The sequence below is a fragment of the Haloferax elongans ATCC BAA-1513 genome (genome assembly GCF_000336755.1).
Classification (GTDB): domain Archaea; phylum Halobacteriota; class Halobacteria; order Halobacteriales; family Haloferacaceae; genus Haloferax; species Haloferax elongans.
Window position 1 is genome coordinate 1 of sequence record NZ_AOLK01000001.1, and the last position, 43,324, is coordinate 43,324.

Consider the following 43,324-nt stretch of genomic DNA (forward strand, 5'->3'; position numbering starts at 1 on the left):
CGACGACGACGACCTTCGAGAGCAAGTCGTCGAGGCCTGGGTTCTCGGACTGGAACGTGGTGGCTGGCAGAGTATCCACGACATTCCATATGCGTGGAACATCCACGAGGTCACGAACGTCGAACACGTCCGTGGCGTCACGAAAATCGCGCTCGAATCGGCCGAAATCCAGCGCGACTTCCATGGCGCAGACCCGGATATCGACACGATTGTCGCGGCGTGTCTCCTCCACGACGTCGGGAAGTGTTACGAGTACGTCGACCACGTCGACGCTGAGCGTCTCGACGACCCTGACCGGGAACACTACGCAAACGAGGAGATTCCGCACTCCATCTCCGGGTACGCGCTGGCTCACGAGGTTGGCTGTCCACTGGACGTCCAGCGAGCGATTCCGCACTTCCTCGGTGAGGTGCCGACGCGGACACTCGAAGCCGAACTCGTCAAGAGCGCGAACTCGGCATCGTCGAACGCCATCACTCAGTCTGCGATGGGAATCACGCTGAAAGAGTGGGTAGATAAGTACAGTCAAACGCAGGACTGAATCTGGTATTTCGGTGGCGGGCGAGGACGTTTCGTTCGCCCCGCTCGAACTGCTCGTCTGCCACCACCTGTAGTCGTGGGGTCTGAACACGCGACACCCCACTCGTGAAGTTCAATTCAAATTACTTGGATAGGGAGTACTCAGTAGAACCGCATTAGGGGAATCAGACACGAATTTTGGAGTTATAGAAGTTCGTATATAATACAATACTATGTTGGAGATTGGCACTCTTCCAAGACTACATATCGTTAGTGGGGGGTCGAATAGAATCTGAATCTGATATACTGACTACCAAAATTGTGGTTGTGAGGTTTGATATCTAAATACGCCAAATACAGTGTCTTTAGGGTTTGGGGGGCAGTAGTTGTTAGGTAAAGTGCTCTCATAAATAATGAAAACTCCGTATGTTGATACTTTTGAATCTGTCTCTGTGCTCAGCCTTTATCTATAAAACAATCCAGAACGAGAGTCGATAATGTCACTTAGAATTGTTGCTATCACACATTATGATGGGTCATCATCGCGACGCCTCACCAGTGTGTTCGGGAGTCGGAGTAATGTGGTGTAGGACACGGATTCCGTATTTTTACACCAGCTTTGTCCACCCATGTCTCCGGGCCTGTCGTGAGGTCGAGTCGCGACTTCCATTACAAACGTACTTTTGTAATCTTGGGGGATCCTCATTGATTCCGTCCACGGCGAAACTCGTGTCGCTAGCCGTCTATCGACGAGTACTCGTAGTACTGATTACGGACTTCAATCTCGTTTTTGCTGTACTGCAGTATGTTGAGCAGTTCAGCCATGTACCCGGGTGTAAAGCGGTCTCTGGGGCCGGTAATTCCAATCGAGGCTATGACGTTCTTGTCTCCGTCGAGAATCGGAACGGCAACCCCGCGAATCCCCCGAAGGTGTTCTTCGTCGTCGATTGCGTAGCCCTGTTGTCGAACCCGACCGAGCTCACGTTCGAGGTCTGTGAACGTCGTGAGCGTTTCGCTCGTCCCCTCGGGAAGACCGTGTCGCTCGACGATGTGCTTTCGTCGGTCCTCCGGGAGGTATGCTAAAATCGCTTTTCCGAGCGAGGTCCAGTGCATCTCGGTGTGGTTTCCGATGGGTATCTCGTCGGCCGCTGCCTTCTCACCAGTACTCCGGTAGAGGATGACACGCTTTCCGTTTTCCTCGATACCGGCACCTACTATCTCGCCGGTCGTGTTACTGAGTTCTTCGACCTTATTTCGGAGTAGACGGGCGAAACTCAGTTGCTGTCGGACGCTTCCGCCAACTTCGAGAAACCGGAACGAACGGCGGTACTGCCCCGCCTCTTTGACGACGAATCCCTGCTCGACGAGTGTATTTAGATGGATGTACGTCGTACTCGTCGGGATGTCGACCACCGAGGCAAGGTCAGAGAGCCCAGTCGGCTCTACCTCCCCGAGCGCCGAGAGTATCTCGAACGCCGTTTCGACCGCCCCGATTGTCTTATCGTTCCCAGTTGGCATGGCTTCGTATTTTCGCACCGGCTGAAAAGGTTTTTGCTGGTGTGAAACGCCTTTCCAACGATATTGAAAATATGCCTGTTGGTAATTGGTTTCTGATGAGAGCTATTCGAAAAACTATAATTTACAGAAGGTACGTTCATGCATTCCATGGTATTTGGTACCGTCCGAAATCTGGATGAAGACAGTATCAGGAGTAATACCGCGGTAGAGGCTGCTACGAGGCCGTCCAGGCGATAGCCGGCTCAACTGCCCCGCTTCTATAATTTTTGACCATGTTGAAACAGTGGGCGTTGTGGTTCGAACCACACTCCGACTTAAGCAACGGGTCTATTGGGGGCATGCTTGGTTCCACTACAGTCGTTAGCGTGCCGTCAAAGTCACCCCCTCTTCAGAGAGTCGTCAGAGACGGCTTTTTGAGTGCAATCGGAGACCTACCGAGTATCGTTGGAGGTACTTCGAGTACTATTGAAGAACTAGGTGAGGGGGCAACTGAATGAGGCTGAATTCTAGGTCGGATACTATTCCCAGAACCGCCGGAAACGGTGTGAATACCCTCGATGTGGGCTTTCAACACGATTGAGAGGCTGGTTTTTGCAACCACTACCAACATTTATTATGCAGGATAGTGCAGTATCTCTCACTCTGCATGAGCAAGGTTAGACTGTCGAACGTTAGCAAAGTATACGAGGACGACATCCTCGCGGTCGAGGATTTGGACCTCACTGTCGAGGACAGCGAGTTCGTCGTGGTCGTCGGCCCGTCGGGGTGCGGGAAGTCGACGACACTCCGAATGGTCGCGGGGCTCGAAACCGTTTCGCGCGGTGAGATATCCATCGGCGAGACCGTCGTCAACGACGTCCGTCCTCAAGACCGAAACATCGCCATGGTGTTTCAGTCGTACGCACTGTACCCGCACATGAGCGTGCGCGAAAACATGTCGTTCGGGCTTCGGCTCGCAGGTGACGACGCCGACGATATCCAACGACGTGTCGACGACGCCGCCGAGATGCTGGAAATTTCGGAGCTACTGGACGATTACCCAAAGCAACTCTCCGGCGGCCAACAGCAGCGGGTTGCGCTGGGACGCGCCATCGTCCGTGACCCTGAGGTCTTCTTGATGGACGAGCCGCTTTCGAATTTGGACGCCAAGTTGCGAACGCAGATGCGCACCGAGATTCAACGCATCCAAGAGAGCCTCGGGGTCACGACGATATACGTCACGCACGACCAGACGGAGGCGATGACGATGGCAGACAGAATCGTCATCCTCAACGACGGAAAACTCCAGCAAGTCGCCCCGCCGGAGGAGTGCTACGACGAACCGAACAACGAGTTCGTCGCGGGCTTTATCGGCTCACCCTCGATGAACTTCTTCGACGTGACGGTGACCAAGTCCAACAGGGGTGCACACTTCGAATCACCGGCCGGTGAGTTCACACTCGGCATCGACGTCCCGCCCGGTGAGTACACCTTTGGGGTCCGACCGGAGGACCTCACTGCTGAGCGAGAGGGCGGATACATCGACACAATCGTGGACGTGGTCGAGCCAGTCGGCTCGGACAATTTCCTCTACCTGAAGACTACTCGCAGTACCTCGGAGGTAATTGCGAGAGTCGAGAGCGACTTCCGTCCGGAAGTCGGCGACGAGATCGCACTCGGCTTCGATATCGAGGATATCCACCTCTTCGATGCCGACGGAGAGCGCATGCCAGTTACTGAACTGCAAATGACGGATTCTGCCTAACATGATGTACGATACTATCGGTCGGAGGGAAAGCGAGTGGGCGGGAATGACAGCGCGTGAGGTCCGAGACATTGGGTCGCAGCCGGGCTCTATCATGGTCATCCCGGTCGGGAGCATCGAGCAACACGGAAACCATCTGCCGGTCGTCACCGACTCACTTCTCGTCGAAGCGATGGTCGATGCTGCGGTCGAACGAACCGATGACGTTCCGCTCGTGGTCTCACCCACGGTTTGGAGCGGCTTTTCGCCGCACCACCTCCCGTTCGGCGGGACGCTCTCGCTCGACTTCGAGAACTTGCGTGCCGTATTAGAAGACATCGCACACACGGGACTGGAAAACGGATTCGACGCCGTCCTCTTTGTGAACGGTCACGGTGGCAACGGTCCACTCATTGGGTCGGTCGTCAGTACGGTCGGTGTCGACACCGATGCCGAAGTACTCGGGACGACGTACTTCGAACTCGCATCTGACCGTATCGAGGCGCTTCGAGACACTGAGACGGGCGGCATGGCCCACGGAGGTGAGTTCGAAACGTCACTCATGCTTGCCGTCCGCCCGGACCTCGTCGGTGATACCTCGAAGCGCGACGGCGAGCCGATGGACGAACACTACCGATGGGCTGGACAGGACCTTCTCGATGGTGGTTCGGTCGGCGTGTATCGGTCTTTCGACGTGTACTCCAACTCCGGTGCAATTGGCTTGCCCGAAGAGGCAAGCGCCGAGAAGGGTGAGAGAATTCGGTCGATAATCGGGGAAGAGCTCGCATCGCTGTTGCGGGCTATCCACGAGAATAATGCGTAAACTGTACGAGATAGACCTGCAAAAAATAGAATATGAACATAAACAATTATATATACAGAGGTGAGTGGTAGCAATGATGCCAGAAGATAGCAAGGGCCAACCTAGTGAAGAGACTCTCGACCGTCGCCAACTCCTTCAGGCGCTCGGTGCTGGCGGAATGATTGCTATCGCCGGGTGTACCGGCGGTGGAAACGGCGATGACGCCGGTAGTGATGGCAATGGTGGCAATGGCGGCGGTGGCGGCGGAGACGACGGCGGCAGCGACAAACAGAGCGTCCAGTTCCTCACGATGGGTGTTGGCGACAACATCAAGCAGTTCTTCGAGGAGAACAACACTGCCTTCGAAGAGGAGTACGGCGTCGACGTCGAGTTCACGAGCGTCACGTGGGACAACGCACGACAGACGGTGAACAACCGCGTCGACGGGGGACAAGCTCCCGACGTGAGTCGCTGGCCTGCGCGGTGGATTCCGCAACTCGTCGGCAAGGACGCGCTCGAACCCGTCGACGACCTCATGGACGGCGAGTTCGGCGAGAAGTTCGCTGACGGCGTGGCGGAGGGGACGATGTACAACGGCTCTCACTACGGTGTTCCGTGGGCGGCCTCGAACAAGTGTCTCTACTACAACAAGGACGTGTTCGAAGCTGCCGGGCTCGACCCGGAGAACCCGTCTCTGGACACGTGGGACGACATGCTGTCTGCTGCCCAGACGATTACCGACAGCGACGAGGTGAGCGTCCCGGCGCTCGGACTCGCCGGTGCGGACGCCATCGAGACCGGGTCACAGTACTACCACTACCACTGGTCGCACGGTGCGGACCTGGTGGACGACGAGGGGATGCCGGTCGTCAACTCGGACGGCGCTGTCGATGCGCTCTCGTTTTACGCCAATCTGCACCTCGAACACGGCGTCACGCAGGCCTCGCCGCTCTCTTCGACCCGGCAGGACATCCGACAACTGTTCGAAAACGGCGACCTCGGCATGGTCATCGGACACGTGTACACCGGGCTCAACATCACGGAGTCGCAGGAAAACGGCGACGTCGATTTCGAATACGGTATCGTGCAAGTTCCGAAGGGGCCCGAGGGACGGTACAGCCTCTTTACTATCGACACGCTCGGTATCCTGAGCCAAAGCGAGCACAAGGATATCGCCCGGGACCTGATTCGGTTCTACTTCGACGAGGAACGTCGGTTCCAGTACTCGAAGCAGAAGGGGTTCTTGCCGGTCGTCAAATCGGTCGGCGAGCGGCCGTACTTCTCCGAATCGAAAAACTGGGCTCCGTTCGTCCAAGCGGGCCAGTACGCTCGCGCCCGGCCGAAGCTCAGTAATTTCAGCGAGTTCAACGACCGGATGGTCCAAGCGATTCAGGAGGCGCTCGCCGACCAAAAGAGCCCGCAGAAAGCGTTGAACGACGCTCAAAGCGACCTCGAAGACGCGATGAACTGATGAGTGAAACACATGAGCCTCGCTGAAGAATACACTGGGACGGACGAGGACTCTCGCCTCTCGCAGTCCGTTGCACACCTCAGGCGGAACCGGCGCGCCTATCTCCTGATAGCGCCCGCTGCGGTGTTCTTGCTCGCCGTCGTCGGCTATCCGATACTGGAGACGTTTCGCCTGTCGTTGTACCGTTCACCGGCCGACTCGACTATCGAGACGTTCGTCGGTCTGCAACACTACGTCGAAATCGTCAACAGCGACATCTTCTACCGGCTCATCTGGCAGACGGGTCGCTGGGTGCTGGTCGGCGTCGCCGGCAAGACGCTCCTCGGACTGCTCATCGCGGTTCACCTGAAAGGGGACATCAAGGGTCGGAAGTTCTTCCGAACGGCGTTTCTCATCCCGTGGGGAATCCCGTACGCCATCTCTGCGGTCGTCTTCCGCTGGATAGAGCACCCGCAGTTCGGCTACCTCAACGCGGTGTTGCTCAAACTCGGCGTGATAGAACAGGGTATCGGCATCCTCGGCAACCCCGACATCGCGTGGTTGGGCGTCGTCGTCGCCGACATCTGGATTGGAACGCCGTTCATGGCGATTATCTTCCTCGCCGGACTCCAGTCGATTCCACAGGACCTCTACGAGGCGGCTGCCATCGACGGGGCCGAGCGATGGCACCAGTTCAGATACATCACGCTGCCGCAACTCAAGAGCGTCATCCTGATGGCCACGTTGCTTTCGACCATCTGGACGTTCGTCAGCTTCGACGTCATCTGGACGATGACCGGTGGTGGACCGATTAGCACGACTGCGACCCTCGTCATCCACATCTACCAGGTCGGCCTGCAGAACGGGAACCTCGGCCGTGGCGCTGCGTACAGCGTCATCGGGTTCCTGTTCCTCCTGTTGTTCGCAATCGTCTATCTGCGGGTGTACACCCGCGGAGGTGACGAACTATGACGATGGCAGGTCACGACAGGTCCGGTCTCCGCCGGGTCAGAGTCTACGGCGTCCTCATCGCGCTCCTCGGGATTATGATGTTCCCGTTCTACGCGATGTTCTCCAGCACGTTCAAACCGGAGTCTGAGATTTTCTCGGCTCCGGCGACGCTGGTGCCGTCAGACCCGTCTATCAGTGCGTACCTCGACGTCTGGACGCAGACCGACGTCGTGTTGTGGATCGCAAACAGCTTCGTCATCTCACTCGGAACCGTCGTGTTGACGCTCCTGCTCGCGATTCCGGCCGCGTACTCGTGCGCACGGAACGACTTCGTCGGCAAGCGGACGTTCCTGCTCGCCGTGCTCGTCGTCCAGATGTTCGCACCGGTCGTGCTCATCGTGGGGCTGTTCGACGTCATCACGCAGTTCGGGTTGTTCAACACCTATCTCGCCGTCATCATCCCCGCCGCGGCGTTCACCCTGCCGTTCAACATCTGGATGCTCTACGGCTACTTCAAGACGGTTCCCGTCGCACTGGAGGAGTCGGCTCGCATCGACGGAGCGAGCCAGCTACAGGTGCTCACGAAAATCGTCCTCCCGCTGACGAAACCCGCCCTCGTCGCCAGCATCACCTACACGTTCCTGTACGCGTGGAACCGGTTGCTGTTCGTGCTGACGTTCCTGACCGACAGCGGGAAGTACAACATTCCGCGTGGTGTCTTCTCGATGGTTGGTGCGCTCCAGACGGATTGGCGGATGATGCTGACGGTCTCGGTTATCGGCATCATCCCGCTTCTCATCCTGTTCGCCTTCCTCGAACAGTACATCGTCGCCGGGATGACTGCTGGCGCAGTCAAGGAGTAACCCACTCCTTACACCTCGGCCGTGTTCACCACCTCGGACTGACCATCCCCAGCACCTGACGCACGAATCGAACCGCGCCTCACTCTCTCCCCGTCCTCCATATTTATTATCGGCCCACGAGACGGCATCGTATGGAATTCGCTCTCTGGGCGTACCCGTGGGACCTGTTAGACGAAGGGCCGACACGGGTTACGAACCGACTCGACGAACTCGGCGTCGATGAGATAACTCTCGCAACCAACTACCACACTGTACAGGCGTTCGCACCGCACAACCCCGAACGCCGGACGTTCTTCGCCCGGGCGAGTTCGTACTTCGAGCCCGGTGAGGGCTACGGCCGCCTCGAACCGGTGCCGTACGAGGGGATGTCTGGTGACTGGGTTGCCGACATCGCCGCCGAACTCGGCGACGTTCGGTTGAATTCGTGGACGGTCGGTTGTCACAACTCCCGGCTCGGCATGCAGAACCCGGACGTGACGTTGACCTCGGCTCACGGCGACGACTTGGTGTTCGGACTTTGTCCATCGAACCCTGACGTCCAGGAGTACCTCGTCGCGCTCGTCCGCGACCTCGCCGCCCGGGAGCACTTCGACCGCATCGAACTGGAGACGTTCGACTACTTCTACGGCACCGGGTTCGGCTGGCACCACCAGAAGATTCACGCGCAACTCGGGACGCTCGGCGAGTTCCTCTTCGGACTATGCTTCTGTGACCACTGCCGGGAGACCGCCGCGGACGCCGGAATCGACGTCGAAGACGTTCGAACCACCGTCGCCGACGCCCTCGATTCTGTCATCGCCGGTTCGACTCCACACGACCTCTCGCCGGAGTTGTGGCTCCGCGAACACGGCGCAGTCGCCGAGTACGTCGGCGTCCGAGCTGAGACGCTGGCGGACCTCTATGCTGACTTCGCGGCGGCCAGCGGACAGACGCCACTCGGCTACTACGTCGGTGCGCCTGAACCCGGACGAGAGTGGATGCTCGGCGCGGACCTCGAACAGTTGTCCGAGCACGTCGATTACTACTGTCTCCCGGCGTACGAGTCGTCGCCGAGTGCAGTGATGGACGCCTATCAGGCCGTTGACGCGCTGTCACCGGATGTCCCGATTCACGTTGGACTCCTGCCGGGCCACCCGGCGATACACGACGAGGAGACACTCGTCGACATCGTGGACGCACTGCGAGCCGCTGGCGTTCCTCGGGTGTCCTTCTACAACTACGGACTGTTGCCGGAGCAGTCACTCGACTGGATTCGGGCGGCGACGAACCCTGCGAGATTGTAACGAACGATACTTTCTTATCGCCACCCCGTACAACCATGGGTATGGAGATAACCGACGTGACAGCGGTTACTGTAGACGTTCCGCTGACCAGTCTCGACGAACCGTTGGGTATCGGCCCCTACACGACCAACCACGGCGAACTCGACTCGATGGAGCGTGTGCTCGTCCGTGTCGATACCGACGAGGGAATCGCCGGGTGGGGCGAAATGCGCGTGTTCCTGTCGCCGTCTGCGACCGAATCGATTCTCGAAGAGGGCGTCGGACCGATGATTACCGGGCAGTCGCCGTTCGAAATCGAACGCCTCCGCCGCCAGGTGTTCGTCGAGTATACGAACGTCGATATGTTCTTTGCCGCCGTCGAGACGGCCTGTTGGGACATCGTCGGCAAAGCACTCGACCGCCCCGTCTACGAACTTCTCGGCGGGTGGACCGCACCGACACAAAGCACGCTTCGACATCGAGAGAACATGGGCGAAAACGACCTGAAACCACAGGAGGTTCCTATCGCCTTCTGTCTCGGGATTCTCTCACCGGAAGAGTCCCGGGTCAAAGCGCGCGAGGCGCTGGACGCCGGTTTCGACGTGCTCAAGACGAAAGCCGGGAAGGATTGGCGGCAGGACGTAGCCCGAATCAAAGCGATGCACGACGAGACAGACGGGCAACTCGAATTCCGACTCGACCCCAATCAGGGGTGGACGCTCGACCAAGCGGTTCGCGTCGGGGCCATGCTGGAAGACGAGGGAATCTACCTCCAGTACCTCGAACAGCCGATTCGAGTGGACGCCCACAAGTCGCTGGCAGCGTTACGACAGCGCCTCCGGCAGCCCATCGCACCGAACGAGGACACCTACATCTCCCACAACATCTCCTCGCTCGTCGAAGCCGGCGCGATGGACGTCGGCGTCATCGACCTGACTCCCGCGGGTGGAATCAGCGGGCTTCGCCAACAGGCGGCAGTTCTCGAAGACGCCGGTGTTCCGTTCACGCACCACTGCGCGTTCGACCTCGGAATCCGAACGGCGGCGATTCTTCACGCCGTCAGCGGTATTCCCGGGTTCTCGCTCCCGCCGGACTCGACGTACTACGCCTGGGAGGGCGACGTTATCGACGAGCCGTTCGAGGTCACCGACGGTTGTCTCCCCGCTCCGAGCGGCCCGGGACTCGGCATCTCTGTCGACCTCGACGCAATCGAGGAGTACAGAATATGACGAGCGAAGCACCGAACACGATGAGAGGCCATGACAAGGTTGAAGAGGTGCGACCGCGTCGATTTGTCTGCTATGGTTGAGTTATCACTACGAGACCGCCCAGCAATCGTGACCGGCGCATCTCGCGGTATCGGCCGCGAAATTGCCTCCCGGTTCGCTGAGGCTGGCGGGGAGGTCGCCATCTGCTCGCAGTCTTACGAAGATGTCGAGCCGGTGGCCGAAGAGCTGACCGCTGCACACCCCGGCCGAGTCGTTCCCGTCGAGTGTGACGTCACGGACCGAGATCAAATCCGCAACCTCGTCGATACCGCACTCGACGAGTTCGGCGAGATTCGAGTCTTGGTGAACAACGCTGGCGGCTCCGACGAGCCGTCTAACACTATCCACCGCTGTGACGAAGAGACGTTCGAGTGGATGCTCGGTTTGAATCTCAAGAGCCAGTTCATGATGAGCAAGGAGGTCCTTCCGGCGATGGTCGCCGCCGGTGGCGGGTCGATGGTCCACATGGGTTCGGTCAACGGGCTGTTCGGAATCGGACTCTCGGGCTACTCCGAGGCGAAGAGTGGACTGCTGTCGATGTCCCGAAACCTCGCTGCTCACTACGGCCAACACGGCGTTCGTTCGAACGTCATCTCCGCGGGGACCATCGAGACTGCCACCCGTCGCGATGAGATGGAGAACACGGAGGGCCGAACCGGAGAATCCAGCGCCAGAGAACGCTGGCTCGACCAGTATCCGCTCGGCCGATTCGGTAGGCCCGGCGAAGTCGCGGACACGGCGTTGTTCCTCGCCTCCGAGTTCTCGAGCTTCATCACCGGCGAGAACATCGTGCTCGACGGCGGACTCACGACGAGCCTCCCGACATCGTTCATCAACGAAGTCTATCAGACGGACGAGGTACCGACCCGAAACGACCACGAGTGACACCAATGAGAGAGCTATCCACTGACGACGCACCAGACAGTATCGGACCGTTTTCGCAAGGAATCGTCTCGGGAGACCGAATCTACGTCTCCGGACAGGGGCCTGTCGACCCCGAAACCGGCGATGTCGTGTCGGGCACACCGGGCGAACAGACCGAGCGAACGCTGAAAAATATCGAAGCCATCCTCGAAGCGGGCGGCGCGTCGCTCGCGGACGTGGTGAAGGCGACGGTGTTCCTGAAAGACATGCGGTACTACGACGAGGTAAACGAGGTCTACGGGGAACACATGTCGGCGCCGTATCCTGCACGGAGCGCGGTCGAAGTCGTGAAACTCCCGGTCGATATCGACGTGGAAATCGAGGTCGTCGCCGAAGCGTGAGTGGCCAGGTGACGCGAAGAAGCGGTCAGTCTCGTACGTGGTGAACGGCGCGCTGTTTCGACTCAGTCGTTGCGGGCAGTGGCCACGGCATCGACGAACGCACGGGCGTTCGCCGTCAGTTCTTCGTAGTCGCCGCGTTCGATTGCCTCGCCATCGACGAGCGAACTCCCGACACCGACTGCGGTCGCACCGGCGTCGATGAACGCACCGACATTGTCGAGCGAGACGCCCCCAGTGGGGACGGTTGGAATGTGTCCGAGCGGTCCCTGTAACGACGAAACGAATCCCGGGCCGAGCGACGCTGCCGGGAATAGTTTGACCATGTCGGCCCCGGCGGTGTACGCGTCGACGGCTTCGGTCGGTGTCGCTGCGCCGACCACCGAGGGGGCACCGTAGCGATTGGCGGTCTGTATCGTCTCCGTATCGACCGACGGCGTAACGATGAATTCGGCACCTGCGAGCATCGTCGCCCGAGCGGTTTCGGCGTCGAGCACTGTCCCCGCACCGACGACCACCTCGTCCGCTGTGAACGTCGAGGATATATCTCGAATCATATCGAGGACACCGTTGGTGTTCGCCGTCACCTCGACGACCGAGACGCCACCGCGCTGAAGCGCATCGACGGTCTCGATTGCCCTCTCGGGGTTCGTACCGCGGACGATTGCGACGATACCCGTCTCTACGACTCGCTGGACGATATCTGCGGACATCACTGGTATCACGAAGACGCACCTCTTAATGTTCGGGATACAGGCGGGAATGGGTGCTCAGTTCCAGTCGTGGTCGGTTCGCGGTTACCAGCAGTAGAAGACACACCAGAGCAAACATCGTCGAAAACAGAGGAACTATGCTGCGACTCCGAGAGAAACGCGTATGGAGACCTCCTCCCAGGAGAGTGGACGCTGTGGCGCCTGACCTCGTGACCTTCGGCGAGACGATGCTTCGCCTCTCGCCGCCACGCGGGAGTCGGTTGGAGACGACGGAGACGCTTCGATTCAGCACGGCGGGTGCGGAGTCGAACGTCGCAATCGCCGCGAGCAGACTCGGGGCTGAGTCGACGTGGCTATCGAAACTCCCGGATTCGGCGCTCGGTCGCCGAGTCGTCACCGACCTTCGTCGACACGGTGTCACCCCGGAAGTCGTCTGGACGGACCAGCATCGCCAAGGCACCTACTATCTCGAACACGACAGCGCCCCGAGAGGTACAGCCGTCATTTACGACCGGAACGATGCCGCGGTGGCGACGGCCACTCCCGGCGAACTCCCAACCGAACCAATCGAGAATGCGAGCTACTACTACACGAGTGGAATAACACCCGCGCTATCGGACCAACTCCGAGAAACGACGCAGGCGCTGCTCAAAACTGCGCAGTCAGCCGGAACGACGACCGTGTTCGACCTGAACTATCGAACGAAGCTTTGGGACCCCGAGGAGGCCCGGCGGGTGCTTGAACCACTGTTCTCTCACATCGACGTTCTCGTCGTCGCGGCTCGCGATGCGCGAACCGTCCTCGGCCTCGATGGCGATGCGTCGGCGATTGCAACAGCGCTGGCAGACGAGCACGGTTTCGAGACGGTTCTGGTCACGCGTGGTGACGAAGGCGTGGTGGCGCTGTCGGATGGGAGGGTGTCCGAACAGGGAGCGTTCGAGACCGAGACGTTCGACCCGATTGGGACGGGCGACGCCTTCGTTGGAGGGTATCTCGCAGCCCGAATCCGCGGGGACGAACTCGCTTCAGCACTCGAACAAGGTGCAGCAACGGCGGCACTCAAGCGGACACTCGACGGTGACTTGGCGGTCGTCACGCAGGAGGAAGTCGATGCCGTTCGGGAGCAATCGAGTAGCGGTATCAGTCGCTGAGACCCCGATACCGAGTTTGGTACGTTTCAGGGTGTCGGGCGACCGTATCGCCCAGTATTGTTGTATCAGGGTTGCACAAACGGAGGGATGAGACAATAGTGTCTGAGATAAGTAACGGATATTGGACTGGAAATATTATAATTTCATAGCAAAATACGACGGTAGTATTGGTGTTGTCTTCCCATCACTGGGTTGTATTAGTGGATTATATTATTGTGAATATATTGCCTCTGTTCGCATCAGTGTTATTAACAAACACTATTGAGGGGGAGCGAGATGGTTCTGTGACAGCGTGTCGAACAGTGCGAGGCAAACTTGTACTCCCCGCGTACACCAGCAAGTCGCTTTCAGCCTCGCGGCCCGGAAGTGTGGCGGGTAGCTACCGATAAATAAACTAGTACAGCGTTTCTTCCATAGTTAGTTTATGACGGGTGGCTTGCGTCAGGGCCCGACCTTTCAGCTAGCCATCCTGCGTATCTTGCTAGTACTTCGCATCGGTAGAAACTGCACTTGGGACGTTAAATCTGTGAATATTGTCGCGGATGTCTCTCGTAGTGTGAGCTGACTTGCACTGTCCTCAACTCTCCGGACATTCGTTCGCTCAATTCAGAAACTCAGCCTAGATTTAATATGATTAACTGATATAATTATAATATGACATCTCAACTGTCAGGCCGAGCGATGTCATCGCACGAGTGGACCGAGGTATCGCTTCCGAACGGAGAACGAGACGAACGGGTCGTCCTCGCATCGATTGAGTCGTACAACGGTAGCAACACCGCTGGCGTTAGATTTCGGAACGTCGACGCCGACGGAATGGAGTTATTCGTCGAAGAAGAGAACTCGGGCGATAGCGAGTCGCGTCACAACCGGGAGGCTGTCGGGTTCTTTAGCACGCCTTCGGGACAGATAACCGACCAGTCTGGGCGCACTGTCGGCGAATCGGGCGTTGTCACTGCGAGCCAGTCCGGAGCCGACCAGTGGCACTCGATTAGCCTCGACAACGACTATTCGAACCCCGTCGTCTTCACGCAGGTGATGAGCTACAACGGGAGAAACCCGTGTCACACACGAACCCGAAACGTCGGGTCGGGCTCGTTCGAGTTCCAAATCGAGGAATGGGACTATCTCGACGGCGCACACACCGACGAAGAAATCGGATACGTCGTGCTCGAATCGGGGGTCCATCTACTATCCAGTGGGATTCCCGTCGAAGTCGGCACGACTACGACCGGCCATGCGTGGCAGTCGGTCGAGTTCAGCGCAAAGGTTGGGAGCGACCCCGTGTTACTCACGAACTGCCAAACCCGAAACGGCGAGCACGAGGTCGTCACCAGAAACCGTCGCGTAACGAGTAGCGGGGCACAGGTCAGACTCCAAGAAGAAGAGGCTCGCGGTGGCCAGCACACCGACGAAACAGTCGGGTATCTGGTCCTCCCGCAAACCCTCTCTCAGTACACGTCCGAACGAGTCGCCTCGGCTCACGAGTGGACTGACGTGAACTTCTCGGGTGCCCAGCCGTCGGAGTCTGTCGTCGTCGCCTCTATCGACACGTACAACGGTTCGAACCCCGCCGACGTTCGGATGCGGAACGTCACTGCGAGCGGGATGCAGGTGTTCGTCGAAGAAGAGGCCTCCCAAGACAACGAGATGAACCACGCCGAGGAGGTTCTCGGGTTCTTCAAAACCAGGACTGGGCCGCTGTTCGATTCCTCGGGTGACCGCGTCGGCGAAACGGGGGTGATACGGACGGACCAACCCGGAAGCGACCAGTGGCATTCCGTCTCCCTCAACGGGCGGTACTCGAATCCGGTCGTCTTCGCACAGGTGATGAGTTACGAGGGGACCAACCCCTGCCACATCAGGGTCCAGAACGTTGACCCAGACTCGTTCGAGTTCCAAATCGAGGAGTGGGACTACCTCGACGGCGAGCACTACGAAGAGCAAATCGGGTACATCGTGCTCGAAAGCGGTGGCCACGACCTTTCGGGCAGTGGCTACGTCGAGGTCGGGACGACAGACGGAACTGACTCGTGGACTGGACTGAACTTCGATGGCGACGTCGGCGGCGACCCAGTCTTAATCAGCCGGTGTCAGACGTACAACGGTCACAACGAAGTGGTCACGCGGCATCGTCATGTGACGGCCGACGGGGCCGACGTTCGATTGCAGGAAGAACAGGGCCGAGACGGTGAGCACACGACCGAGACCATCGGCTATCTGGTCGCCCCGCGAACGACCGCCGACATCACCACGGGCACTATCGAGGCGACAGAGGAGTGGTCGTCTGTCGGGCTGTCCGGCATTCCATCGACCGACCCAGTCGCACTCACGTCGTTGCAGAGCTTCAACGGCGGAAACACGGTCGGTGTTCGGTTGCGAAATGTCGGCTCTCACGGCATGGAACTGTTCCTCGAAGAAGAGACATCGGGCGACGACGAGACGGCCCATACCACCGAAGACGTCGGAATCGTCGCCACGTCAGCAGGTGCAATCCTCGACGAGGAAGGGGAGCAAATCGGAGAAGCAGGGGCCATACGGACACACCAACCCGCCTCCGACCACTGGCACACCTGCGACTTGGACGAATCTTACTCTGACCCGGTCGTCTTCGCGCAGGTGATGAGTTACAACGGTAGCGACCCGTGTCACACGCGGATTCGAAACGTCGGCTCGGACTCCTTCGAGTACAAAATCGAAGAGTGGGACTCCCTCAACGGGGCACACACCGAGGAGTCGGTCGGGTACGTCGCACTCGAACGAGGTGTCCACGAAATCGAAGGCGAAGTTCCCATCGAGGTCGGGACTACCAAGACGGACCATACGTTCGGAACCGTCACGTTCGCCAGTGATTTCCAGTGTAATCCGGTGTTCCTCACGCACTGTCAGACCCACAACGGCGGTGACGCAGTCGTCACGCGAAACCAGGCTATTCGCTCCGACAGAGCCGAGGTCCGATTGCAAGAGGAGGAAGCGGGCTCCGCAACGCACACTGAGGAGACAGTCGGCTACCTCGTGACCCCGCAGTTGATCCTCGGGAATCGCCGGTCGGTAGCGGAGTTCCACCCGAGTTGTCACGGATTCGAGTTCGTCAACTCGTTCAACGAGCTTCCTGACCTTCCTACCCTCCCGGGCAACCTCGACGACAAAATCGAGAACATCGACGCCAGATACGGGCTGTGTGGCGGGATGGCGCTCGCAGCACTGGACTTCTTCCTTTACGACCGCCAGGTTCCAGACACTGCCAACGACGACACCCCACAGTCTGGCCCCCTGTTCGAGTACCTCTGGAAGCGTCAGATGGACACGTTCGACCACGAACACACCTACCGACATCTGCGCAAGTTCGTCCAGTTCTATCTCCCGACCACGTTCACACGAGCGCGGTCGGTCGAGGAGCTACGCAGTCTGAAAGGAGCGTTGGACGACGGTGACCCGACTGTTCTCGGACTCGTGTACGTCCGCGCTGGCGACGGAAACATCTGGAACAACCACCAGGTGCTCGCGTACGATTACACCGAGTCTGGGGACACCACTCGCATCCACGTCTACGACCCGAACTGCCCTGGTGACAACAATATCGAGGTCCGAGTGACGGTCAAAGACCAGGGTGTCCTCGACCCCCGTCCCGGCGACGAATACATCGAAGGCGCACAGTACAGAGGCGGAAACAAGATGAGTCGAGACGACGTTGGCACGCTGAACATCGTCGGGCTCATCCACATGGACGTGCCTGCGCAGCGTCCGCCGCTCGATCTGTAATCGGTCTTCTCTCCGCTTTTCGATGCGGCGACAGCGCAGTCGCTCCGTCGCAGTCACTCAAAGAAGTCGGTCGACTCTCGGCGTTTCAGGCTGCCTGCAGCACGTACCGGTCGTCGTCTCGGTGGACGAGCCCGAGGCCGACGAGATGGTCCAAGACCGGATAGAGCGTGATTGTTTTCATCCCCAGTGCGTCTCTGAGCTCTTCGACGGTTCCGCCACGCCGGATTGACAGGTAGAGGTAGACGAGCTTCGTCTGCGACGACGTGAGTGTGTCGGGGACCGGCTCGACGAGCCAGTCCAGCTGCTCGTTCTTGTCTAACGACGGCGTCGACGACGGGAGTCGGGGGTCTTCAGTGTACATCGTCACCATTCCATTCCGCCGTTGACTCCGAGCACCTGTCCAGTCATGTAGTCCGACTTTTCGCTGGCGAGGAACCGAACGATGCCAGCGATATCGTCCACCTCGGCGAACCGCCGCAACGGAATCCGATTCCGAATCTTGTCTTGAATCTCCTCGCCCACGTCGGCGAGCATATCTGTCTTCGTGAATCCGGGTGCGACACAGTTCGCTGTCGTGTCGTACCGGGCAAGTTCGAGCGCGATGGTACGAGTGAACCCGAAGAGCCCACTCTTGGTCGTTGCGTAGTTGGCCTGTCCGTAGTTGCCCTGTTGGCCGACGACGCTCGAAATATTGATGAGACGGCCGTGGTCAGCTTTCTTTAAGTCGTCGTAGAAGACTTTCGTCGCGTTGAACACGCCACCGAGGTTGACGTCCATGACGCGGTCCCACTCCTCGCGTGTCATGTTGTCGAACGTCCGGTCGACGGTGATACCCGCGTTGTTGACGAGGACGTCGACTGGGCTGAAGACCTCGTGAATCCGGTCGCGCATTGCCGCTACTTCGTCGAACTCACAGACGTTCGCCTGCAGCGCGATGGCGGTTCCTCCGGCCTCCTCGATTTCGTCGACGACGTCGTACGCTTCGGCCTCGGAACTGCGGTAGTTTACGACGACGTTTGCCCCCGCTTTTCCGAACTCCGTCGCGATTCCCCGGCCGATTCCCCTCGATGCACCCGTCACCAGGCACGTTTGCGTTGTCAGATCGTTCATTTTTGTGTAGTGTGGTCACTATCCGCACACGAGTCTGCCTCGCCCCTGTCCTATATTCTATATCTCGGGGCACGTCGGACGTCTCGTCTGCGTGGTAGTCTTACGCCACTTCAACTGTTAACTCGCCGTCATTGCATATAGTAATTTCTCCGGGTAAATTGATGATACTTAGCCGTTTGACTATGTTTCTCAATTAAATGTGTGGGGTGTGCACAGATAACACGACCAAGCGTGAAGGATTGGCTCAGAACGTGTCGAAAATTCACTCGTCTCTAAGCTGGCAGAGTAGAGATTCGCTGTTCGCTCTCGAAGGTTTCGAGGTACTCGACGGCCGAACAGTCCCGACCTCCGGTGTGGCAGGGGTACACGCTGGCCACCTGGTCACCGTCGTAGACGGCGATACAGATAGTGGGCAACGAGACGACTTTGTACTGTTCATCGGCGAACGAGGACTCGATAGTTCGCTCCTTGAATGTCGCTTCGAGCGAGATGTCGTGTTCTCTTGCCCACTCTTTGAACGCCTTGACGTAGCCGAGCAGTTCGCCTCCGTACCCTGTGTTCGTGAGGGGTCCGTCGGCGCGTAGTTCACGGCCCCACACGTGGACGTCGTAGTCGGCGATTCGACCTGCGGCGTCGAGCTCTGCAAGCTTCTCGACTGCTGCCTCTTTCGTACGCTCCACGCCAACCTCCGCGTCGGCGCGGAGGAACAACTTCACGTGCTTTGCTTCGTCTGTGTTCGTGGTCATATCGAGTTTTACCAGTCGAGGTGCTGGGGTTGTCACTACGTTGAACTTCGCAAAAACTCTTTGCACGCTCACATTTTCCGGAGAGTCCACGTACTCGACTTAGAGTGAGTATCTCCGACCGTGGCCTGCAGAGTGGATAACCTCCAGCCGCAGGCCTGGTTACTCGTCTCCGTCTGGGGTCGGGTCGACGAGCACGACTGCTTCGCCATCGATGACGGCCTCTTCGTCTTCGTTCGTCACTGCCGTCGACAGGCGGAAGCGGTTCGTGTCCAGAACCTCGACGACTTCGACCTCGGCAGTGAGTCGCTCTCCAATCTCGACGGGACTCAGGAACCGGGTGTCTTGGGACAGATAGACGACGACACCGGGGAGACGGGCGAGGGCCGCGCTGATGAGGCCTGAGACGAGGGTCCCGTGGGCGATACGGCCCTTGAACCGCGTTTCCGATGCGAACGAATCGTCCAGGTGGAGTCGGTTCGTATCGCCGCTCGCTCTTGCAAACGAGTGAACGTCCTCTTCGCTGATGGTCTTGGAAAACGTGACGACGTCTCCCGTCTGAATATCCTCGGGGCTTTCGACGGTTCTCGTGTCTGTCCAGTCCTGTTCGTCGTACGCGACGGACTTGACGTTCGGTTTCGTCTGCTTCGTCTCGCTTCGGCTACCATTGTTGAATCCGAGGGCGGCGAGCGTCGCGCGGTTTGCTTCGAGGACGCTGTTTGCCAGATGGTCCGAGGCGCGAAGCCACGATTTCGTCAGCTGTTGCATTCCAGCCGATGGGGAAGGCGTTGTTCTGTCTGGGGTGGTGTTCTCGCGGGGCATGCTCTACGGTCGTTTCTGCGGTCAGCACCCACTCAACTTAGTCACTTCGGTGTGTTCACACCCACCAACGAGTGAATTTAATGACACGTCGAGACATTCGGAGCCATCTGATACCATCTGTTGCCATCAAATGGTATCTATGGGAATCTATTTGTTGTCTCGGCCACAACAGGCTGATAGGAGATGACGAACGACGCAAACGATGCGAGTTGGCCGCCAGCGCTTTTCGCATCACAGATGCAGAAAGCCAGCGAAGAGTTCACCCAGCAGCAACTCCAACTGTTCGAAGAGTTATTGACGGCAGGTTCGGGCATGTCGGACGGTTCCCCGATGGGTGACTTCCCCGACCTCGGGTCGATGAGCCTGCAGACGGCAGTGTTCAAGACGCGCGTGCAAAGCGGGGGCCGAATCAGTATCCCCGACGCAGAGCGCGACGCCCTCGACATCGAGGAAGGAGACCTGGTCCAAGCGTTCGTCGTCCCAATCAAACAACCACGTGGTGATTCAAATGAGTGAGCAAGCAAATCCGTTCGCACAGTTCTTCCAGATGCAGCGCCGTTCGATCGAACAAACGCAGCGAAGCATGCATCAGAGCATCGAGTTCCAAAAACAGCTATCCCGGATGATGGTCGACGGCATGAAAGCACAACAGTCGGTCAACCGGAAAGGAACCGACTTCGCCCGGACCGCCTTCAAGTCGTATCTCGACATGATGGACTCGGCCATGCCAGGGGAATCCCACATGTACGCGGACATGAAGGGGATGATGGACGATCAGTTCGACAACATCGACGAGATGACCGCCGAGACTTGGGAGGTCATGGAAGAAGGATTCGAGGAGAACGCAGACGCCATGGACGAGTTCATGGACAACTCTGTCGAGTACCTCGACGAGGCGACTGACGTTTACCTCGAAGGCCTGCACGAGGCAGAGGAGACTTCGGCACAGGTCACGCCAGCCACCTCAGAGTAATTCGCTGAGGAACTATTTTACCCCGGCCGAAAGTACATCATAACAATGTCAAAACAATCTGGTGATGAGTGGACGATGTATGCAGAAGAGATGAACGAGACGATGATTGCGGCACTCGAACGCAACCTCGAGGCCCAAACACAGTTCGTCGAGTCGTGGCTTGACGTGCTCGACGAGACGCCTGAGGTGTCTTCAGAGCAGTTGAACGAAGGCCTCGATGGCTACTCCCGTGCGTACGAAGTGTGGATGGAGGCCGCTGAGCAGCAGTTCGAACGGGCGAGTGACGCGTTCGAGGGCGAAGACGTCTCTCTCAACGAGTTCCGTAATATCTGGCTGAACTCGGCGAACGATGCGTTCAAAGAAGTGATGGGGACCTCGGCGTTCGCCGCCGCAACTGGACAGACCGTCGAGGACGTCCTCGAAATGCAACAAGAGGTCGACGAGGCTGCACAATCGACGTTACGAACCCTCGGGTTCGCCACGGAAGACGACATCGACGAAGTCGCGAAACGTCTCGTCGAACTCGAACGTCGTCAGCACGCCGTCGAGACGAAACTCGACCGAATCCTCGATGCGATGGACGTGGAGGAATGACACCAGTGACATTCGCGTTGGACCTGCAGCGACGCCAGTGGGAGGAGGCCGCGAAACTCATCGATAGGACGGCCTCTGCCTCCGAGAGCACCGAAACGATGTCTCAGGTCGAAGTCGGACAAACCCCGAGTGAGGTCGTCTACGAGGAGAACAAACTCGAACTCCTCCACTACGAGTCGCAGACCGAGACACAACACGACGTGCCGATTCTCATCGTGTACGCGCTCATCAACCGACCGTACATCCTCGACCTCCAGCCTGACCGAAGCGTCGTTCGGACGCTTCTCGAACAGGGGTTCGACGTCTACCTCATCGACTGGGGTGAGCCGTCGCCACTCGACAGACATCTCACGCTCGACGACTACGTCTCGCGGTACATCGACAACTGCGTCGATGTCGTTCGCGAGCGCTCTGGACAGGACTCCATCAACCTCCTCGGATACTGTATGGGCGGCACGATGAGCGTGATGTACGCGTCGCTGTTCCCCGAGAAGGTTCAGAACCTCGGGCTGATGGCTGCAGGGCTCGTCTTCGACGACACGGGTGGTGTCCTCGAACGCTGGGGTGACGAGGAGTACTACTCACCGTCGGCCGTCACTGGCGCGTTCGGCAACGTTCCCTCGGAGTTCCTCGACGTCGGATTCGCGCTGATGGATCCCGTCGAAAACTTCGTCACCAAGTACGTCCGGTTCTTCGAAAACGTGGAAAACGAGTCCTTCGTGGAGAACTTCTCTCGGATGGAGCGCTGGCTCGGAGACGGTATCGACGTCGCGGGCGCGACGTATACGCAGTTCTTGGAGGACGTCTACCAGGGTAACAAACTCGCCAACAACGAACTCGAACTGGATGGAAAGCACATCGACCTCTCACGACTCGAGATGCCCATCCTTCAGATTGTAGGTGAGTACGACCACCTCATTCCCCCGGAGGCGAGCAAACCCTTCAACGACCTCGTTCCGAGCGAGGACACAGACATCATCGAAGGAGCGACTGGACACATCGGCCTCTCTGTCTCGTCGCGGTCCCACAGAGACTTGTGGCCGGCCGTGAGCGACTGGTTCGCCGAACGCTCGGTGCCAATCCACTCGCAGGAACCGGAGCCGAAGGCTGAAGACGAACCCGGGACTGCCGACAAGCCACACGAAGAGACAGCCGACTCGGCGGGTGAGTCACACGAGGATGGAACTGATTCCCCGGACGGACAGCACGAGTCGCAGGGAGATGAGTCGAACGGCGCTCACGCAGGCGGACTCGAATCCATCGACGGTGTTGGGCCGACGTATGCAGAACGGCTCGCCGACGCGGGAGTACCGACTGTGGCTGCATTGGCTGCGGCCGACCCCTCGGAGATTGCAGACGCTATCGACGTGCCGGTTTCGCGCGTGACCGCTTGGGTCAAGCAGGCGTCAGATAGAGCGAACTGAACTGAACGGTTCTCGGTAGCACCGCTCAGATTGGGTGGACCGGAACTTTTGCCGACCGAACCACGCGGTCTGTACAGCTCCCGATGTGCGGAAGCTCGAAATCCGAGTGGCCGTGTTTTCCCATCACGATGAGGTCGATTCCCTGTTCTTCCACGTATTTGAGGATGGTCTCGTGTGGGAGCCCCCGCTTGCAGACAGTGATCGTTTCGAGTCCCAGTTCTTTGGCTTTCTCTTCGACTGTCTCGAGTATCTCTTCACCGTGGTCTTCGACCTGCTCGAAGAACAACTCGTCACTCGAGAGTGCTGGCGTATCGCCGTACGTTCGCCGGTCGACGACGTAGAGTGCGTGAACAGTCGCGCCGTACTTCTGTGCGATATCGAGTCCGTACTCGACACCGCGCATGGACCCATCGCTCCCGTCGATGGGGATGAGGATGTGGTTGTACATCACACTCACCCATTCACCAGCTTGGATAATCAAGTTTTAGTCCGTTGACGTGATATTCCGGCTACTACGGATTCCGTTGGCAGACGGGGAGGGTTCGTAAACAAACGGAGGTTGTGTTGTTAGTAGTTGGTAATTACCATTTACACATGTATGACTGTAATGAGTCCATTTGAGCTATTTGTACAACTAGAACAATATTGGTGGCTATTTACTATCTATAGAACTCTATATCGGTCTCCCTCTTGAGTCGTCTCCCTCGAAAATAGAACCCCACTCCAGGCAGGAAATATCAAGGAAAATATAGTAGATGGCTGTCCTGTATTGGTTCCAAAATTGGGTCTGAATGTCTGATTATGGACTATTATCTCTATGTGTACTCTGATTCAATTTATGTATCTGATATCAATAATGCGACTAGATGCGAATTTTTCAGTGACTCGCTCGAAATTTAGTTGATTTTCCTCACTGTTTTCTCTTTGTGATTCTGTATCTGCTTGTGCATCATATTGTCACATGTGGTGAGGGGATTCCCTCATCTGGCGCTAGTTACTGGCGAATTGTCTCTCGTTTTCTCCCACTCGTCGCAGCACATTCCACCCGTTCCAACCCCCTCCATCCCATCTCATCCCGCCCTGTCCAATTCCACCCACCGCACCCCCCCACCATGGCTTCGGGCACCGCTTTCTGCCGACAACTCTAATGGTTGTAGGGGGAATGCACAAATACCTTTAGGCCGACCTAAAATCGAAACGCATTACACTGGTTTAGGCTAGCCTAAAACATATGCAGCAACAATTGGCAGGCCTCACAGTTCGTACGAATCACGGCGACACCGTGGGTGAGAACTGATGAAGTACGTGGACGCATCGGACGACAGCCTCCTGGGCCAACAAGCAGTCCGGGAGTCGAACGCGCGGACGTACCCGCGTCACCTCCCACTCGCCATCGACGAGGCTCGTGGTATCACGGTCACCGACATGGACGGGAACCAGTATCTCGACTGCCTCGCAGGTGCTGGCACACTCGCGCTCGGCCACAACCACCCCGTGGTCACAGACGCAATCGAGCGAGTGCTTTCGGAGACACGCCCGCTCCACACACTCGACATCACGTCGCCGGTCAAGGAGGCGTTCGTCGACGAACTCTTCGACAGTCTTCCGGCCGAGTTCGCCAACAACGCGAAGATTCAATTCTGTAGTCCCGCCGGTACTGACGCCGTCGAAGCGGCGATGAAGCTGACGAAGACAGCAACCGGAAACCGGAGTATGCTCGCGTTCCAGGGCGGGTATCACGGTATGACAAACGGGGCGCTCAGCCTCATGGGCGACACCGGTCCCAAAGAGTCCGTTCCGGGACTCATGAGCGATGTGCATCATCTGCCGTATCCGTACGCATACCGATGCCCGTTCGGTATCGGTGGCGACGAGTCACACCGCGTCTCCAGCGAATACGTCGAACGCTTGCTAGACAACCCGTCGTCTGGTATCGTCGACCCCGCGGGGATGATTCTCGAACTCGTCCAAGGTGAGGGTGGTGCGGTTCCTGCCCCCGACGAGTGGGCGAGAGAGATTCGCCGCATCACCCGCGAGCGTGACATCCCGCTCATCGTGGACGAGATTCAGACTGGGCTCGGACGCACAGGCGAGTTGTTCGCCTTCGAGCACGCGGATATCGTCCCCGACGTTGTCACCCTCTCGAAGGCTGTCGGCGGCGGCCTCCCGCTGTCTGTCGTCCTCTACCGAGAGGACCTCGACGTCTGGGAGCCCGGTGCGCACGCCGGAACCTTCCGCGGGAATCAGGTTGCGATGGCTGCTGGCCGGGCGACAATCGAACACGTCGTCGAAAACAACTTGCACACCCATGCGGCGAACATGGGAGCACGACTGCGTGACCATCTTGAGGACCTCGACGGCGACTACGAGGTCGTCGGCGACGTCCGCGGGCGCGGGCTCATGCTCGGCGTCGAGTTCGTCGACCCGACTGGCGAGCCCGATTCCTTAGGTCACTACCCGGCGAATACAGAGCTCGCAAAGCGGGTTCGAGAGGAGTGCTTCGACCGCGGCCTTATCATCGAACTCGGTGGCCGACACAGCTGTACGGCTCGGTTCCTCCCACCGCTCATCGTCAACAAGACCGACATCGACGAGATTGCCGACCGATTCCACGAGGCAGTCCGCGCTGCGGTCGAGGCTCGAAAGCCACTTCAGGGGGCAGCATGAGCCACGAGTCGCTCGATGCCCCGCCCGAGTCCCGCCCCACTTCCGACGCGGAGTCTGTCGATTCGCTCTTCCTCGGGAGCGAGGTCGGAGCCGAGTCTTACCGTGATGCAATCGAGCAGTCTATCGACATTGTCGCCAAGGCGTTCGGCGAAGCCGACTCGCCGTACACGGGTGCGAGCCCGGAAGCCGTCGAAGCGCAACTGGCTTCGTTCGACTGCCTCCCCGAGGAGGGCGCTGGACTCGACGAGACACTGGACCACGTCTCCGAGGAGATTCTCGCGGAGACAATTCGAGTTGCGCACCCGGCATGCGGTGCACACCTCCACTGCCCGCCGGTGATCCCAGGACTCGCGGCCGAGGTGTTGCTGACGGCTGCGAATCAGTCGCTCGACTCGTGGGACCAAAGCGGTGCGGCGACCATCCTCGAACAGCGGATGGTAGAGACGCTGGCTGAGACGTTCGGATACGACGACGAAGCCGACGGCGTCTTCACTAGCGGCGGCACGCAGTCGAACTTCATGGGGCTGCTCTTGGCCCGCAACAAGGTGGCGGACGAGCGGTTCGACCACTGGGTGACCGAAGACGGACTGCCCCCGGAGGCCGACCGGCTGCGGATTCTCTGCTCGGCAGACGCCCACTTCACGGCCAAACAGTCGGCGGCGCAGTTGGGTCTCGGCGAGAACGCTGTCGTGTCTATCGAGACCGACGACGAACACCGCATGTCGGTCGACGCGCTCGACGAGACACTCGACACACTGGACGACCAAGACCTCGTTCCCTTCGCGCTTGTCGGCACTGCTGGAACGACTGATTTCGGTAGCATCGACCCACTTCCGAAACTCGCCGCTCGCGCGCACGAACACGACCTGTGGTTCCACGTCGACGCCGCCTACGGTGGTGCACTCGCGTTTAGCGACACTCACCACGAGAAACTAGCCGCTATCGAGTGTGCTGACTCCATCGCCGTCGACTTCCACAAGCTGTTCTATCAGCCGATTAGCTGTGGTGCGTTCCTCCTGCAGGACGGAACGAACTACCAGTACATCCAGCGACACGCGGCGTACCTCAACCCCGAATCGGACGACGAGGCAGGGGTGCCGAACCTCGTCTCGAAGTCGGTCCAGACGACCCGCCGGTTCGACGCCCTCAAACCCTACGTGACGTTCCGAACACTGGGTCGAAAGCGACTCGGGGAACTCGTCGACTCGACTCTCGAACTGGCCTCGGAGACCGCAGCGTATCTCCAAGATAGCGACCGATTCGCGTGTCTTCACACGCCGACACTGAATGCGGTCGTCTTCCGATACGTTCCCGAACACGTTCCGTCAGACACCGACACAGACCAGTACGTCGGCACACTCAACGAGCGCATTCGGGACACGCTCCTGAACGAGGGCCGTGCCGTCGTCGCTCGCACCGAGGTCGATGGCGTCGCGAGTCTGAAGTTCACCCTGCTCAATCCCCGGGCGACGTGGGCTGACGTCGAGTCGCTCCTCGACGATATCGAACGCATCGGCAGCGACCTCGAAGCGACGACTGAAGCGTCCCGATGAACACACTCGCCGAACGCACGCCTCTGTCCACCGACTGATGTCTCTGGAGTCCGGCGCGTCGTGGCGTTCGAGGCTCGTTACCGCTGTGGTCGAGCGGTGGGGTATCTCTCGGAGCCTCGCCATTCTGTCGGTCTCGCAGGCAGGGGCGTCGTTCGGCGCTGGGCTCATTATCCCGCTTTTGGCTCCGCTCGTCGCCGGTGTGGAGGCGCCGATGGTTCCCGCGACGGTCGCCGGGATTCGCGTCACCCAAGAGGTGCAGGTCGGCGTGTTCTTCGCCGTCTTCGGCGTCGTTCGCTCCGCGGTTCAACTGCCGATGGGGCACTTCTCGGACCGAATCGGTGCCAGAAAACCGTTCGTCGAGGCGGGGTTGCTCGTCACTGCCGGTGTCATCTACGCGTATGGCATCACCGGGTCACTCGGTGTGTTGCTGTCGGTCCGCGCACTCCACGGTGTCGCACTCGCGATTTCAACACCGGCGCTGATGGCGCTTCTCGAACGACTCACTGTCGGCGAGTCCCGCGGCAGCGCCATGGGTTTCTTCTCGTCGCTTCGAACCCTCGGCTGGGGGGTCGCACCAATCGTCGGCGGTGCAGTCGCCGACGTATACGGCCTTCAGGCCACCTTCTCCCTCGGTGCAGTGCTTATCGTGGCGATGGTCGTGGTGATTCGGGTCGGCATCCCCGACGTTTCGACGGCAGTCGACGAGCCTGACGAAGACACGGCGGACGTCGACTCGGGGCGCATCTTCTCCTCGTGGTCGCAGGCGCGGTCGTTCTGCGGGCTCGTCGTCGCCGTTATCACCGTCATGATTGGCGTCTCTGCGGTCATCTCGATGGAGATGCCGATTTTGGAACGAATCGGCGGGTCGAAAGCGAGTTTCGGACTCGTCTTCGCGATTACCACGATTACCCGCCTCGTCGTGCAGATTCCGGTCGGTCGCGCGACTGACCGCTTCGGCCGGATGGTGTTCATCGCGGCCGGACTGTTTCTTAGCGCACCACTCGTCGCACTGATGGGCTTCGCCCAGACGCTCTGGGGATTCGTGGCGTTGCGTGCACTGCTCGGTGTCGCGCTCGCCGGTGTCATCGCTCCAGTCTACGCACTCGCCGCGGACCTGGCCGACGCCGGTCGAACCGGCCTCCAGATGGGGTTCGTAACAACCGCTTTCAGCATTGGATTCGCGGTCGGTCCCGTCGTTACCGGCATCCTCTCGACAGTCGGCTTCGCCGTTCCGTTTGTCGTGACTGGTGGTGCGACCGCCGTTGCTGGGGTCTGTGTGGTCGTTTTGGTCGATGGCTGACGAGTGGTTGACTGCCAGTAGCAGATGTGGTGTACCGCATCGGATGGGCGTGAGGGATGGGTACCGTCAGAAAACCTCTCGACGTAGGTGTCTGCGCTATGAGTCCCTCGACGTACACCCTAGTCGTCAGTGAGGGATGCGCCGCCCGAGACGACACGTTCGGGAAACACGTCCGGCGGGAGATGTTCTCGAACGCCTGTGACCACAGCTGACGGCTCTGAAACGTCGAGCGGCGGCAGCGTGTGCACCGGGCAGTCGGTCATCTCGACGAGCACGTCGGGGTTGGTTCGCTCCGCAAGTGTCTCGCCTTCGTAGTGGTTCAGCACGATTGCTGACACCGTAATCCCCCGATTCCGCAGCGCTGAGACGGACAGTGCGGTGTGATTCAGCGTTCCCAGCCCCGACCGAGCCACGAGCACTGCTGGAATGCCCAAGTCGGCGACTAAATCAATCACTTCGCGGCCGTCGGCCAGCGGGACTCGTAACCCGCCGACACCTTCCAACACCCCGAGATTCGATTCGGCGAGCAGCGAGCGGGCTTCGTCCCGAATCGTCTCGTATTCGAGCGTTTCGTCCGCAACGTCGGCGGCGACGGCGGGAGCCAATGCTGGCCCGAGTCGTCGTGGACACGTCGCTGCGCTGTCGTCTCCACAGACGTCAGCGACGAACGCCGCGTCGTCGTCCGGTGGGTAGCCCGACTGAACCGGCTTCACACCGCGTGCGTCGGACCCTAACTCACGCAACCAGCCGACGAGACCTGCCGTAACGAACGTCTTGCCGACGTTCGTATCTGTCCCGACGACGGCGAAGGCGTCGTCTAGCGTCTCAGATTCTGTCATAGTAGACCACGCTCCAGTCCCGCGGTTTCGAAGGCGTCGAGACAGCGGTCGAGTTCGGCTGTCGTGTGGGTCGCCATCGGTGCGATGCGGATGCGACTCGTCCCCTCGGGAACGGTGGGCGGGCGAATTGCGGGAGCGACGATGCCGCAGTCTCGAATGCGGTCTGCGAGGGCGACTGCGTCATCGCGGCTGCCGACCAGCACCGGAAGAATCTGCGTCTCGCCCAGTACGTCGTACCCAAGCGACGTGAGGCCGTCGCGGAGGTACTCGACGTTGTCCCATAACTGCTCGCGACGGTCGCCTTCACGGGCGATTCGGAGGGCTTCGCGGGCAGCACCGACCGCGGGCGGTGCCAGACCGGTCGAGAAGACGAACGACCGCGCGGCGTTCACCACGTGTTCGATGAGACTCTCGCTTCCGGCGATGTAGCCGCCCTGACTGGCGAGTGCTTTCGAGAGCGTCCCCATCTGAACCTGCACGCGGTCAGCCAGTCCGTCGCGTTGGACGATTCCGCCGCCGTCGTAGAGACCGGTCGCGTGGGCCTCGTCGACCATGACCCACGCCCCAAACCGTTCGGCTACGTCGCAAATCTCGGCGAGCGGTGCCACGTCGCCGTCCATGCTGAACACCGAGTCGGTAACGACGAGCCACGATTCGTCGGTGTCACGCTGCTCGTCGGCATCACGCTGTTCGTCGGCGTCGGGCTGGACATCGGCGCCACACTGTTCGTCGCCGTCGCCGACAATGCCGCGAGCGGCCATCTCCTCGGCAAGCGAATTTGGGTCACAGTGGTCGTAGACGACTGTCTCGGCCCCGGAGAGCCGACAGCCATCGATGATACTCGCGTGATTCAGTTCGTCGGAGAATACCACGTCGGGGGCGAGTGCGGTGATGGTTCCGACGTTCGCTGCGTACCCCGACGAAAAGAGCAGGGCACGTTCAGTCCCTTTCGCGTCGGCGATATCACGCTCTAACGCGCGGTGAAGTCTTGTATCTCCGGTGACGAGCCGACTCGCCCCAGCGCCGGTCCCCACCGACTCGGCTGCCTCCTGTGCAGCGCAAACGACGCGGTCGTCCTGCGCCAGTCCGAGGTAGTTGTTCGCCGCGAAGACGAGTCGTTCGTCGCCGTAGTCGGGCCGGTTGCCGCGTGGGTCTGGTGCCATCCGCGCTCGCGCCGCGACGCAGTCTGCCGGTTGGAGGTCGCGGTCGAGGTTTCGGTCCCGTTGCTCGGCGAGGCGCGCAGCGGGGTCGAACCCGTGGTCGAGACCGCCGCCTTCGACGCCAGTGTCCGGGTCCGCCTGTTCGGTCATCGTGGACCCATCAGAACTGCGGCAGCAACTCTGCCGGGCCGAAGACACCGTACTCTCCCGCGCGGTTTCGTCGGACGGCCGACTTCAGGTAGCCCAGTGCCGGGCCGTTGACGTTAGCTTCCATGCTGGTGTTGTCGTCCAGTTGGAAGGTGTTGGTCCCGCGTTCACCGTCGAAGGTCGTCCCGGTCACGCGAACAGTCGTCGTCGTGGGCTTTTCGTCCGAAGTCACGTCGAGGATGCCGCCGACGGTGACGTCTTCGGCATCGCAGATGCCAGCGCGCTCCAGCAGCACGTCGTCAGCGTGTTCCATATCGTTGAACTCGATGACGCCGTCGTGTTCGTCGATGACTTCAGCAATCTCCTCGTCGCTCATCTCGCGGGCGTCGTTGATGTCGTACTCGGGGAGGTGGGCGATGTCCTCGCGGACTGTGCCGCGGTTGTCCTCGTAGCCCGATTTCAGGCCGACGCCCCACCAGATTTCGACCTCGTCGACTTCGACGAACGACTGCGCCGCGAGTGCCGCCGCTCCCGTGAGGAAGCCGGGTGTTGCACCCGCTCCGCAGACGAACGTGATTCCAGATTCTTCGAACGTCTCGGTGCGCTCGTCGAGCATCCCGATGACGCGAGAGCGCTTGAGCACGTCCACGAGGACGCCCGAGTAGCCCGCGTCGACGAAGCGGTCGGCGACCCGCGGAATGAAGTCGTGTTCGAAGTTCGGCAGCGCAATCAGTACGGCGTCGATGTCGTCGCTCTCTGCGATGATGTCGTCGATGGGCGTGTCGGTCGAAACGGCCTGCGTCGAGGCCGCGACACCTTTCATCTCTCCCGTTTCCTTGACCGCCGACGCGCCGCCGTCGGAGGCGATGTTCCCTTCTGTTGCCGAGAGGAGTTCGTCCACGTCCAGTCCGTCGTGGTCGACTGCGACGCCGTGGCGGTCACACGCCGCGACTGGTGTCAGCCCGTCTTTGTGTTTCGAGACTTCGAGCGTCCGTCGGCCGATACCACCCGTTCCGAGTACTGCGAATGTAACGTCGTTCATCGTCGTGTCGTCCGTTGGTCGTCAGTTAGTCGTCCGTTGGTCGTCCGTCGATGCGTGTTCGTCTACTCTTCAGTCGTCGAGTTCGGCGTCACCGCTGGCGGTCGCTGATTCGGCTGCGCCATCGGCCACACTCTTCGAGCGGGATTTGACCGCTTCGGGGTCGAACTCGTTTGCCTCCATATTGGGTCGGAGTCCCGCTCGCTCGACAATCTCGATGTCGTCACCGGGTGACTGCCCCTCGGTCGTGAGGTAGTCGCCAGTGAGGATGCCGTCTGCCCCTGCTTCGAACGGCAGGTGCTGTTCGTCTTTGTCGAGGTTGACCTCACGGCCGCCGGTCAACCGAACGCGAACGTCCGGGAGTAAGAGTCGGTAGACCGCAATCGTCTTGATAATCTCCTCGGTCGTGATGTCGGCGGCGTCTCCGAGTTTGTCGCCGAGTTCCGTTCGAGCGACTGGGTTCAGGATGTTCACCGGGAGCGAGGAGATGCCGATGTCGCGCAGGGCGAGCACCGCGTCCACCCGGTCGGTCGGGGCTTCGCCCATGCCGAGAATGACCCCAGCACAGAGGTCCATGCCCGCCGCTTTTGCGCGTTCGAGCGTCTTCACGCGGTCTTCGAATCGGTGCGTCGAGACGATTTCCGGAAAGTACCGGGGTGACGTTTCGATGTTGTGATTGTAGTGGTTGATGCCTTCGTCGGCGAGAATCTCGGCTTCTTCTTCCGTCAGGATGCCGAGACTCGCGTCGATTTCGACGTCGGTCTCGTCGCGGACGAGCCTGATTGCTCGCAACACGTCGGCCCACTCGTCTGGGCGTTTTTCCTTACTCACGCCCTTCTCGGCGACCACGACACCGAATCGCTGCGCGCCGTCTCGTTCCGCGCGCTTCGCCGCGTCGAGAATCTCCTCCGGGTCGAGAAAGCCGTAGGTTTCGATGCCGGTGTCGAAGTGGACCGATTGCGCACAGAATCCGCAGTCCTCCGCGCAGTTGCCCGCCTTCGCGTTCACGATACTGCAGGCGTCGACCGTGTCATCTCCGAAGTGTGCTCGCACCGCGTCGGCGGCTGGTGCGAGGTCTTCGACTGGTTGTGCGATGAGTGCTAACGCCTCTGTCCGGTCGATTTGGTCCCCGTCGAGAACCTTGGCGACCGACTCGTCGACCGTCTGATTACCAGTCTCGTAAACCACGCTAGGCAACGGAGTTTACGACAAGATAATAATTTCGGTGAATCTTCACATCGTCCCAGATCGTGGAGGTCGTGAATCGACCGGACACCGGCCTCCTTAGACCCCACCCGTTCTCGATAGATGCCGGGTTTATTTTCCCATCGCCTTCCTCACACCATCTATGGTCTCTCGCCGAACGACGTTCCTCCTCGTCGGTCTGGTTTTCCTCAGCGGCGTCTCTGTAGTCGCGAGCGAAGCTATCGACTCACCACCGGCGTTCACGATTTCGAACGAAGACAACACGACCCACCGGGTGACTGCGTACACCGTAGAGAGTACGCAAGCCGCACTCCTGATGAACTTCGAAGTCACCACACGAGATGGCGAACGTCGTCTTGCGACGCTCTCGCAGTTGATCTGGCCCGATAGATACCGGAACGTGACATTGGCCGACGACGGGATTCCAACGCAGCGTATCACGGTCGAACCCGGCGACGAAGTGACGACGACTATCGAGGCCTGGGAGCCCGGCAACGTCACGGTGTACATCGTCGAGGACCTCGGCGACAACGAGACGCATACGATGACCGAAATCAAAACCTGCACCGAGCGAGAACAAGAACACAGGCTGACGCTCGAACCGAAAGGCGCGAGTGGGTCTTCGGTCTGTGCGTCCAGTCTGGATTGGCTGCTTCAGTAGTCAGCCGTTTCTCTCGGCGGCGTTCTCCATCCGGGTTTGGCGCACCACGACGGCCAGCGAAATGGCGTGAACTGGTCCGACCACCACCGTACTCAGAAGCCCGCCTGCGACCGGTATCTGTGCGAGTGCCCACGATGCCAGGCCAAACAGAGTCAGCAGCCAGAACAACGTCACGCGAATCCCACTCGACGCTCGGACACTCTTCCAGAGTGCCGTCTTGACTCGGTTGTCCGCAGCCAGAAATCCGGGAACGAGGAAGATCCGAACGAGGACGAGCACGAAGATGAGAAACAACAGTGCCCCGAATACGAGGCTCTCCACGTCGATACTCGGAGAGCCGAGCATCCAGGGGAGAATCGTCACTGCCGACATCCCGCCGAGGTATCTGGCGAGCGAACTGCGGCACCGCTCGACGTCGAGTGCGCGAGTAATCGTCAGCCAGCCAGCGACTCCGGCTGCAACTACCACGAGGAGTTCGAGTGTTGCGGCGCCGACCAAATACGGGAGTCGGAGGTCGACGAACGCGGCGACACGTCTGGCTGTTCTGGCAGTCCCCATCGGAAACACGGAATATTGGACGCTGAACGTTTGACTGAGTCCATCCGACGCCGACGCTGGAATCGGGTCACGCATGCGAACCCAGTCGGCGAAGGCGACGAAGAGACCCACAACCATGAACGGGACGACGAGCCCTGGGTCTCGACTGACGTGCCTTTTCACCGATTTGAGTATGACTGGGGTCGACAGCCATCGCTTGGATGCTGTGGTCGTTGGTTCGGTGTCGGCCGCGCCGTGTTCTCGTTCGTTCGTCATTTTGCTTCCTCCAGTGCGATGACGCGCTCGCGGTTCACTGCATAGAGAACGCCGTCGCCGACGACGGGCGCAGAGAGCGGGACCTGTGGGGGTTGAAACTCGAACCGCTTGTCACCTGTTTCGGCGTCGAAAGCGACGAGCGAATAGCCCTCTTTGACTGCATACACGACACCGTCGGCGACGACTGGTGCCGTCGCTCCACCGAATGGCGCGGTCCACAGCGTCTCTCCCGTTTCGAGGTCCAGTGCGTGTAGCGACTCCCGTTCATCGGTGACGAAGATTGTTCCGTCGGCCACCGCCGATGCACTTTCGGTCGCGTTCGCATCTAGCGTACGTTTCCACAGTGTCGTCCCATCGTTGGGGTCTAGTAGCCAAACTACTCCACGGGAGGGGACGACGAGGCCCGCTTCGGTCGCAATTGGCGGCAAGAGTAACTGCTCGTCGACGTCGCGTTGCCAGTGTTTCTCTCCAGAATCTGTGTGGAGCGCGGTCACGCCATTGGGCCAGTTCGTGACGTAGGCGAATCCGTCTTTCACGGCGGGCCTGTTGAAGTCGGCACTGGCCGTGTCGTCTTCGAGTATCGTCGTTCGCCACCGAATCTTCCCGTCGTCTGGGTCGAGTGCGGCGATGTCGTTCTCGCCCGGAATCGGTGTGTAGATTGCCCCGTCGGCGACGACCGGTGCCACCGGGTCTGCTGGACTAAAGAAGAACCGTCCAGTCTCGTATCGTTGGTTCCACCGTTCGACCCCGAATTGGGTCTCTGTGAGTGGTAACCCGAAACCACCGGAAGCGTTCAGGCCGAACACTCCGGCCGAGGACCCGACTGCCAGCGTGTCGGTGTTGTAGACCGATGACTGAGAACGAGCTGGCGGCGACTGATAGGGACCGGGATGGCCGAATTTTTTGGCTCCTGTCTCGGCATCGAGTGCGAGCAGTCCCTCTCCAACGGCGTAGAGTGTATCGTCCAGCAGAATCGGAGACTCTGTTCCGCGAAACCAGCCTGTCGAGTCGTGCGACCACGCAACCTTCACACCGTCTTTTGGCCCGCTTGCTGCGGGATTGTACCCGGTTCCTTCAGGGTCGTACCGGTCCATCGGCCAGTCGTATTCGGTTGCGGAAGTAGACCTCGAGTCGCTGGCGGCGACCGTACTCGCCAGTGACCCAGTCGCGGCGAGTCCGGTTAGTTTGAGAAATCGGCGTCTGGAGGGGACCATCTACTCCATCTTCTGGTTTGTTCACATAATTAGTGTCGATACGTGAGGAGTTGCTCTTAGCTTCTGTTGAGTGCCCCCTCGGGGACCGGACGCACCACTCCGAATACGAAGCGATAGCCGAGGAACCCGAGATACATGCCGATGAACCCGGCGTAGTAGAATCCCACGAGTGCCGAATTCAGAACGAGCGGAAGACAGACCGTTGCAATCCCAATTGCGGTGAACAAGACAGTCTGCAGCGGATTGTTCCGTAGGTAGTCTCGGACATCGTAGAACCGAGACGGGAAGGCTTGGTGCTCAGATAGGTATTGGAACCACCCACAGCCGCCAGCGACGAGGCCGGTAATCAGTACATGCACGACCGAAATGTCGAACGGTACGTCGAAGAAGATGAACTGATTGAGTATCCACACGCCGGACGCCCCCAAGAGAAAGTCACGCAGGAGAACTCTTCGTGCGTCGTCCATCGATAGTGTGAGGTACTCACGGGACTGTTTCATATCTTGTTTTCGGGACATGTGTCGCCGAGAGGGACGGATCTGTCTGGCTCTGCCTGCTGTGAGTACCGAACAAAGTACGAGCAGTCGGCTCCGCTAGGCGGTCTCGAGGTCGTAACCCCACTCCCGAAGTATCTCGGCGATTAACTCTGGATTCCGCTGGGCGACCACCATCGCGGCTTCACGGTAATCGGATTTGTACACGTTCTCCCCGAGGAGTTCTTCGAGCGTATCCTGGAGCTCTGCTTCCCCATCGATAACCTCCTCACGGAGGAAGTACGGAACCTGCTCGCGTCCCTCGTTTACCTTGTTGCGCCGAAGTTTGTACGGAATCGAGTCCATCGTCGGTCGCTGGGACTTCGATTGCGACTCTGATTCTGACTCTGACTCTGAGTTTGACTTTGTCTCGGACTCTGAACCCGACTCCACGGCGTCCGTCTCAGCGGTGTGTGCCTCAGTGGTCTGAGTCTCAGTAGGACTTGCCGATGAGTTGTCGGTCTCTGTCTCTTCGTCCACCGACCGTGCAGACTCTTGTTCCGTCTCCGCAGGTTGTGTTTCTTCGTCCGTATCGTCGAGACCGGCGTCTCGGGACCCTGATTTGAGTCCCATTAGGCAGTCACCTCGGGGGCTTCGAGACCGGCCTCGCGTTCGAGATGCCGGGCGAGTTCGTCGAACTGGTCGAGCGTTTCGAGTTCGTAGTCGCGCTTCCGGTCGCGATGTTCCTCGACGTACGTGTAGGGGGTACACTGTTGTTTCCAGCACCCTTCCATCAGCGACCCGCGCTCGCCGACGACGACCGGAACTGGGAAGCCGCTTTCGCGGAGTTCACTGAGAATCTCCCGCTGGTCGCGCGTATCTTTGTATCCGATTGGCAGGACAGACAGGACGCCCACGTCGACGTTGATGCTCTGTTCCAGTCCGTCGACGAGGTCGTCGAGTCCCTCGATGGACTCCTGTCCTTTTGCCGTCGCTTCGAACGGGATGACCACGTTCCGTACTGCGACGAGCGCGTTGTAGAGAATCGGACCTGCCTTCCCGGCGGAGTCGACGATGACGACGTCGTACTCGTCGCGGACGTTCGCCTCCCGGAGGACGCGATGGAGCTGGTGGTACATGCTGTAGGACTCTCCGAAGTTCTCGGCCTGCTGTTTCTCGTTGAGCAGGAACTCGTGGAGGTCTTCGAGCATGTTGTGGGAGGGTATGAGGTCGATACCGCCTTCGACCTCGATAGCGAGGTCGTGGAAGTCTCCCTTCGGTCGGCCGACGAGATGCCGAACGAGGTTGTCGACGTTCGGGTCTCCGCGGTCGTAGTCGGGACCGAAGAAGTAGGTGAGGCTCCCGTTTTGCGTGTCCATGTCGATTACGAGCACGTCGTGTCCGGCGCGGGCGTGGCTCGCCGCGAGCGTCGCCGCGGTCGTCGTCTTCCCGACGCCTCCTGCCTCCGAAACCGGCGCGTACGTGAGCATTTGCGCATTAGTTGGAGACCATGAATATAAATCTAGGTCAGACAACGTAGCGATGACATCTGGCTATTGTATGTAGCTATATGGTATAGCTATAGTTTGTAACTATAGTTTCTGGCTACAGCATGTGCTCAAACATAGTGGATATATCGTGTGGCGATTGTGGACAGATACAGCCTGTACCTGCAACCTTTGGGAGATACTGCTGTGGAGCAGCACCGTTCGTGACCCCAACTATCGGTACCCACGCCCACCATAGTTGAGAAACTCATCTGCAAACTATGGGTGTGAGATGTAAGTTTAGGGTGTAGTTGTGGGGTCTGGGTTCTCAGTATAGTTGTAGGGTATAGTTATGAGATATAGCTATGAATTGCAGGTATGTGGTGTGGTTGTTGGCTGTGGTTATGACTTCTGAGTATGAATTATGGCTGTGGTTCTCTCAGATGCGTGCACCTCCCGGAGACGATCGGAGCCTCTATGCCCTCGATTTTAGTTGAGGGACCTGTCGGAACTGGTAATCACGGCGCTCCGCCGGTGCAACAGTATAGTGGGTACTGCCGTAGATTGTAGCTAGGTTTGGATTATACAATATGACTTCTTGATATAGCTGTTCACTATAGCTATACAGTATAGGTGTACTGTATAGCTGTGTCGAATATATTTCGAGTACGACCCCGTCGTGCCGTCACGCTGTCTCGACAGGCACACCCCGTTCGTCGAGGGCGGCGACGACGTGTGGAACGTCGCACACTCCGACCACGTCGAACACGGTGAGTTGTGAGTGAAACGGGACATCCGACTCGGTTACCATCTCGACGAAACTCGGGCCGAGGTTCCGAAGCTCTACGCTCCCGATGTTCTTTGCGACGGCTGCAGTGTACAGTGCGTGATACGCGCCGATTCCCTCCCCCACGAGAGAAACCGTTCCCGCGTCGGTCTCGCCGCGGAGGAACGCAACCGCACGAAGCACGTCGTACACACGCATCCCGAGAAGCGACGTTTCCAGTTGCAGTGCATCGTACGCGAATTTGAACTCGGTTCCGTAGATTCCGTGTTCGTCTTCGACCCACGCTGGAATCTCAATCGGGCGGTTCCGAACTGCACCGACACCGCGCGGGTCGAAGACGAACACGGACCCATACTGCGTGGCGAGCGATTCGACTTCGCCCGCCCGTTCGGGGAGTGCTTCGGTCCCCGCTTCGAACAGGACGATTGCGGGTGACTCGGCAGTCTGGTCTGGGTCTGAAACCAACACGCCCGTCACGACGATGTCCGGGTCCCGTTCTGTCTTGAACCAGATGCGTTCGACATCGAGCCCGTTCCACTCGGAGTGGTCGACCGAGCGCGGAGCGAGTTCGCAGCCGTCGCGGTCGAGCGAGAACTTCTCGACCAGCGTCTCTCGCAGTTGCTGGGCGTCCCTCTCGTCACCGTCGGCAGCTGGCAGCGTGGTTGCGTCGGGGTGCGCCCGCGACACGTACGCGCGAATCAGGTCATCTATCGTTCGCTCGTCGTCGTACGCTCCTCGGACGCTTCCCTGTTGCGTACACTGTAGTCGTTCCCGGTCGAGAAGCGAGTGGTCGTCCTGTGGTTCGTACGGCCCGTTACCGAGGCGCTGGCACAGCCATTCGAACACGTCGTCTCCGAGTTCGTACACCGAGCAGTGTGTCGTGTCGGCGACGACCATCTCGACGTTTTCCTCGGCGTCGTACAGGTCGTAGCGACGCCGTGTGCGTTCGAACGCTTCTCTGACGCCTTCGATGGGGAAGTACTCGTCAGATGCTGCAGCACCGATGCAGACCGGTCGCGGTGCCATCGCCGAAAGGAAGTCGTCGTAGTTGATTCCCTGTGATATTGTACCGTAGAGTGCCTGCTCGGCGTCGATACGCTTCCCTGTCTTCAACCACTCTCGCCGCTCAGTCACTGCACAGCACGGAGCGGCAGCGGCGACTCGGTCGTCCAGAAGCGAGAGGTACAGCGTTTGAATACCGCCGCCCGAGGTGCCGGTAACGCCGATTCTGTCACTGTCTGTGTCGGTTCGTTGGTGGAGATAGTCGAGCCCACACCTCGCGTCGTGAATCATGTATCGCGCGAGGTTCGTGCCTGCGTAGAAGCATTTCTGACCAGCATAGCAGTGGGCGAACACGCCACCACCACCACTCACGATTGTCTCTCCAGTTTCGGGGTCGTGGTATTGCTCGCGCTCTCCTTGCGCGATGGGGTCGAAGATGAGAACGACGAACCCGTTCGAGGCTAGTTCGATGCAGGCTTTCTGATTGAGTGAATCCGTTTTCGGCGTGTCGATGTGCCCACAGCAAAAGAGAACCGCTGGGTGCGGTCCCTCGCCATCGGGAATGTAACAGTTTGCGGTCACGTGGAAGCTCGGCCGACTCTCGAAGACGACCGACTCGACCGAATACCCGTCTCGGTCGAGTCGTTCGACTGTCTCGACCGATGGGTTGTCCATTCGCTCGGGTAACCCGCCGATGTTCGACAGAAACGTCTCCCGGACCCACTCTCGGCGGTTTTCGAACTCACTCTGCGAGTCGATAGCCTGCTTTTCGGCACGTTCGGCTGCAAAGTGACTCGCAGCACGGTCCAACACGTACCGCGACAACTGGTCTCGAACGTCGACGTACCCGTCTACGCACTTGCCGAACCCATTCATCGGTATCTGTTGAGATATCAGTAATTTATTATCATTCTACTGGAGGGACGGTCTCGTTAATACTCCCCAACTGGTGTTCGTTTGTCGAGTGATTGATGCGGTGGCTGAAAGTTATAATAATGTATAATTTATACAAGATACTAGTGGGCACTTAGCTGACTTCCCACTCGTGAGTTGTGGAAACGGTCGACCCTCATTTGGACGTCTGGAACAACTTTTCAATCAGGTTTCGGTTTGTGTAATTGATCCGAACGTCCGACTCTAATCGGGCGATAAATGTCCAATAACTGGAGAAATCTGCCAAAAACTCAGCCTCTGAACAATCATGTTTCTCGGTGAGTCTATGGAGAAACGCAGCCGTCGGATCTGTTCTGTGAGGTTTGAACACTGTGACGTCGAGAATCATCTCTGAGTTGGTGTTTATTGCACTGTACAATCAAGACCAAACTCTCGTTGGTTTTGACAGTAGTTTTTGTTCACTGCGACCCGACTTGGCTGCGACGTCGGCGGATTTTAAATAATATTTGATAAATGATATCTTTACTGGACTATCCTTGATACGCCAGTTCGCCGGTTGAGTCTTTGACCGACGCTGGTACTGTTTTTTGACTGTCGAGTCGCTCCTCAACACATGACAGATACTCGTCGGACGACAGGCCTTGGGATACAGTTGCTCGGGGTACAGCTGACACTCTGTCGGCGGTCGACGCGGCTGCCGGGCCACTCATCCATGTCACCGAGAGCTCAGAAACACACTCGCCTTCATGTCTGAGACTATCGATATAGCTGTTCTCAAGACGGATCACCACGTTGCTGACTAGGTCGGGGACGCTGCTACCGAGGCGCGACGGTTCGAATTTCGGGGGCAGACGTACGAGTTGACGCGACAGTAATATGGAGAGATGTTCGACGAAGGGGCCGTGCACACTCTGGACTTCTGGTCGGGTGTGAGAGTACGGACTGTATTGGTACCGTGGTGGCTTGGATCGCTCCGGGGCAACTGATCTAGGTGGCTTCGAACGACACGCTGCAGATCCGTTCAGTCCTCGACAGTGTGTTCATAACAATTGATTAACAGTTACAACAGTACTCATGTAAATATTGTTTATTTTATACTTATAACCGTGACGACTGGGTTGGGCGGACTTCTCCTGTATGGGAGCGGTCGGGTTGACTCCGTTGAGTGAACCCGCACAATGCGTGGCGACCGCTTTCATATTGTGTGGGTGGGGAGTTAGGGAACCGTCCTCGAGTGGGTCATACAATTTGTGCACTACTATAATTTCCAGAGACCGTATCAATCGCTTGACGGACAAACGCCGGTTGCGGAGGCCACTCACGAGACAGTACCCGACCATATTATATGTATGTCAAAAAGACTTTACTGTGTGTTGAAGAGTTCCTCTCATGGTGAAGAGGAGAAAGGTTCTGACAGCTATTGGCGCATCAGTAACAGCTACTACCGTGACGGCTGCATTAGCGACTGCAACCGACGAAGACTCCACCACTGCTATCGCTGCGGCTGGCGCAACCAACGAACGTAAGTTGCCTGTAGAGGCGACTGGCGAAATGACCTATCGGTTCGAACCAAAGCCGGATTCTGATGACAAGTACCTTCGGAAACAGTCCTTTAGGAGCGAGGATCTCAAAGAACGGTACGGGGATCCCCTGTTCGAGTACGAACCGGCGATCGTCCCCGAAAGCCGCGTTCCAGAGGGCGAAGACAACGAAAAGATCTCGAAGAAGGTGGTCACTCAGACGCAGGTAATTGGGACTGTGGAGGAGAACATGAACGCCGAGAACGAGATCTGGCAGCAGAGGAAAGAGAGGCCCCAGATCCAAGACATTCCCAACTTGGACTCCAACGTGCCTGTGTACCACTACCAGAATGCGTCTGACGCGAGCGATATGCAGAATAGAGGGGCCCCACTGAACGTTGCTTGGGAAACCGAGGACTCCCAGACCATCAAAAACGACATGGAGAACGGACGCGGCGGCGGGAAATGGCTCCCGAGCCCACAAACGGCACCCTTCCGGGACCCTCGATATGTAAACCTCCCGGACGGCGGTACGAAGAGCACCGACAAGCACGTGATGCGGTTCATCCCAAATCTGATTTGCACGACGAGACAGTATCACATCCGGCTCTACGATGTCCCGTTCGAAGGGGTGGCCGCTATCGGTCAGGCCCACCGAGACCCTTGTGATCACGGCCTCCTACCGGGAGATACAGATTACCAGATCGACAAGGCGAGGGAGGCAGTCGATGGATTCTGGGCGGATGGCCACGACGAAATAAACGCGGAGACGACGTACGTTGGGAACACAAGCGAGGAATACTCTTCTCATGGAGGAACTTGGGCCTTCTACGACAGCACATAGACCTACCACTCCTCCCTATGGTCCAGTTCCGTAGAACGGGATCATGACCATTAACGTGGAGTACATCCAGATCGACACCAGTACGAACATCATCGCCCTCACCTTCGAGCGGGTTTTCAACAGAGAGACACCGCCACAGAGGAGAACGGCGAACTGTAGGCTGAAGTCGAGGTATGCAACCATCTTCCCTGTCGCGTCCGGTCGGAACTGTACATACGCACCAATAAGTATCGACGACAGTCCACAGGCGATGATCACGGGCAAAAGCTTTGACCCGCTTTCTGACCCATGTGCGACGAAGCCAGCGAACAGCAGGGCTGCGAACGCCTTCGATACTAGGACTACGGCGAATACAACCATAGAGTATTCCACGGCATGCCAAAATTCGGTCTCATTTCGTAAAAAACCACCTGTCGGATTTGGGTATTTCACCCTCGTTTAGGGGTCTGTTCGAAAAATATCCGTTTGCTCGGTCTATCGCTGTGAGCGATAGAGCCAATTCACTCACCGACCTGCTTGTTCCTCACACTAGCGTGACTAGACAGTTCCGGCTCTGTTGCGATCTTATTCTTCAGACACGAACTGGGAGTGAAACAGCCAGTCACTGAAGAGTGCGAACTTTCTGAACCCACGGCAGTCATCCGAATTTAAATTGATAGTAGTGTGAGAACCACTTGATAAGAAGAATATGTTACCTGAAATGGAAGAGTTAATCATGTTCGCTCTTCTGTAGGAGATTGTTGATAGAGTTCAGCTGCTGCTCTGAAATCGAAGAGGGCAAGGACACCGCGCTAGCGGTGTCCGACAC

At 58.7% G+C, this 43,324-nt stretch carries 39 protein-coding genes and 1 pseudogene; 22 read left to right on the forward strand and 18 right to left on the reverse strand.

All coding sequences use genetic code 11. The annotated features are described in order from the left end of the window. Positions 1–541, forward strand: a 541-nt coding sequence (locus C453_RS00005; protein ID WP_008321908.1) for an HD domain-containing protein, incomplete at its 5' end; no start/stop codon positions are given. A gap of 713 nt (positions 542–1,254) precedes the next feature. On the opposite strand, the gene C453_RS00010 is transcribed toward C453_RS00005, so the two are convergent. Further along, positions 1,255–2,037 carry an IclR family transcriptional regulator gene (locus C453_RS00010; protein WP_008321909.1) on the reverse strand — a complete coding sequence of 261 codons (783 nt, stop codon included), beginning with the start codon at positions 2,035–2,037 and terminating at the stop codon, positions 1,255–1,257. A gap of 646 nt (positions 2,038–2,683) precedes the next feature. Between C453_RS00010 and C453_RS00015 the strand changes: the two genes are divergently transcribed. The 9 genes from C453_RS00015 to C453_RS00055 all read left to right on the forward strand — a co-directional run bounded on the left by C453_RS00015 (position 2,684) and on the right by C453_RS00055 (position 11,621). Then, on the forward strand, positions 2,684–3,781 hold the full coding sequence (locus C453_RS00015) for an ABC transporter ATP-binding protein (RefSeq protein WP_008321910.1): 1,098 nt from the start codon (positions 2,684–2,686) through the stop codon (positions 3,779–3,781). A 1-nt stretch (position 3,782) separates the two neighbouring features. After that, positions 3,783–4,583, forward strand: a complete 801-nt coding sequence (locus C453_RS00020; RefSeq protein WP_008321911.1) for a creatininase family protein — start codon at positions 3,783–3,785, stop codon at positions 4,581–4,583. Between the two features lie 157 nt (positions 4,584–4,740). Further along, positions 4,741–6,033 carry an ABC transporter substrate-binding protein gene (locus C453_RS00025; RefSeq protein WP_083881548.1) on the forward strand — a complete coding sequence of 431 codons (1,293 nt, stop codon included), beginning with the start codon at positions 4,741–4,743 and terminating at the stop codon, positions 6,031–6,033. A 12-nt stretch (positions 6,034–6,045) separates the two neighbouring features. Further along, the gene (locus C453_RS00030; RefSeq protein WP_008321913.1) at positions 6,046–6,984 is read left to right on the forward strand and encodes a carbohydrate ABC transporter permease; all 939 of its coding nucleotides are present in this window, start codon (positions 6,046–6,048) and stop codon (positions 6,982–6,984) included. Beyond that, positions 6,981–7,826, forward strand: coding sequence for a carbohydrate ABC transporter permease (locus C453_RS00035; protein WP_008321914.1), 846 nt, complete (start codon positions 6,981–6,983; stop codon positions 7,824–7,826). Before C453_RS00030 ends, C453_RS00035 begins: the two co-directional genes overlap by 4 nt. A 131-nt stretch (positions 7,827–7,957) precedes the next feature. Further along, positions 7,958–9,109 (forward strand): hypothetical protein, encoded by a 1,152-nt coding sequence (locus C453_RS00040; RefSeq protein WP_008321915.1) that lies wholly within the window; start codon positions 7,958–7,960, stop codon positions 9,107–9,109. 41 nt (positions 9,110–9,150) lie between these two features. Then, entirely contained in the window at positions 9,151–10,317 is a 1,167-nt protein-coding gene (locus C453_RS00045) for a mandelate racemase/muconate lactonizing enzyme family protein (protein ID WP_008321916.1), read from the forward strand. Positions 10,318–10,389: 72 nt separating this feature from the next. Further along, complete coding sequence (locus C453_RS00050; RefSeq protein ID WP_008321917.1) at positions 10,390–11,241, forward strand: SDR family NAD(P)-dependent oxidoreductase; 852 nt, start codon at positions 10,390–10,392, stop codon at positions 11,239–11,241. A gap of 5 nt (positions 11,242–11,246) precedes the next feature. Next, the gene (locus C453_RS00055) at positions 11,247–11,621 is read left to right on the forward strand and encodes a Rid family detoxifying hydrolase (protein ID WP_008321918.1); all 375 of its coding nucleotides are present in this window, start codon (positions 11,247–11,249) and stop codon (positions 11,619–11,621) included. Positions 11,622–11,683: 62 nt separating this feature from the next. On the opposite strand, the gene C453_RS00060 is transcribed toward C453_RS00055, so the two are convergent. Next, positions 11,684–12,331: a bifunctional 4-hydroxy-2-oxoglutarate aldolase/2-dehydro-3-deoxy-phosphogluconate aldolase gene (locus tag C453_RS00060; protein ID WP_008321919.1), complete on the reverse strand. Its 648-nt coding sequence runs from the start codon at positions 12,329–12,331 to the stop codon at positions 11,684–11,686. Positions 12,332–12,525: 194 nt separating this feature from the next. Here C453_RS00060 and kdgK1 point away from each other — a divergent pair, with 194 nt between their 5' ends. Next, positions 12,526–13,482, forward strand: a complete 957-nt coding sequence (kdgK1, locus tag C453_RS00065; protein WP_193788041.1) for a bifunctional 2-dehydro-3-deoxygluconokinase/2-dehydro-3-deoxygalactonokinase — start codon at positions 12,526–12,528, stop codon at positions 13,480–13,482. A gap of 681 nt (positions 13,483–14,163) precedes the next feature. Next, positions 14,164–17,244 carry a hypothetical protein gene (locus tag C453_RS00070; protein WP_008321921.1) on the forward strand — a complete coding sequence of 1,027 codons (3,081 nt, stop codon included), beginning with the start codon at positions 14,164–14,166 and terminating at the stop codon, positions 17,242–17,244. Positions 17,245–17,329: 85 nt separating this feature from the next. Here the strand turns inward: C453_RS00070 and C453_RS00075 are convergent, their stop codons facing one another. The 4 genes from C453_RS00075 to C453_RS00090 form a co-directional block, all read right to left on the reverse strand. Continuing rightward, the gene (locus C453_RS00075) at positions 17,330–17,605 is read right to left on the reverse strand and encodes a hypothetical protein (RefSeq protein WP_394295325.1); all 276 of its coding nucleotides are present in this window, start codon (positions 17,603–17,605) and stop codon (positions 17,330–17,332) included. Positions 17,606–17,607: 2 nt separating this feature from the next. Beyond that, positions 17,608–18,354 (reverse strand): beta-ketoacyl-ACP reductase, encoded by a 747-nt coding sequence (locus C453_RS00080; RefSeq protein ID WP_008321923.1) that lies wholly within the window; start codon positions 18,352–18,354, stop codon positions 17,608–17,610. 272 nt (positions 18,355–18,626) lie between these two features. Beyond that, a complete protein-coding gene (locus C453_RS00085; protein WP_008321924.1) occupies positions 18,627–19,100 on the reverse strand; it encodes an HTH domain-containing protein in 474 nt (157 codons plus the stop codon). 159 nt (positions 19,101–19,259) lie between these two features. Then, the gene (locus tag C453_RS00090) at positions 19,260–19,865 is read right to left on the reverse strand and encodes a MaoC family dehydratase (RefSeq protein WP_008321925.1); all 606 of its coding nucleotides are present in this window, start codon (positions 19,863–19,865) and stop codon (positions 19,260–19,262) included. A gap of 237 nt (positions 19,866–20,102) precedes the next feature. On the opposite strand from C453_RS00090, the gene C453_RS00095 reads away from it, so the two are divergent. From C453_RS00095 to phaC, 4 genes are read left to right on the forward strand one after another with little or no spacing between them, the layout of a single operon-like run. Further along, complete coding sequence (locus tag C453_RS00095) at positions 20,103–20,435, forward strand: AbrB/MazE/SpoVT family DNA-binding domain-containing protein (RefSeq protein ID WP_007542257.1); 333 nt, start codon at positions 20,103–20,105, stop codon at positions 20,433–20,435. Continuing rightward, the gene (phaP, locus tag C453_RS00100) at positions 20,428–20,892 is read left to right on the forward strand and encodes a PHA granule structural protein PhaP (protein WP_008321926.1); all 465 of its coding nucleotides are present in this window, start codon (positions 20,428–20,430) and stop codon (positions 20,890–20,892) included. The genes C453_RS00095 and phaP overlap by 8 nt, the downstream gene beginning before the upstream one ends. 45 nt (positions 20,893–20,937) lie before the next feature. Beyond that, positions 20,938–21,486 (forward strand): poly(R)-hydroxyalkanoic acid synthase subunit PhaE, encoded by a 549-nt coding sequence (locus C453_RS00105; RefSeq protein ID WP_008321927.1) that lies wholly within the window; start codon positions 20,938–20,940, stop codon positions 21,484–21,486. Beyond that, on the forward strand, positions 21,483–22,910 hold the full coding sequence (gene phaC / locus C453_RS00110; protein ID WP_008321928.1) for a class III poly(R)-hydroxyalkanoic acid synthase subunit PhaC: 1,428 nt from the start codon (positions 21,483–21,485) through the stop codon (positions 22,908–22,910). Before C453_RS00105 ends, phaC begins: the two co-directional genes overlap by 4 nt. Positions 22,911–22,935: 25 nt before the next feature. On the opposite strand, the gene C453_RS00115 is transcribed toward phaC, so the two are convergent. Continuing rightward, entirely contained in the window at positions 22,936–23,358 is a 423-nt protein-coding gene (locus tag C453_RS00115; RefSeq protein WP_008321929.1) for a universal stress protein, read from the reverse strand. An 848-nt stretch (positions 23,359–24,206) separates the two neighbouring features. On the opposite strand from C453_RS00115, the gene C453_RS00120 reads away from it, so the two are divergent. Genes C453_RS00120 through C453_RS00130 form a run of 3 tightly spaced genes read left to right on the forward strand, consistent with a single transcriptional unit; the run spans position 24,207 to position 28,430 of the window. Further along, a complete protein-coding gene (locus C453_RS00120; protein ID WP_008321930.1) occupies positions 24,207–25,577 on the forward strand; it encodes a diaminobutyrate--2-oxoglutarate transaminase in 1,371 nt (456 codons plus the stop codon). Beyond that, a complete protein-coding gene (locus C453_RS00125) occupies positions 25,574–27,130 on the forward strand; it encodes a pyridoxal phosphate-dependent decarboxylase family protein (RefSeq protein ID WP_008321931.1) in 1,557 nt (518 codons plus the stop codon). Before C453_RS00120 ends, C453_RS00125 begins: the two co-directional genes overlap by 4 nt. Before the next feature lie 37 nt (positions 27,131–27,167). Continuing rightward, positions 27,168–28,430 (forward strand): MFS transporter, encoded by a 1,263-nt coding sequence (locus C453_RS00130; RefSeq protein ID WP_008321932.1) that lies wholly within the window; start codon positions 27,168–27,170, stop codon positions 28,428–28,430. Between the two features lie 119 nt (positions 28,431–28,549). On the opposite strand, the gene bioD is transcribed toward C453_RS00130, so the two are convergent. The 4 genes from bioD to bioB all read right to left on the reverse strand — a co-directional run bounded on the left by bioD (position 28,550) and on the right by bioB (position 32,803). Continuing rightward, a complete protein-coding gene (gene bioD, locus C453_RS00135) occupies positions 28,550–29,269 on the reverse strand; it encodes a dethiobiotin synthase (RefSeq protein WP_008321933.1) in 720 nt (239 codons plus the stop codon). Next, entirely contained in the window at positions 29,266–30,579 is a 1,314-nt protein-coding gene (locus C453_RS00140; RefSeq protein ID WP_008321935.1) for an aminotransferase class I/II-fold pyridoxal phosphate-dependent enzyme, read from the reverse strand. Before C453_RS00140 ends, bioD begins: the two co-directional genes overlap by 4 nt. Before the next feature lie 10 nt (positions 30,580–30,589). Beyond that, a complete protein-coding gene (locus C453_RS00145) occupies positions 30,590–31,618 on the reverse strand; it encodes a Gfo/Idh/MocA family oxidoreductase (RefSeq protein ID WP_008321936.1) in 1,029 nt (342 codons plus the stop codon). 69 nt (positions 31,619–31,687) lie between these two features. Then, positions 31,688–32,803, reverse strand: coding sequence for a biotin synthase BioB (gene bioB / locus C453_RS00150; RefSeq protein ID WP_008321937.1), 1,116 nt, complete (start codon positions 32,801–32,803; stop codon positions 31,688–31,690). Between the two features lie 160 nt (positions 32,804–32,963). Between bioB and C453_RS00155 the strand changes: the two genes are divergently transcribed. Continuing rightward, a complete protein-coding gene (locus C453_RS00155; RefSeq protein WP_008321938.1) occupies positions 32,964–33,482 on the forward strand; it encodes a hypothetical protein in 519 nt (172 codons plus the stop codon). On the opposite strand, the gene C453_RS00160 is transcribed toward C453_RS00155, so the two are convergent. The 6 genes from C453_RS00160 to C453_RS00185 all read right to left on the reverse strand — a co-directional run bounded on the left by C453_RS00160 (position 33,483) and on the right by C453_RS00185 (position 40,134). After that, positions 33,483–34,295 carry a hypothetical protein gene (locus tag C453_RS00160; RefSeq protein ID WP_008321939.1) on the reverse strand — a complete coding sequence of 271 codons (813 nt, stop codon included), beginning with the start codon at positions 34,293–34,295 and terminating at the stop codon, positions 33,483–33,485. After that, positions 34,292–35,389 carry a PQQ-binding-like beta-propeller repeat protein gene (locus C453_RS00165; protein ID WP_008321940.1) on the reverse strand — a complete coding sequence of 366 codons (1,098 nt, stop codon included), beginning with the start codon at positions 35,387–35,389 and terminating at the stop codon, positions 34,292–34,294. Before C453_RS00165 ends, C453_RS00160 begins: the two co-directional genes overlap by 4 nt. A gap of 176 nt (positions 35,390–35,565) precedes the next feature. Next, entirely contained in the window at positions 35,566–35,976 is a 411-nt protein-coding gene (locus tag C453_RS00170) for a hypothetical protein (protein ID WP_241430631.1), read from the reverse strand. Positions 35,977–36,102: 126 nt separating this feature from the next. Next, positions 36,103–36,615 (reverse strand): hypothetical protein, encoded by a 513-nt coding sequence (locus tag C453_RS20275; protein ID WP_008321942.1) that lies wholly within the window; start codon positions 36,613–36,615, stop codon positions 36,103–36,105. Beyond that, a complete protein-coding gene (locus tag C453_RS00180) occupies positions 36,615–37,472 on the reverse strand; it encodes a ParA family protein (RefSeq protein ID WP_008321943.1) in 858 nt (285 codons plus the stop codon). The genes C453_RS20275 and C453_RS00180 overlap by 1 nt, the downstream gene beginning before the upstream one ends. 682 nt (positions 37,473–38,154) lie before the next feature. Further along, positions 38,155–40,134 (reverse strand): alpha/beta hydrolase family protein, encoded by a 1,980-nt coding sequence (locus tag C453_RS00185; protein ID WP_008321944.1) that lies wholly within the window; start codon positions 40,132–40,134, stop codon positions 38,155–38,157. A 1,187-nt stretch (positions 40,135–41,321) separates the two neighbouring features. Here C453_RS00185 and C453_RS19720 point away from each other — a divergent pair. Then, positions 41,322–41,474, forward strand: a pseudogene (locus C453_RS19720) (IS6 family transposase); the annotation flags it as partial. A 67-nt stretch (positions 41,475–41,541) separates the two neighbouring features. Then, positions 41,542–42,516 (forward strand): hypothetical protein, encoded by a 975-nt coding sequence (locus C453_RS00195; RefSeq protein ID WP_008321946.1) that lies wholly within the window; start codon positions 41,542–41,544, stop codon positions 42,514–42,516. Between the two features lie 15 nt (positions 42,517–42,531). On the opposite strand, the gene C453_RS00200 is transcribed toward C453_RS00195, so the two are convergent. Continuing rightward, a complete protein-coding gene (locus tag C453_RS00200) occupies positions 42,532–42,876 on the reverse strand; it encodes a hypothetical protein (protein WP_008321947.1) in 345 nt (114 codons plus the stop codon). Positions 42,877–43,324 lie beyond the last annotated feature (448 nt).

What these genes read in the sequence shown, in the direction of transcription:
- C453_RS00010 (WP_008321909.1), bottom strand. Translation starts at nt 2,037, where the DNA reads ATGCCAACTGGGAACGATAAGACAATCGGGGCGGTCGAAACGGCGTTC.
- C453_RS00015 (WP_008321910.1), top strand. Translation starts at nt 2,684, where the DNA reads ATGAGCAAGGTTAGACTGTCGAACGTTAGCAAAGTATACGAGGACGAC.
- C453_RS00020 (WP_008321911.1), top strand. Translation starts at nt 3,783, where the DNA reads ATGATGTACGATACTATCGGTCGGAGGGAAAGCGAGTGGGCGGGAATG.
- C453_RS00025 (WP_083881548.1), top strand. Translation starts at nt 4,741, where the DNA reads ATGATTGCTATCGCCGGGTGTACCGGCGGTGGAAACGGCGATGACGCC.
- C453_RS00030 (WP_008321913.1), top strand. Translation starts at nt 6,046, where the DNA reads ATGAGCCTCGCTGAAGAATACACTGGGACGGACGAGGACTCTCGCCTC.
- C453_RS00035 (WP_008321914.1), top strand. Translation starts at nt 6,981, where the DNA reads ATGACGATGGCAGGTCACGACAGGTCCGGTCTCCGCCGGGTCAGAGTC.
- C453_RS00040 (WP_008321915.1), top strand. Translation starts at nt 7,958, where the DNA reads ATGGAATTCGCTCTCTGGGCGTACCCGTGGGACCTGTTAGACGAAGGG.
- C453_RS00045 (WP_008321916.1), top strand. Translation starts at nt 9,151, where the DNA reads ATGGAGATAACCGACGTGACAGCGGTTACTGTAGACGTTCCGCTGACC.
- C453_RS00050 (WP_008321917.1), top strand. Translation starts at nt 10,390, where the DNA reads ATGGTTGAGTTATCACTACGAGACCGCCCAGCAATCGTGACCGGCGCA.
- C453_RS00055 (WP_008321918.1), top strand. Translation starts at nt 11,247, where the DNA reads ATGAGAGAGCTATCCACTGACGACGCACCAGACAGTATCGGACCGTTT.
- C453_RS00060 (WP_008321919.1), bottom strand. Translation starts at nt 12,331, where the DNA reads ATGTCCGCAGATATCGTCCAGCGAGTCGTAGAGACGGGTATCGTCGCA.
- C453_RS00070 (WP_008321921.1), top strand. Translation starts at nt 14,164, where the DNA reads ATGTCATCGCACGAGTGGACCGAGGTATCGCTTCCGAACGGAGAACGA.
- C453_RS00075 (WP_394295325.1), bottom strand. Translation starts at nt 17,605, where the DNA reads ATGTACACTGAAGACCCCCGACTCCCGTCGTCGACGCCGTCGTTAGAC.
- C453_RS00080 (WP_008321923.1), bottom strand. Translation starts at nt 18,354, where the DNA reads ATGAACGATCTGACAACGCAAACGTGCCTGGTGACGGGTGCATCGAGG.
- C453_RS00085 (WP_008321924.1), bottom strand. Translation starts at nt 19,100, where the DNA reads ATGACCACGAACACAGACGAAGCAAAGCACGTGAAGTTGTTCCTCCGC.
- C453_RS00090 (WP_008321925.1), bottom strand. Translation starts at nt 19,865, where the DNA reads ATGCAACAGCTGACGAAATCGTGGCTTCGCGCCTCGGACCATCTGGCA.
- C453_RS00095 (WP_007542257.1), top strand. Translation starts at nt 20,103, where the DNA reads ATGACGAACGACGCAAACGATGCGAGTTGGCCGCCAGCGCTTTTCGCA.
- phaP (WP_008321926.1), top strand. Translation starts at nt 20,428, where the DNA reads ATGAGTGAGCAAGCAAATCCGTTCGCACAGTTCTTCCAGATGCAGCGC.
- C453_RS00105 (WP_008321927.1), top strand. Translation starts at nt 20,938, where the DNA reads ATGTCAAAACAATCTGGTGATGAGTGGACGATGTATGCAGAAGAGATG.
- phaC (WP_008321928.1), top strand. Translation starts at nt 21,483, where the DNA reads ATGACACCAGTGACATTCGCGTTGGACCTGCAGCGACGCCAGTGGGAG.
- C453_RS00115 (WP_008321929.1), bottom strand. Translation starts at nt 23,358, where the DNA reads ATGTACAACCACATCCTCATCCCCATCGACGGGAGCGATGGGTCCATG.
- C453_RS00120 (WP_008321930.1), top strand. Translation starts at nt 24,207, where the DNA reads ATGAAGTACGTGGACGCATCGGACGACAGCCTCCTGGGCCAACAAGCA.
- C453_RS00125 (WP_008321931.1), top strand. Translation starts at nt 25,574, where the DNA reads ATGAGCCACGAGTCGCTCGATGCCCCGCCCGAGTCCCGCCCCACTTCC.
- C453_RS00130 (WP_008321932.1), top strand. Translation starts at nt 27,168, where the DNA reads ATGTCTCTGGAGTCCGGCGCGTCGTGGCGTTCGAGGCTCGTTACCGCT.
- bioD (WP_008321933.1), bottom strand. Translation starts at nt 29,269, where the DNA reads ATGACAGAATCTGAGACGCTAGACGACGCCTTCGCCGTCGTCGGGACA.
- C453_RS00140 (WP_008321935.1), bottom strand. Translation starts at nt 30,579, where the DNA reads ATGACCGAACAGGCGGACCCGGACACTGGCGTCGAAGGCGGCGGTCTC.
- C453_RS00145 (WP_008321936.1), bottom strand. Translation starts at nt 31,618, where the DNA reads ATGAACGACGTTACATTCGCAGTACTCGGAACGGGTGGTATCGGCCGA.
- C453_RS00155 (WP_008321938.1), top strand. Translation starts at nt 32,964, where the DNA reads ATGGTCTCTCGCCGAACGACGTTCCTCCTCGTCGGTCTGGTTTTCCTC.
- C453_RS00160 (WP_008321939.1), bottom strand. Translation starts at nt 34,295, where the DNA reads ATGACGAACGAACGAGAACACGGCGCGGCCGACACCGAACCAACGACC.
- C453_RS00165 (WP_008321940.1), bottom strand. Translation starts at nt 35,389, where the DNA reads ATGGACCGGTACGACCCTGAAGGAACCGGGTACAATCCCGCAGCAAGC.
- C453_RS00170 (WP_241430631.1), bottom strand. Translation starts at nt 35,976, where the DNA reads ATGGACGACGCACGAAGAGTTCTCCTGCGTGACTTTCTCTTGGGGGCG.
- C453_RS20275 (WP_008321942.1), bottom strand. Translation starts at nt 36,615, where the DNA reads ATGGGACTCAAATCAGGGTCCCGAGACGCCGGTCTCGACGATACGGAC.
- C453_RS00180 (WP_008321943.1), bottom strand. Translation starts at nt 37,472, where the DNA reads ATGCTCACGTACGCGCCGGTTTCGGAGGCAGGAGGCGTCGGGAAGACG.
- C453_RS00185 (WP_008321944.1), bottom strand. Translation starts at nt 40,134, where the DNA reads ATGAATGGGTTCGGCAAGTGCGTAGACGGGTACGTCGACGTTCGAGAC.
- C453_RS00195 (WP_008321946.1), top strand. Translation starts at nt 41,542, where the DNA reads ATGGTGAAGAGGAGAAAGGTTCTGACAGCTATTGGCGCATCAGTAACA.
- C453_RS00200 (WP_008321947.1), bottom strand. Translation starts at nt 42,876, where the DNA reads ATGGTTGTATTCGCCGTAGTCCTAGTATCGAAGGCGTTCGCAGCCCTG.